Origin of the sequence: Peribacillus sp. YIM B13481 (assembly GCF_042787985.1) — a bacterium.
Classification (GTDB): domain Bacteria; phylum Bacillota; class Bacilli; order Bacillales; family DSM-1321; genus Peribacillus; species Peribacillus simplex_A.
This window is the reverse complement of record NZ_JBHZPE010000010.1, coordinates 57,672-115,342: the sequence shown is the minus strand read 5'-3', so window position 1 is coordinate 115,342 and position 57,671 is coordinate 57,672. Positions and strand designations below refer to the sequence as shown.

At 39.9% G+C, this 57,671-nt stretch carries 58 protein-coding genes and 1 riboswitch (2 of these 59 cut by a window edge); of the genes, 6 read left to right on the top strand and 52 right to left on the bottom strand.

What is annotated here, in order from left to right:
* The 6 genes from ACFX4X_RS09025 to ACFX4X_RS09000 form a co-directional block, all read right to left on the bottom strand.
* On the bottom strand, positions 1-247 hold the 5' end (the start) of the coding sequence (locus ACFX4X_RS09025; protein ID WP_377383014.1) for a sigma 54-interacting transcriptional regulator. The gene continues 1,859 nt to the left of window position 1, outside the view; only the first 247 of its 2,106 coding nucleotides appear in the window; its start codon is at positions 245-247; the stop codon falls past the left edge of the window.
* Between the two features lie 607 nt (positions 248-854).
* Positions 855-1,082 carry a hypothetical protein gene (locus ACFX4X_RS09020; RefSeq protein ID WP_377383013.1) on the bottom strand — a complete coding sequence of 76 codons (228 nt, stop codon included), beginning with the start codon at positions 1,080-1,082 and terminating at the stop codon, positions 855-857.
* A 42-nt stretch (positions 1,083-1,124) separates the two neighbouring features.
* A complete protein-coding gene (locus ACFX4X_RS09015; protein ID WP_377383011.1) occupies positions 1,125-2,462 on the bottom strand; it encodes an APC family permease in 1,338 nt (445 codons plus the stop codon).
* Positions 2,463-2,858: 396 nt separating this feature from the next.
* Positions 2,859-3,911, bottom strand: a complete 1,053-nt coding sequence (locus ACFX4X_RS09010) for an NAD(P)H-dependent glycerol-3-phosphate dehydrogenase (protein WP_089364787.1) — start codon at positions 3,909-3,911, stop codon at positions 2,859-2,861.
* Between the two features lie 16 nt (positions 3,912-3,927).
* Complete coding sequence (gene der / locus ACFX4X_RS09005) at positions 3,928-5,238, bottom strand: ribosome biogenesis GTPase Der (protein WP_089364788.1); 1,311 nt, start codon at positions 5,236-5,238, stop codon at positions 3,928-3,930.
* 515 nt (positions 5,239-5,753) lie between these two features.
* Positions 5,754-6,374: a YphA family membrane protein gene (locus tag ACFX4X_RS09000; RefSeq protein ID WP_089364789.1), complete on the bottom strand. Its 621-nt coding sequence runs from the start codon at positions 6,372-6,374 to the stop codon at positions 5,754-5,756.
* 133 nt (positions 6,375-6,507) lie between these two features.
* On the opposite strand from ACFX4X_RS09000, the gene ACFX4X_RS08995 reads away from it, so the two are divergent.
* A complete protein-coding gene (locus ACFX4X_RS08995; RefSeq protein WP_284470308.1) occupies positions 6,508-6,639 on the top strand; it encodes a YpzI family protein in 132 nt (43 codons plus the stop codon).
* A gap of 62 nt (positions 6,640-6,701) precedes the next feature.
* On the opposite strand, the gene fni is transcribed toward ACFX4X_RS08995, so the two are convergent.
* The 19 genes from fni to ACFX4X_RS08900 form a co-directional block, all read right to left on the bottom strand.
* Positions 6,702-7,748, bottom strand: coding sequence for a type 2 isopentenyl-diphosphate Delta-isomerase (gene fni, locus ACFX4X_RS08990; protein WP_377383008.1), 1,047 nt, complete (start codon positions 7,746-7,748; stop codon positions 6,702-6,704).
* A gap of 19 nt (positions 7,749-7,767) precedes the next feature.
* Positions 7,768-8,907: a 30S ribosomal protein S1 gene (rpsA, locus tag ACFX4X_RS08985; protein ID WP_061463893.1), complete on the bottom strand. Its 1,140-nt coding sequence runs from the start codon at positions 8,905-8,907 to the stop codon at positions 7,768-7,770.
* A 214-nt stretch (positions 8,908-9,121) separates the two neighbouring features.
* Positions 9,122-9,703, bottom strand: a complete 582-nt coding sequence (locus ACFX4X_RS08980) for a lysophospholipid acyltransferase family protein (RefSeq protein ID WP_284472035.1) — start codon at positions 9,701-9,703, stop codon at positions 9,122-9,124.
* Positions 9,704-9,705: 2 nt separating this feature from the next.
* Positions 9,706-10,380 carry a (d)CMP kinase gene (gene cmk / locus ACFX4X_RS08975; RefSeq protein WP_061463894.1) on the bottom strand — a complete coding sequence of 225 codons (675 nt, stop codon included), beginning with the start codon at positions 10,378-10,380 and terminating at the stop codon, positions 9,706-9,708.
* 190 nt (positions 10,381-10,570) lie between these two features.
* Positions 10,571-10,756: a YpfB family protein gene (locus ACFX4X_RS08970; RefSeq protein ID WP_061463895.1), complete on the bottom strand. Its 186-nt coding sequence runs from the start codon at positions 10,754-10,756 to the stop codon at positions 10,571-10,573.
* A 505-nt stretch (positions 10,757-11,261) separates the two neighbouring features.
* On the bottom strand, positions 11,262-12,617 hold the full coding sequence (ypeB, locus tag ACFX4X_RS08965; RefSeq protein ID WP_377383006.1) for a germination protein YpeB: 1,356 nt from the start codon (positions 12,615-12,617) through the stop codon (positions 11,262-11,264).
* Positions 12,618-12,631: 14 nt separating this feature from the next.
* Positions 12,632-13,483, bottom strand: coding sequence for a spore cortex-lytic enzyme (gene sleB / locus ACFX4X_RS08960; RefSeq protein WP_284470304.1), 852 nt, complete (start codon positions 13,481-13,483; stop codon positions 12,632-12,634).
* Positions 13,484-13,608: 125 nt separating this feature from the next.
* Entirely contained in the window at positions 13,609-14,295 is a 687-nt protein-coding gene (gene prsW / locus ACFX4X_RS08955) for a glutamic-type intramembrane protease PrsW (RefSeq protein WP_089364793.1), read from the bottom strand.
* 89 nt (positions 14,296-14,384) lie between these two features.
* Entirely contained in the window at positions 14,385-15,347 is a 963-nt protein-coding gene (locus ACFX4X_RS08950) for an asparaginase (RefSeq protein WP_061463899.1), read from the bottom strand.
* 27 nt (positions 15,348-15,374) lie between these two features.
* Positions 15,375-16,343, bottom strand: a complete 969-nt coding sequence (locus tag ACFX4X_RS08945) for a YpdA family putative bacillithiol disulfide reductase (RefSeq protein WP_377383003.1) — start codon at positions 16,341-16,343, stop codon at positions 15,375-15,377.
* Between the two features lie 150 nt (positions 16,344-16,493).
* Positions 16,494-17,771, bottom strand: a complete 1,278-nt coding sequence (locus ACFX4X_RS08940) for a Glu/Leu/Phe/Val family dehydrogenase (RefSeq protein ID WP_061463901.1) — start codon at positions 17,769-17,771, stop codon at positions 16,494-16,496.
* A 271-nt stretch (positions 17,772-18,042) separates the two neighbouring features.
* Positions 18,043-18,618 carry a genetic competence negative regulator gene (locus tag ACFX4X_RS08935; protein WP_284470302.1) on the bottom strand — a complete coding sequence of 192 codons (576 nt, stop codon included), beginning with the start codon at positions 18,616-18,618 and terminating at the stop codon, positions 18,043-18,045.
* 88 nt (positions 18,619-18,706) lie between these two features.
* Positions 18,707-19,600 carry a MerR family transcriptional regulator gene (locus ACFX4X_RS08930; RefSeq protein WP_377383000.1) on the bottom strand — a complete coding sequence of 298 codons (894 nt, stop codon included), beginning with the start codon at positions 19,598-19,600 and terminating at the stop codon, positions 18,707-18,709.
* Positions 19,601-19,698: 98 nt separating this feature from the next.
* A complete protein-coding gene (locus ACFX4X_RS08925; RefSeq protein WP_284470300.1) occupies positions 19,699-20,514 on the bottom strand; it encodes a metallophosphoesterase in 816 nt (271 codons plus the stop codon).
* Between the two features lie 100 nt (positions 20,515-20,614).
* Positions 20,615-21,073, bottom strand: a complete 459-nt coding sequence (locus tag ACFX4X_RS08920) for a YpbF family protein (protein ID WP_284470299.1) — start codon at positions 21,071-21,073, stop codon at positions 20,615-20,617.
* A 140-nt stretch (positions 21,074-21,213) separates the two neighbouring features.
* On the bottom strand, positions 21,214-22,074 hold the full coding sequence (locus ACFX4X_RS08915; protein WP_377382998.1) for a LysM peptidoglycan-binding domain-containing protein: 861 nt from the start codon (positions 22,072-22,074) through the stop codon (positions 21,214-21,216).
* Positions 22,052-22,678, bottom strand: a complete 627-nt coding sequence (locus tag ACFX4X_RS08910) for a CPBP family intramembrane glutamic endopeptidase (protein ID WP_089364800.1) — start codon at positions 22,676-22,678, stop codon at positions 22,052-22,054. The genes ACFX4X_RS08915 and ACFX4X_RS08910 overlap by 23 nt, the downstream gene beginning before the upstream one ends.
* Positions 22,668-24,179 (bottom strand): RecQ family ATP-dependent DNA helicase, encoded by a 1,512-nt coding sequence (locus ACFX4X_RS08905; protein WP_284470297.1) that lies wholly within the window; start codon positions 24,177-24,179, stop codon positions 22,668-22,670. The genes ACFX4X_RS08910 and ACFX4X_RS08905 overlap by 11 nt, the downstream gene beginning before the upstream one ends.
* Entirely contained in the window at positions 24,179-25,243 is a 1,065-nt protein-coding gene (locus ACFX4X_RS08900; RefSeq protein WP_284470296.1) for a YpbB family protein, read from the bottom strand. Before ACFX4X_RS08900 ends, ACFX4X_RS08905 begins: the two co-directional genes overlap by 1 nt.
* A gap of 290 nt (positions 25,244-25,533) precedes the next feature.
* Here ACFX4X_RS08900 and ACFX4X_RS08895 point away from each other — a divergent pair, with 290 nt between their 5' ends.
* Complete coding sequence (locus ACFX4X_RS08895) at positions 25,534-25,782, top strand: ferredoxin (protein ID WP_034308087.1); 249 nt, start codon at positions 25,534-25,536, stop codon at positions 25,780-25,782.
* A 137-nt stretch (positions 25,783-25,919) separates the two neighbouring features.
* Here the strand turns inward: ACFX4X_RS08895 and ACFX4X_RS08890 are convergent, their stop codons facing one another.
* Positions 25,920-26,501, bottom strand: coding sequence for an ECF transporter S component (locus ACFX4X_RS08890; RefSeq protein ID WP_061463910.1), 582 nt, complete (start codon positions 26,499-26,501; stop codon positions 25,920-25,922).
* Positions 26,502-26,667: 166 nt separating this feature from the next.
* Positions 26,668-26,804: riboswitch (FMN riboswitch) on the bottom strand.
* 1,072 nt (positions 26,805-27,876) lie between these two features.
* Here ACFX4X_RS08890 and serA point away from each other — a divergent pair.
* A complete protein-coding gene (gene serA / locus ACFX4X_RS08885) occupies positions 27,877-29,451 on the top strand; it encodes a phosphoglycerate dehydrogenase (RefSeq protein WP_061463911.1) in 1,575 nt (524 codons plus the stop codon).
* Between the two features lie 115 nt (positions 29,452-29,566).
* On the opposite strand, the gene ACFX4X_RS08880 is transcribed toward serA, so the two are convergent.
* The 18 genes from ACFX4X_RS08880 to ACFX4X_RS08795 all read right to left on the bottom strand — a co-directional run bounded on the left by ACFX4X_RS08880 (position 29,567) and on the right by ACFX4X_RS08795 (position 47,563).
* A complete protein-coding gene (locus ACFX4X_RS08880; RefSeq protein ID WP_377382995.1) occupies positions 29,567-30,784 on the bottom strand; it encodes a hypothetical protein in 1,218 nt (405 codons plus the stop codon).
* Positions 30,750-31,331: an RNA polymerase sigma factor SigX gene (sigX, locus tag ACFX4X_RS08875; protein WP_377383022.1), complete on the bottom strand. Its 582-nt coding sequence runs from the start codon at positions 31,329-31,331 to the stop codon at positions 30,750-30,752. The genes ACFX4X_RS08880 and sigX overlap by 35 nt, the downstream gene beginning before the upstream one ends.
* A gap of 197 nt (positions 31,332-31,528) precedes the next feature.
* The gene (locus ACFX4X_RS08870; RefSeq protein WP_061463913.1) at positions 31,529-33,322 is read right to left on the bottom strand and encodes an ATP-binding protein; all 1,794 of its coding nucleotides are present in this window, start codon (positions 33,320-33,322) and stop codon (positions 31,529-31,531) included.
* A complete protein-coding gene (locus ACFX4X_RS08865) occupies positions 33,319-34,035 on the bottom strand; it encodes a response regulator (protein ID WP_089361435.1) in 717 nt (238 codons plus the stop codon). Before ACFX4X_RS08865 ends, ACFX4X_RS08870 begins: the two co-directional genes overlap by 4 nt.
* A gap of 296 nt (positions 34,036-34,331) precedes the next feature.
* Positions 34,332-35,510, bottom strand: coding sequence for a c-type cytochrome biogenesis protein CcsB (gene ccsB, locus ACFX4X_RS08860; protein ID WP_284470293.1), 1,179 nt, complete (start codon positions 35,508-35,510; stop codon positions 34,332-34,334).
* A complete protein-coding gene (gene resB / locus ACFX4X_RS08855) occupies positions 35,503-37,152 on the bottom strand; it encodes a cytochrome c biogenesis protein ResB (RefSeq protein WP_377382993.1) in 1,650 nt (549 codons plus the stop codon). Before resB ends, ccsB begins: the two co-directional genes overlap by 8 nt.
* A gap of 18 nt (positions 37,153-37,170) precedes the next feature.
* Complete coding sequence (gene resA, locus ACFX4X_RS08850; protein ID WP_377382992.1) at positions 37,171-37,701, bottom strand: thiol-disulfide oxidoreductase ResA; 531 nt, start codon at positions 37,699-37,701, stop codon at positions 37,171-37,173.
* A 208-nt stretch (positions 37,702-37,909) separates the two neighbouring features.
* A complete protein-coding gene (rluB, locus tag ACFX4X_RS08845; protein WP_061463918.1) occupies positions 37,910-38,650 on the bottom strand; it encodes a 23S rRNA pseudouridine(2605) synthase RluB in 741 nt (246 codons plus the stop codon).
* 312 nt (positions 38,651-38,962) lie between these two features.
* Positions 38,963-39,490 (bottom strand): spore maturation protein, encoded by a 528-nt coding sequence (locus ACFX4X_RS08840; RefSeq protein ID WP_375166287.1) that lies wholly within the window; start codon positions 39,488-39,490, stop codon positions 38,963-38,965.
* A gap of 13 nt (positions 39,491-39,503) precedes the next feature.
* Positions 39,504-40,097: a nucleoside recognition domain-containing protein gene (locus ACFX4X_RS08835; protein WP_061463920.1), complete on the bottom strand. Its 594-nt coding sequence runs from the start codon at positions 40,095-40,097 to the stop codon at positions 39,504-39,506.
* Positions 40,090-41,250 carry a D-alanyl-D-alanine carboxypeptidase family protein gene (locus ACFX4X_RS08830; protein WP_377382990.1) on the bottom strand — a complete coding sequence of 387 codons (1,161 nt, stop codon included), beginning with the start codon at positions 41,248-41,250 and terminating at the stop codon, positions 40,090-40,092. The genes ACFX4X_RS08835 and ACFX4X_RS08830 overlap by 8 nt, the downstream gene beginning before the upstream one ends.
* Before the next feature lie 168 nt (positions 41,251-41,418).
* Positions 41,419-43,065, bottom strand: a complete 1,647-nt coding sequence (locus tag ACFX4X_RS08825) for an FAD-dependent oxidoreductase (RefSeq protein ID WP_284470290.1) — start codon at positions 43,063-43,065, stop codon at positions 41,419-41,421.
* A gap of 178 nt (positions 43,066-43,243) precedes the next feature.
* Entirely contained in the window at positions 43,244-43,807 is a 564-nt protein-coding gene (gene ahpC, locus ACFX4X_RS08820; protein ID WP_057217417.1) for an alkyl hydroperoxide reductase subunit C, read from the bottom strand.
* Positions 43,808-44,247: 440 nt separating this feature from the next.
* Positions 44,248-45,123, bottom strand: coding sequence for a superoxide dismutase (locus ACFX4X_RS08815; protein WP_284470289.1), 876 nt, complete (start codon positions 45,121-45,123; stop codon positions 44,248-44,250).
* A gap of 121 nt (positions 45,124-45,244) precedes the next feature.
* Positions 45,245-45,733: a YpuI family protein gene (locus ACFX4X_RS08810; RefSeq protein ID WP_377382987.1), complete on the bottom strand. Its 489-nt coding sequence runs from the start codon at positions 45,731-45,733 to the stop codon at positions 45,245-45,247.
* Between the two features lie 22 nt (positions 45,734-45,755).
* Positions 45,756-46,172 (bottom strand): hypothetical protein, encoded by a 417-nt coding sequence (locus tag ACFX4X_RS08805; protein ID WP_061463924.1) that lies wholly within the window; start codon positions 46,170-46,172, stop codon positions 45,756-45,758.
* 55 nt (positions 46,173-46,227) lie between these two features.
* Positions 46,228-46,809, bottom strand: coding sequence for an SMC-Scp complex subunit ScpB (scpB, locus tag ACFX4X_RS08800; protein ID WP_061463925.1), 582 nt, complete (start codon positions 46,807-46,809; stop codon positions 46,228-46,230).
* A complete protein-coding gene (locus ACFX4X_RS08795; RefSeq protein ID WP_377382985.1) occupies positions 46,796-47,563 on the bottom strand; it encodes a segregation/condensation protein A in 768 nt (255 codons plus the stop codon). The genes scpB and ACFX4X_RS08795 overlap by 14 nt, the downstream gene beginning before the upstream one ends.
* Positions 47,564-47,779: 216 nt before the next feature.
* Between ACFX4X_RS08795 and ACFX4X_RS08790 the strand changes: the two genes are divergently transcribed.
* Both ACFX4X_RS08790 and ACFX4X_RS08785 read left to right on the top strand, forming a co-directional pair.
* On the top strand, positions 47,780-47,872 hold the full coding sequence (locus ACFX4X_RS08790; protein ID WP_081108854.1) for a YjcZ family sporulation protein: 93 nt from the start codon (positions 47,780-47,782) through the stop codon (positions 47,870-47,872).
* Between the two features lie 163 nt (positions 47,873-48,035).
* Positions 48,036-48,572, top strand: coding sequence for a DUF309 domain-containing protein (locus ACFX4X_RS08785; RefSeq protein ID WP_377382983.1), 537 nt, complete (start codon positions 48,036-48,038; stop codon positions 48,570-48,572).
* A 27-nt stretch (positions 48,573-48,599) separates the two neighbouring features.
* Here ACFX4X_RS08785 and ACFX4X_RS08780 read toward each other — a convergent pair whose 3' ends face one another.
* Positions 48,600-48,944, bottom strand: coding sequence for a GNAT family N-acetyltransferase (locus ACFX4X_RS08780; protein ID WP_061463928.1), 345 nt, complete (start codon positions 48,942-48,944; stop codon positions 48,600-48,602).
* Positions 48,945-49,524: 580 nt separating this feature from the next.
* Here ACFX4X_RS08780 and ACFX4X_RS08775 point away from each other — a divergent pair.
* A complete protein-coding gene (locus ACFX4X_RS08775; RefSeq protein ID WP_377382981.1) occupies positions 49,525-50,394 on the top strand; it encodes a DUF1002 domain-containing protein in 870 nt (289 codons plus the stop codon).
* Between the two features lie 37 nt (positions 50,395-50,431).
* Here ACFX4X_RS08775 and lysA read toward each other — a convergent pair whose 3' ends face one another.
* From lysA to sigF, 7 genes are all read right to left on the bottom strand, one after another.
* A complete protein-coding gene (gene lysA / locus ACFX4X_RS08770; protein WP_377382979.1) occupies positions 50,432-51,760 on the bottom strand; it encodes a diaminopimelate decarboxylase in 1,329 nt (442 codons plus the stop codon).
* 290 nt (positions 51,761-52,050) lie between these two features.
* Complete coding sequence (locus ACFX4X_RS08765; RefSeq protein ID WP_377382977.1) at positions 52,051-53,535, bottom strand: spore germination protein; 1,485 nt, start codon at positions 53,533-53,535, stop codon at positions 52,051-52,053.
* Entirely contained in the window at positions 53,492-54,097 is a 606-nt protein-coding gene (gene spoVAEA, locus ACFX4X_RS08760; protein ID WP_377382975.1) for a stage V sporulation protein SpoVABEA, read from the bottom strand. The genes ACFX4X_RS08765 and spoVAEA overlap by 44 nt, the downstream gene beginning before the upstream one ends.
* 43 nt (positions 54,098-54,140) lie before the next feature.
* Positions 54,141-54,563, bottom strand: coding sequence for a stage V sporulation protein AB (locus ACFX4X_RS08755; protein ID WP_377383020.1), 423 nt, complete (start codon positions 54,561-54,563; stop codon positions 54,141-54,143).
* The gene (locus tag ACFX4X_RS08750) at positions 54,553-55,176 is read right to left on the bottom strand and encodes a stage V sporulation protein AA (protein ID WP_377382974.1); all 624 of its coding nucleotides are present in this window, start codon (positions 55,174-55,176) and stop codon (positions 54,553-54,555) included. Before ACFX4X_RS08750 ends, ACFX4X_RS08755 begins: the two co-directional genes overlap by 11 nt.
* 149 nt (positions 55,177-55,325) lie before the next feature.
* On the bottom strand, positions 55,326-56,615 hold the full coding sequence (locus ACFX4X_RS08745; RefSeq protein ID WP_377383018.1) for an NCS2 family permease: 1,290 nt from the start codon (positions 56,613-56,615) through the stop codon (positions 55,326-55,328).
* A 298-nt stretch (positions 56,616-56,913) separates the two neighbouring features.
* Positions 56,914-57,671 carry the 3' portion of an RNA polymerase sporulation sigma factor SigF gene (sigF, locus tag ACFX4X_RS08740; RefSeq protein WP_061463935.1) on the bottom strand. It continues 10 nt past the right edge of the window, so the window shows 758 of its 768 coding nt (coding positions 11-768); the start codon falls outside the window, past its right edge — the gene reads right to left on this strand; the stop codon is at positions 56,914-56,916.

Sequence of the window (57,671 nt, the reverse complement as noted above, 5' to 3'; positions counted from 1 at the left end):
TGGAAATGTTTGGATGCAATTTACAAACATTTTCAATCGAGAAAGCATACTGTAAAAGCTGATCGACTGTCGTTACTCTTTCATTTAACGGGAGGTCATCCATGCGGATATAGGCAAATACTTGATTATCCTTCATAAGAAAGAAGAAAGGTTCCTGTATCTCATCAATTTTTTGCTCTGAAAATGTTGGCTGATCAATTTCTATAGATATGAATGGTCTAATTTTATCATCCGGAATAGATAACACAGTTTCACTCTCCTTTTGTAACCCAACCTATATTTTAACACAATTCTGAATTGCAAGATAAAAAATAAATATGTCCAGCTTCTTATACCCAACATTTACCTTTATTCGATCCATAATAAAAGGGGTTCCTTCTACATGTTAAAACAAAGTGATCGGAACGGGTGCGTGAGACTCCTGCGGGAAAAGCCCGTCCAAGGGGAGACCCCGCAGGCGCAAAGGGCCGAGGGCGGACCGTCCGTGGAAAGCGAGTGCCCTACGTTCCAATCAACGTTCTATTTTACAAACCCTCAAAAAGACTGTAGACAAACTCAATTATTATCGAGTTTGTCTACAGTCTGAAGAGTTCTTTATTGAACCCTTTTGACCTAAAGATCAGTTATACATCTTTTACTTATTTTTCATTGGACAAAGGGGCGTTCACCTTTTCGTATTTAATATCCTCCACAACATTGATAATCGTCGAAATAATCAGTAAACTAAAAGCCCGCACATAAGCCGGTACAGAAGGAAAGCTGCTGAAAAGAACGGCTGAACAACAAATAATTGACCATTGGAATGAATAAAACCCATTAGTATCGACCAACCCACCAGAAAACCGGCATATGGATTAATCGACTTTTGCGTAGGCATATGCTGAACCTGCCGATGGAATGACCTTCGCCATCTGTCCATAACTGTTTTCCGTGAAAAGCATCACCATTAAAGCGAGTATGTAGGCTCTAGGAACCACATGTGACATTTCTGCTGCGATGCCATATGTGCTGAACACCGTTGCTAAAGCCATGAATAAAAAACCGAATAGAATAACAGGCATGAAACCTCTCCATTTTCTCATCAGACTTATAACCCCCCCCTTCGTTACATCAATAGAGTGGATTCACTGGGCTTCTTTAAAATGAAATAGCGGAGGGGATTCCGTAAACCATTTTGTCCGGTACAGAAGATAACAAATTCCAATTAACGCCCAGACAACCCCTAGGATCAATGAACTCATATCGAGATTAAGCCACAGAATGAATACCGATGCCCCTCCAATAACCGGGGACAGAATAGTTGAAAGAAATCCTTTCATCGTTCGGAAACTTTTGTTTCTTATTGCATGGACGATTACACAAATATTCACGAAAGTAAAAGCAATTAGAGCCCCAAAGTTAATGAGGGAAGCGGCCGTAACCAAATCAAGGAATAAGGCAATCATTGATATGGCCCCGACAAAGATGACATTAAAAAATGGCGTATTGTATTTGGGGTGGACAAACCCAAAAAGTTTTTTTGAGATCATTTGGTCACGCCCCATGACATATAACAACCTAGAAACACTAGCATGGGATGCAAGACCGGAGGCAAGGGTACCGGATAAAGTTCCAGCGAGAAAGAAAGCTTGAAATAACTTCCCGCCCACAAAAAGGGCAATTTCCGGGGAAGCCGCCTCAGGATCGCCAAAACGGGAAACATCAGGGAAAAATAACTGTGTAAAGAATGCAGCCGTCACAAATAAAACCCCACCGATCAGGGCAGTCAAAAAGATGGCCCGGGGAATCGTTTTAGATGGATTTGGTGTTTCTTCCGATAATGTAGTGACAGCGTCAAACCCCAGAAACGAAAAACAAAGGATTGTAGCGCCTGTAATGAGTGTCGACATTTCCATATGAGGCCCGATGAATGGCTTAACTGAAAAAACGTCACCTGTTCCTTCTCCACCCATGACCCCTTTGACCACAAGAGCCACAAAAATAATGATGACCAACATTTGAAAGAAAACTAGAAAGCTATTAAAGTTGGCAGCAAAATTAACATTGAATAAGTTAATCCCTGTCATTAAAAGAACAAATGCCATTACCCATATCCACGGGTATACTTCAGGAAAAAGAGCTGTTAGGTATATTTTTGTTAAAATGGCGTTCACCATCGGTAAAAATAAATAATCAAGCATCGATGACCACCCGACAAGGAAGCCTAAATGTGGATTTATCGTTTTTTGAGTATAAGTATAGGATGAACCTGCCTGCGGATAAATTTTCACCATTTTTCCATAGCTGGCTGCAGTAAACAACATCGCCATAAGAGCAATGACATAAGCTGTTGGCACATGCCCCCCCGTTTCTTCTGAAACTATCCCGAAAGTATCAAAAACAACCATCGGCGTCATATAACCAACACCAAGCAATACGATATGCCATAAGTTTAAAGACCTTTTCAGTTGACCTGTTTGCATGTATCCTTCCCCTTCCTTGTTTAGCCAGAAAAGTTAACCAACTTTCCTGGCCTCCTTTATAATTTTTTTGTTATATTACACTTCGCAATTTTCATACCAAAAAAAAAAGTCGATTTTTAACAAAAAACAAGGAAATAAGTAGAATATTTCATGCAAATTTGAATAACTCATGCAATTATTCATAATCCCTAAAGTTAGCTAAAAGAGAATCAATGATTTTTGCCCATAAAAAAAGCAGAAGATATAAAGATACCTTCTGCTCATTTGACTAAATCCCCCGTGCCGAGGTCAAATTACTAGTTTACTTTCGTTGCATTGTATGCTGATACACGGCAAGGCGCATCATCGAATGCCTAATTTAATGAAATTCTTTTATTAAAATCAACAAACGCGAGGTTAATCCTGCTGTCTGCTATCCAATATGTTAAAAAGTTCTTCCATTTCATTCGTTTTTGAACGATTCATTAAAAGGTCAACTGCCTTTTTCACTTCTTCCCCATTGAATAAAACATCGTACAAGGCTTCTGTGATCGGCATGTTCACTTCGTACTTTTTAGCTAGTTGATAGGCGGCTTTAGTGGTTCTGACACCTTCAACGACCATACCCATGTTTTCCAAAACTTCTTCAAGCTTTTGCCCTTTACCAAGCATATTCCCAGCTCTCCAATTACGGGAATGGACGCTTGTACAAGTGACGATCAAGTCGCCAATCCCAGCTAAACCTGAAAACGTTAGTGGGTTGGCCCCCATGGCCACCCCCAGGCGGGATATTTCAGCCAATCCCCGTGTCATTAATGCAGCCTTGGCATTATCACCATAGCCTAAACCATCCGTAAGGCCGGCACCCAAAGCAATGATGTTCTTCAATGCCCCACCGATTTCAACACCAATCAAGTCGGGATTTGTATACACACGGAAATTATTATTGATAAAGATGTCCTGAACCCTTTCGGCTGCCTTCATATTCTTTGAAGAAACGGCAACTGTTGTCGGGTGACGCAGACTGACTTCTTCTGCATGACTCGGGCCTGAAAGAACCACTATATCTTTAAGCCAATCCGCCGAAGAGACTTCTTCAATCATTTCCGATATACGAAGCAGTGAATCAGGTTCAATTCCTTTACTCACATGAACGATCGTCAATGGTTTATCATGAGCCTCTTTAATCTGACCAAGCACTTCCCTGTAGGCTTTGGTCGGCACCGCCAAAATAATTATTTCAATCCCGGCCAACGCTTCTTTAATGGACGAATATCCTTTAATCCCCAAAGGCAATTCAATCCCAGGCAAGTATTTTTCATTCGTATGATTTTGATTCATTTCATCAATTTGTTTCTGATTGTGTCCCCATAATCTCACTTCATGCTGGTTATCAGCTATTACCATCGCTAAAGCAGTTCCCCAGCTCCCTGCACCAATCACAGCGATACTTTCTTTTGCTTTCACCATTGTATAACCACCTTTACTATTTCCTTTGGCGTCCAAAAATTCGTATCGGTGTTCCTTCAAAACCAAAGGCATCCCTAATTCGATTTTCTAAAAATCTCTCATATGAGAAATGCAATAACTCCGGATCGTTAACGAATACAACGAAAGTAGGCGGCTTAATCGCAACCTGAGTCGTATAATAGATTTTCAAACGGTTGCCATTATGAGTCGGTGTCGGATTCATCGCCACGGCATCCATGACCACTTCATTCAATACATTTGTCTGAACACGGATAGCATGATTCTCACTAGCCTGATCGATGACTGGTATTAAGGTATGTGTCCTTTTTCTAGTTAAGGCAGAAAGATAGATGATTGGCGCATAATCCAAGAATAGGAAATGGGCACGGATCTTTTCTTCAAAATCCTTCATCGTTTTTTCATCTTTCTCGATGGCATCCCACTTATTGACGACGATGATGACCGCTCTACCCGCTTCATGGGCATATCCGGCAATTTTTTTATCCTGCTCACGAATACCTTCTTCAGCGTTCAGGACCACAAGAACAACGTCTGAACGTTCAATTGCCCTTAATGCACGAAGAACGCTATATTTCTCCGTACTTTCATACACTTTCCCTTTTTTCCGCATCCCAGCAGTATCAATAATGACATATTCTTTACCATTATATTTATAAGGGGAGTCAATCGCATCGCGAGTCGTTCCTTCAATTTCACTTACAATGACACGATCTTCACCTAACAATGCATTGACCAGTGAAGATTTACCTACATTCGGTCGTCCAATCAAACTGAATTTAATGACATCATCAGCATAATCCTGGCCGCTGAATTTAGGGAAGTGTTTGGCCGCTTCATCCAGTAGGTCACCAAGACCAAGTCCATGAGACCCGGAGATCGGGAATGGATCGCCAAAACCTAACGCATAGAAATCATAGATTTGATCTCTCATTTCTGGGTTATCGACTTTATTTACCGCAAGGACAACTGGCTTTCTCGATTTAAAGAGAATCTTAGCGACCTCTTCATCTGCAGACGTTACCCCTTCACGACCATTCGTCATAAAAATTATCACATCGGCTTCATCGATGGCAATTTCAGCCTGCTGGCGAATTTGTTCTAGGAACGGCTCGTCACCGATATCAATTCCACCTGTATCAATAATGTTAAAATCATGTGTCAACCATTCACCTGAACTATAAATCCTGTCACGTGTTACTCCAGGAACGTCTTCGACAATCGAAACTCGTTCTCCCACTATTCTATTAAAGATTGTCGATTTTCCCACGTTCGGACGACCGACTATCGCAATTACCGGTTTTGGCATTGCTATTCACCCTTTCTGCTACTATATCTCTGTCAAAGTCACGAAATTCATGAATGCATTTATTAAGGTTGCTTTTTGCATTATTGATTTTCATTATTTCCTTTTAAAGGAAAAGGCTGTATCCATCATCATATAAAGGAAAATTTCATCAGTAAGAGAACTCCCTACTGATGTTCAGTTAAACGTATCAAGTATTTACAGGCAGTTTGTCCACTTTACTCCCCAGTTCCTCAGGTGACGTGAAGCTGAACCCTCAGCATGCTAAAACGTGATTATAAACAGCCCAAAAAAATGAAGAAGCTTTCGGCACACTGCTTCCTTTTAATTTTTTAGAGCATTTTACGATTTATCTACAGAACTCTAACTATCCTATAGTAACAAATTTCTCGCCAATCAACAATGATTGTATGCATAAAAGCCTTCCACTTCCAATTGATTCCATTTAAACCTGCAGCATTTTGGATAAAAACGGATAACACCCCATATCTTTTTTCCTTAATCTTTCCCAATACTCCTCATTGATTAAAATTCTCTTTTCTTTGTTTTGATAACAATCTCGATTGGGATGATGAATAAATGTATTGGCCAACAAGCTCCAACATTCTCCACAGTATGTTCGTGCCCAATATCAGCACTGCATTATCGTGCCATGCGTATGCAAGGGCCACATAAGACAAAGAGTGATAAACAAGCAATCCAGAATATATGATATCACCCATTATCAAACCGATTAAAAGGACGAACAATCGATGTTTCCAATTTTTAAAAAGTAATAGGATAAGATAATTCAGGAAAATACACAAAAGATAAGAGGGTTTCATGATGAGCCATATCGGATCAAGTAAAGAAAAAAGTTGAAAACTGGCATAGGCGAGAGTGATAATAAGACTTCCGCAGATCAGTTCCATCACCTTGATGATTGATTGTTTCCTAATATACACACATAGTATAAAGAAAAGATATGGACCGCTCAAATGCATGGAAAATAAGGAAACCTCCAGTTTATACCCCGTTAATACCATTACGGCTAATAGATGAAAAAGAAAATCAAAACGAAATGGGACCGTTTTTGGAATAAAATACATGACAATGACCCAAACTATCCATGACATCCAATAAAACAAAATTCCATCCATGCAGCATCCCCCTTTTAGGAACATTATGGCTTGTTTATTCAAAGAATAAACGTAAAGGCGGGGATTAAAATGAGGAACTGCAATATTCATCCATAAAACCGTCCCCCTATCATTTTAAAAAGGAGGTGTAAACATGGGTAAAGATCGACAAGAAAAGAAATTGAAAGAAAGTAGACGGGTGGAGTCCGATAGGGACCAATCCTTGGGTCATAAAGGGGCAACAAGAATGGAAAGTCCCGAAGAGGCACGAAAAAGGAATAGCTAAGTTATCCCGAACAAAAAGAAGCATCTCAATGGTTTCAATTGAGATGCTTCTTTTTGTGGAATTCATTTAGCATATGCCGAACAATTTATGCCTCTTTGAGATAACCAATGATAGGTGTTGCCTTTGATGACTATTTTCGCGTTCCTTAATTCTGAGATATTACCGCACCCTAGTGCAGTCATGATGATCTTTAAATCTTCATGTATGTAGTTTATTTCTTTAATCAATTGTACCAGGCCAAACTCTTTATGCAACTTGAGGAAATGTCCGGCTAACCCGACACCTTTCGCTCCTAAGGCCAGGCTTTTTGTAATTTCCAAAGGGCTTTGAATGCCCCCCGATCCAATAACTGAAAGCTGAGGTGAAACATTAACGGCTTCGACTATCGAAGCAGCTGTCGGTATGCCCCATTCATTAAAATATCCGAGTATTTTCGCTCGTCTTTCATTTTCGATTTTAGCAAAATTCGTTCCGCCAAACCCGCCTACATCAATGATCGATACACCAACGGAATGTAATTGCTGCACCGTTTCCTTACTCATCCCAAATCCAACCTCTTTTACGATGACAGGAATTCCGATACTTCTGTTGATTTTCTCTATTCTCGAAAGGGTACCCGCAAAATTCCTATCCCCTTCAGGCATCGTCAATTCCTGAATGACGTTAAGATGAATCTGCAGGGCATTTGCCCCGATCATTTCGCTGGCTCGCTTTGCCTGTTCGACTGTTGCTTCACCGCCAAGATTACCAATCAGCACCCCATCAGGATTTTCCTGTCTTACCACTTTAAAGGAGTCTTGCTGACAAGAATCCTTGATGGCTGCCATTTGTGATCCAACCGCCATAGCGATTCCTGTTTCCCGGGCAGCAATGGCCAGGTCACCATTCAATTTTTCAGTTTCAGGGCCTCCGCCACCGGTCATGGCATTTATAAAAATTGGCGAACTTAATTCAAGTCCGCCAACTTCCGCTGATAGGTTCACATTATTCAAGGAAATTCCTGGTAAGCTTTGGTGAATAAACGAAATATCCTCTAGCCCGGTTTTATGCTGCTGACCTGTTTTTAACGCAAATTCTATATGATCTAATTTTCGTTGTTCTCTCTCCAAGGCCCTCACCATTATTATCTTATTTTAGTTTTTTCAATTGATCACCAATCATTTCACCTAGCTGAAAGCCCTTCGATTCTTCAGGAAGCTCATAATCCGATGTGTTGTATTTGGATTGAGGTTCTTCAAGTTCTTTAATGCTCAATGATAGACGTTGATCCGTTTCATTGACATCCAGGACCTTCACTTCGACAGACTGGCCTTCTTTAAGAATTTCTTGTGGTGTTGCAATATGCTTGTGCGAGATCTGTGAAATATGGACAAGACCTTCTACCCCTGGGAAAATCTCAACGAATGCACCAAAAGAAACAAGGCGTTTAACGATACCATCTTGTGTAGAGCCCTTTGCCGCTTTTTCTGCAATTCCTGACCATGGTCCTGGAAGAGTATCCTTTATGGAAAGTGAAATCCTTTCATTATCACGATCAATGGATAGCACTTTCACCTGCACATTATCCCCTTCGGAAACCACATCGGATGCCTTTTCGACATGCTGATGGGATAGCTGGGAAATGTGGACAAGACCATCTACGCCGCCAATATCCACGAATGCACCAAAATCGGTAATCCTTTGGACCACACCTTCAAGCACCTGCCCGCTTTCAATCTTATCCAAAACGTTTGCTTTTTGTTTTTCCTTTTGGTCTTGGACGACTGCCCGATGTGAGAGAATTAAGCGATTCTTGTCTTTCTCAAGCTCAACGATCTTGAATGTTAAAGTTTTGTTTTTGTAATCAGAAAAGTCTTCAACGAAATAGTCTTCTACTAGAGAAGCTGGAACAAAACCACGTACGCCTAGATCTACAACAAGCCCGCCTTTGACGACATCTTTAACTTCAGCCTCAAATACGTCTCCGTTTTCAAATTTCAATTCCAGGTCATCCCATGCTTTCAGAGCGTCAATCTTACGTTTAGATAGAATGAGAGCTTCTTCTTCTACTTTAATGATTTCCAGCTCCAATACATCACCTACCGAAACGGCATCTGACGCCTTTTCGACATGAAGGCTCGATAACTCACTGATAGGAATGATTCCATCTGTCTTGCTGTTTTCACAATCGACAATGACCTGTTTTTCTTCTACCTTTGAAACGGTACCTTTAACTTGATCCCCAACTTTGTAATTGTTCACTTCTACCTGGTTCATATCTTCTGTCATTACTAACTCCTCCTTAACCCATGACTGATCAGCAAACTTCCTCTTCATCGGCCACATATTTTATTTAAAGTGGTTCAATAAAAACACTTTCCTAATAAAGATAAAAACAGTTTTTTTAGAGTAATAAGGTTATATTCCTTTTCATCCCCAATAAGGAACAATACCCTTATTTTATAAATTCTAACAAAATCAGAAAATTGTCAAGTATCATGAACTATTTATGCTCGGAAATCAATTTTCCAATTTGTTCCATGATGATTTTAGTAGCTTCATCAGCTGATATTTTCCGTTCCCGATATTCGGTAAAATTTATAGGAGGTCCGTAAACCACCTTCAAAGGACGCAAAAGTTTATATGGGCCGATAATCGCACATGGTATGATCACGGCATCAGATCGCAGTGCGAAAAATCCGGCACCAGCCAAACCTTCTCCCAATTCACCTGTCTTACTCCTGGTTCCCTCGGGAAACAGCCCAATAGCCTTGCCCTCTTTCAATAGCTTTAAACCTTTTCTAAGGGATTCCCGATCGCTATTGCCCCGCTTCACGGGAAATGCATTTACTCTGGGTAATATCCCCTTTAAAATAGGTGCTTGAAACAACTCTTCTTTCGCCATGAAATGGATGTCCCTTGGAGATGTCATGCCAACTACAGGCGGATCAAAATTATCAATGTGATTGGCACAAATCAATACTCCGCCCTTTTTAGGGATATGTTCCTTTCCAAGCGTCTTAACCCTATACGCTGGCATTAACACGGCTTTTACGACGTTTTTGCCAAATGTGTAAAAATCCAATTTCATCTTTTCCTCTCTTCTATTAAAGACATGATACTTTCTGCCACTTCTTGAATCGATAATGAAGTCGTATCAATTTCGATGGCATCCACTGCCTTTTTCAGGGGCGATACCTCGCGTTCCGAGTCCAGCTTGTCCCTTGTTGCAATTTCTTCCCTTAACTTTTCGATATCGGATGGGAAACCTTTCAATATATTTTCCTGATGTCTCCGCTGTGCCCTTTCATCTACAGAGGCGACTAGAAATACTTTTACTTCGGCGTTGGGAAGAACGTGCGTTCCGATATCCCTGCCATCCATGACCACTCCGCCATTTTCACCAAAGATTTGCTGCCTGCAAACCATTTCTTCCCGGATGCTCCGGTGCTTTGCCACCTCCGAAACAGAACCAGTCACTTCATTGTTTCTGATTTGGGCTGTCACGTCCACATTATCCACGAACACCAACTGCCCATTTTCACTTGGTCTTAATTCGATATCTGTATTGATGAGAACTTCGGATAGTGCTTGTTCATCATTCAGTCGAATCTGTTGGTTAATGGCCTTATAGGTAAGGGCCCTGTACATTGCACCTGTATCCACATATATGTAATTGAACTTTTCTGCAACAATTTTAGCAACCGTGCTTTTTCCAGCAGCAGCTGGTCCATCGATTGCAACTGATAATTTTTTTTCCATAAATCCTCCCAAGAATCCTACAATCATGCTGATTATTTAGTACCCTTATATTTTATCACATCTAGCGGGAAAATCATTAATAAAAGGGAAGTGTACGTTCAAAATCACCTAGTTCATCTCTCGATCATACATCCATCAATCATTTCCCTTTACCCAAAATCTTCATACAAAAAAAAGCGGATCACCGCTTTTACTTTGAGGTCCCATTGAATGTTTCAATGATTTTCGTATAATTATTGCTAGTGACACCTTCATACCTCGAAAGCTTGGTCAAATCAAAGATTTGATCCTCCCTGCTCAAAAGGAACTGGAAAAAAAATAAGCAGGCTAATTGGATGATTATCACTTTAATTAATAGTCTTTCAAATGTTTTCATAAGCCGCACCTTCCATACTGTTTATATTAGCAGTATGGATGGAATAGCTGTTTTTCATTCAATCATGTCAAACTTACAAGCCTTTTTTTCTTTAAATCGACCTGCTTTTCAAAAATGAATCTCATTAGTGTCTGTACTTCATTTTTAGTCAGTCCAAGAAATTGACGGACAGTAGCTTATCTCCATGCTCTTTCTCCGTTACACGAGTGACTTTACTTTTAAACGTAAATAATGGATCTCCCTGATTTTAGTGTAAGCGCCATCCACAGGTATAATTGCGAAACCGTATGTATATGAGAAAGGAAGTACACCAGGAATGTTCTGGATATATGCCATATCAGGGCTACAACCATTCGCACGTATTTGAACATATCAGGAAACAACATAACGTTACCAATGAATTTTCCCATATAATTCAAAAAACATTTAATTTATTATGTCATGAAATAAAAAAAGGGAAAGTGACTGAGCACATTTCCCTAAATGAATGAAACATCCTGACAGTTTAAATTAAATTCTCGTATACGGGTTCGGAGTTCTTTAATTTTTCCACCTTTTCTTCTTGACCAGTATCTGCATTAATGAAAATACGGTAGGTATCCTCTTTAATCGTGCCGAGAAATTCATAACAAAGTACTTCTTCACCAATATCATTGATGATTAACGCCTTTCCTTCTTCCATTATTTTCACATTCAAGTTGATTTTGTCCTTAGCTTCTTTCTCGGATATTTTCGGATTTCCTATTTCCCTGGTTTTATGTGATTTTAAATACTCGTCAGCTGAAAATCCTATAACGGATCCGTCATCCAATGCGATTTTGACCTTGACTGATTCAGGATAAATTTTGACTCCATTTTCAGATGATACGAAATTAAGTAAAGCGATATTATCGTACTGAGCACTTTCAAATAATTCAAGTGAACTGAAATCATGTTCCTTTAAAAAATCTATGGCTTTTGTATTGGCTTGATTCAAATCAATATTTGTTTTGTTCACGTCCCTATTATTGATATACCAAATAGGGTAACCGCCTTTTTTTGTTAAATCCATATTTAATTCGGTACCGGAGTCCTTATCGAGGATGCTCACACTATAAAATCCATAATTGGAACCTTTGCCGTTTTCTTCAACATTCACCTTCAAATTTTTGCTTTTTGAATGAGCATAGCTTTTTGCTGTCGCAATCGCTTCTTGTTTTGTAATCGTTGCACCTTGCAAATTTTTGAAGTTTTCATCCTTCTGTGGTGCAGTAGTAAACGTCGGATTCATCTCATTTGTTTCCCCATATCCAGAAACTTTTTTCTCTACAGTTTTTAATCCGTCGATGATCGTGTTATCTGAATTTTCTTTTCCAGATGCAAGAGCCATTTCGACATCCATCCATCTTAAATTGTTTTTAAGGACTAGATATTGGACTCTTCTTAACTCGTCCTGGATGTCCCCTGCCTGCGTGTACAAGGATTGCAAAGTCGAATATTCCTGATCATTCAATGGTTCTTTTTCAAGGTCACGTACAGCTGTTTTATAACTGAAGTCCGCAATTTTTGATAAAAATTCTTCTGTCTTATTAAAAGGAAGCAAGGTCAATGGCAATTGCCCTACATCACTTTGGGCTTCGGAAGTGATACGCCAAACATCTGTTAAAGCTGGACTTAATGAATATCTTGAATTCATCGCCAAAGTACCGCCGACCTTATCGTGCAATAAATCTACTTGGTAGCTTAAATCATGAAAGGCTCGCTGATACGTATTTTCCGCGTTGATTAATATGGCATTTTTTTCCTTATGTTCTTGATAGCCCCAGAATGCAGTTCCTGCAACAACTACAACAAGCAGGGCAATCACTATATTCCTGATCATTTTCCTTCACCTCTTTACTTACAAAAGATATGTTTTCCGATTCTTTTAATTTGTTGTCTTGACCAGATCCATTTACTTGTTGCCGTATCGGGATTAAAGTAATATTCTGCATTACTGCTTGGATCCCAACCATTGATGGCATCCACCACGGCTTCTTTTGCCCTTTCGTTTGGAGTCAGCCAAATCTGTCCATCCGCAACAGCCGTAAAGGCCCCAGGTTCAAAAATTACTCCTGAAATCGTATTCGGGAAAGCTGCACTTTCCACCCTATTCAGTATTACTGCTGCAACAGCAACCTGACCTGCATATGGCTCCCCTCGTGCCTCTCCATAAACGGCATTGGCCATCAGCTGTATATCGTTTTGAGAATATCCTCCCGGAAGATTGGCTGATGTCGCCGTTTTGGAAGGGGCATTTCCGGAAGTGGCATTGCCTCCACCTGACTTGGATCCATTTGCATTTCTTTTCACTTTCACCTGTTTTTCAATGGGAACCCCCCCATAATAGGTGAACTCGTTCCCTTTATTGATCTGTTCGTGAACAAATTTTTTATTGAAGTTAGAGGCATTGGTCAACTTCTGTTTTGTTGAAGTTCCTGCTAAACCATCGATAGGAAGCCCGAAATCTTGTTGAAAGTTTCGAAGTGCCCAATAAGTTCCCCATCCATAGGCTCCATCAATCTTTCCATTATAGTAACCGATGTTTTGTAATCGAGCCTGCATTTCAATTACATCATCACCAACCGCACCTTTTTGAATGACTTGGCTCGAAAAGGCATTTGTTTTTGTTTCCGGGTAAATTCCGAAACAAATAGTTATACACGAAAACAGCAATAGCCATTTCCATTTTGACGAAATTCCTTTCATCAAAAACACTCCTCTTTTTCTTGAATTAATGTAATACTATTTTCTTCTTAACTGGCTTTTTTATTCCATACCATAAAAAAACGGAGCGGGCAAAATATGCCAGCACTCCGTTTTGGAAGTATTTATCATTTGCTAATAAAATGTTTTTGAGAAAGTTTTTCTGCGTGAAAGTCAGACAACAAACGTGCTTTTTTTACTTTTTTCATACCTAACCACCATAGGTAAATCATAAATGGCATAATGAAGTATACCCAAAATTTTTGGGAAACTAAAATATAGTCATAAACCCCATGTAAAGCAATTGGGATGACCAATGCCAATAATAAATAGAACCTATTATTCGAAGCTGAAAATTTCGCCTTGCCCAAATAATACCCCATGAGCACACCGAACAAAGCATGACTGGATACAGGGAGAACCGCCCTGAGAAAAGCATGTTCCACCCCGTTGGCCAGCAGGTATAAAATATTCTCCATCGTAGCGAATCCAAGGGAGACTGCAGCGCCGTACACGATTCCATCATATGGCTCATCGAATGCTACGTGCTGATAAATAACATAAATGAGAATGAACCACTTGAAGAATTCCTCAAGCAGTGCAGCCCATAAAAATGCATTAGCTAAGTCGGTATTCAAGATATGTTCCGTTTCGAGCACATACTGTATGAACATTATCGGCAAAACCAGAAAGACACCGAATAAAAATGTTTTGACAACAACCGATATAGGCTCGGTTTCATATTGATCTTTCAAATAGAAATAGCTAAGTAGCGCCAACCCTGGCGCAATAGCCGCTGACAACATGACCAGCATTAGCTGACCCTCTTTTCCTCTTCTTTTCCTTAATCGTACCACGGAATGAAGAAAAACTGAATCCAAGAATCAAGTCTTCCAGCATTTATTTACTTAAAGAAGGTTTCATCTACAGAGTTTTCGCTTGCCAGCACGACAGCTAACTTAATTCTAGCCTTTTTGCTGTCATAATCAGCACCTAATATCACGCCGCGCTGTTTTAAATCAAATGCGCTGCCTACATAATCATATGCCGGGTAAACTTTACCTTCTTCGGCACTTGTTGTCATGACGACCGTAATGCCATTATCGATAACATTTTGTATGGAAGTTACCATTTCAGGGGTGCCTTGTCCCCTTCCTACACCCTCGAGCACGATGCCTTTTGCACCATTTGCAACCGCTGCATCAATAAAGATGCCATCAGCACCTGTGTGGCACTTGATGATATCCACTCTGGGAATGCAATTCTGAATCTCATAATACTCCCTATGTAAAGGTTTTTGATAAATGCTTACGACATCATTATCAATTATCCCCAAATATCCATATCCAAAGGATTCGAATCCCTGCAAATTGGAAGCATGGACTTTTTTAACATACTTTGCTGAATAGATCCGCTCATTAAAAACGACAACTACGCCAACATCCCTAAGCAAATCACTCGCAGCGCATAATATTGAATTCCTTAGATTGGAATATACATCGGTTCCCACGTCATGGGGAGACCGCTGGGAGCCGGTTAATACAATTGGACGTTGATCCTTATTCGTGACATCAAGGAAGTAAGCCGTTTCCTCTAGTGTGTCCGTACCGTGGGTCACAACGATTCCCGTAACTTCCGGATCTTCCAATTCCTTATGAATGGCTAATTTAAGCTGTTGCATTTTCTCAAAGGACATGGACATGCTTGAAATCTGGAAAACATCCACCACTTTAACCTCGATATCGTTGGGTAATTCGCAAAGTGATGCCAACTCCTGGCCAGTCAATGCACCTGAGGCCAACATACCATTAATGGTTTCTTTACTGGCAATAGTCCCGCCTGTCGTTATCAATGTTATTTTATCCATATTTACCCATCTCCTTTTTCATTCCATTCACTTTTCTTTAACAGCCAAATGATAGGCAATCAAACCACCATGGAACCTGCCATTTTCAATGAAGATTTCGTTCGCATTATTTCCTGCTGCCAGAACTCCTGCAATATAAAGGCCCTTAACGTTCGTTTCCATCGTTTCCTCGTTATATTCGGGCCTTCCAGTCTCCTTATCAATATTTATGCCCATTGAAGCTAAAAAGGTATGATCAGGATGGTAGCCAGTCATGGCAAACACAAAATCATTTTTAACAACTTTTTCCTCTTCACCTACATGATATATGACACTATCTTCAGTTATCTTATCAACATTCGCATTAAACTCCATCTTGATCGTTCCATTGCGGACTAATGATTCAAATTCCGGAAGAATCCATGGTTTGACTTTTGAAGAGTAATCCGATCCTCTATAAAGGACTGTAACTCTTGCGCCTGATTTGACCAATTCCAGTGCCGCATCCACACTTGAGTTTTTACCACCGATGACTGCAACATCACAATTAAAGTAGGGGTGGCCCTCCTTGAAGTAATGAAACACTTTAGGAAGCTGTTCGCCTGGAATGCACATATAGTTAGGATGATCATAATATCCGGTCGATACGATCACATGTAGAGCAGTATAGTCACCTTTTGATGTCTTGACCAAAAATTTCCCATCTTCACGTTTTTCCACTTTTTCTACTTTTTCAAATTTATTGATCCGCAATTCTTTCCTTCTGACCACTTCCCTATAATAGGCTAGCGCCTGATTACGGAACGGTTTACGATTTTCGATAATAAAAGCGGTATCACCAATCTCCAGTTTTTCACTTGAACTGAAAAATGTTTGGTGAGTTGGATACCGGTAAATGGAATCCACCACATTACCTTTTTCAATGATCAGGGACTGTATTCCCACTTCTTTAAGAGCGATAGCAGCAGCCAATCCACAAGGCCCCCCGCCTATGATAATGACTTCTTCAACATTCATCTATACTCCACTGCCTTTCCATTCACTATATAATTCGTTCGTCTAAAAATAAAAACTCCTATCAATACATGATAGGAGTTTTTACAAATCATTTCAATGATAAAGCAATGAACATGATTTTAATTATAATCAATACATGATCTGAATCTTTTAGATCCAACCACGGAAGCGTGAAGCTTCAGCCATTTTTCTTACACCGATCATATAAGCCGCAAGACGCATATCAACACGTCTGGATTGTGCAAGTTCATATATATTATTAAAAGATTTGACAAGGATTTTTTCCAGCTTTTCGTCCACTTCTTCTTCAGACCAGTAATATCCTTGATTATTTTGTACCCATTCGAAGTAGGAAACCGTTACTCCACCAGCAGAAGCAAGAACATCAGGAACAAGAAGGATTCCACGATCCGTTAGGATTTGTGTCGCTTCAATTGTTGTAGGTCCGTTTGCTGCCTCGACAACGATCGATGCTTTGATATTAGCAGCATTTTCTTCAGTGATTTGGTTTTCAATTGCAGCCGGAACTAAAATATCACAATCTAATTCAAGCAGTTCCTTATTTGAAATTGTGCTTTTAAACAATTTCGTAACGGTTCCGAAACTATCTCTCCGATCGAGAAGATAATCGATATCCAAGCCTTCAGGATCATGAAGAGCACCATATGCATCTGAAATCCCAATAACTTTAGCACCTGCATCATGCATGAATTTAGCTAAGAAACTACCTGCGTTACCAAAACCTTGAATGACGACACGTGCACCTTTAATATCAATGCCGCGTTTCTTGGCAGCTTCATTGATACAAATCGTTACACCCTTGGCAGTGGCTGATTCACGGCCATGAGAACCACCAAGTACAAGCGGTTTACCCGTAATGAATCCTGGTGAGTTGAATTCATCCATACGGCTGTATTCATCCATCATCCAAGCCATGATCTGAGAATTTGTAAATACATCAGGTGCCGGGATATCTTTAGTCGGCCCAACGATTTGACTAATTGCGCGAACATAGCCACGGCTTAGCCTTTCCAGCTCACGGAAGGACATATTACGAGGATCACAAACGATACCGCCTTTACCCCCGCCATATGGTAAATCAACGATTCCGCATTTCAAACTCATCCAAATGGATAATGCCTTCACTTCACGTTCCGTTACATTTGGGTGAAAACGGATACCACCTTTTGTAGGCCCAACAGCATCGTTATGCTGTGCACGGTAACCAGTGAAAATTTTAACTGATCCATCATCCATGCGGATTGGCATCTTCACCGTTAATAAACGCAATGGTTCCTTCAAAAGCTCATAAACTTCTTCCGGGTAACCCAGCTTATCTAAAGCTTTATGTATTACTGTTTGGGTAGACCTCAGTACGTCGTGTTTTTCCTCTTCATTTACATGGCTATTGCCTTTTGCCGATTCCATTAAAAGTACCTCCTAGAAAATCTCATCCATATATCAAATTATAATCTTCAAATAGTCCTCTTCATGTGCTAGTATACACCTTCGTTATATTTATGCAAGAGTTAAAATGGGAATTTAAAAGTTGGAAATATTCTAAAAATGAAAACGTTATCATATCAACTGTTTTCTTACCCTTTTATCATATATTTTCTTCTGCAGGAAAGGTGAGACAAGTAAGGCAACCCGCATTGATTTTCCATTATGTGGCTGCCTTGTCTCTTTCGGTTTACATCTAACTAAAGTGTGAGATCAAAACATGTATCGCTTCATTTTCGATTATACATGTTCCATATTCATTGATGCGGCAGAGTGTCAGTGTTGATGCATGGCCATACTCAGCCGCTAAAGAGATGATCGTGTCATATGTCGCGTCTATAATATTTTCGATAAGTAAATAGTATCTTCCCTCATAATGATAAAGATTACTCTTTATCAAACCTTGAAAAGACAATCTTTGAGATAATTGGACGATATCTTCAAAATCATCGAAAACATACAGAATATGGGGATGGTCATCAATTTTCACCTGTAAATCCAAAAATTCCTCTTCGTCTGTCAATAACTCCTCTTCTTCCTTCGTTACAATAATTATTAACCCTTGAGCAGGCAGGGAAAAAATTTCGATTGCAATGGAACCACTCATTTTAAAGCTGAGTTCTTCGCACGCTTCTTCGACCATATCCTGAAATAACTTGTGGACCTTTAAGGAATTCCCTAAAATATCTTCTTTTGTTATACCTCTATCAATCAAATCATCAAGGGTCAAAAAAATCTTGATTTTATTATTAGTTAATCGCTCCAGCTTCATAAAAAAATGCCCCCTGGTTACCATCTTCATACATCATATGAAGCCTTGGTCTTAGAGTGCATATCCATTATTTCTCCAAAGCCTGCCGCTAACCTTTCAGCCATTCCTCCCATTCCGATTGTGTATCCCCCATTAAAACTCCGCTGAAGGAAGTACGGATTTCTTCGGATACAAGGCTCAGCGCCGCACCCCCAAGACCCACCTTCAAATCCGGAAAATCCTTTATTAAGGCTTCAACCAGCCTGAATGTTCCATCGAGATTCTCTATCAGTGAACATGACATGAATAAGTATGAGGGCCTTATGATGTTTAAAACAGTAAAAAGATCCTTATCGACGATGGATTCTCCCAAATAAATGGTTTCATATCCTTTCCGTTTCAAAAAAACGGTAAAGACCAACAGTCCGAATTCATGTTTTTCACCAGGGGCACAAACGGTAAGGGCTTTCGGAAGAAAACCGTTAGTCGGAATCGTATGCATGACTGAACTGATCCTGGATTTTAGGATGTTCGAAGCAAAGTGTTCATGGGCGGAAGTAATTTCTCCCCTTTCCCACTTATCCCCTACCTGAACCAATATGGAACCGAGTATATCAACTATGGTATGTTCGAGTGTATACATACTGAATGCTTGGCTTATCAGCATGTGTGCTTTATTTTCATTGAAATTCAATAGGGCCTCGATTAATTGATCCGATAACTTAATCGTTTGTTCGTCCTTACGGGTCATTTCAGGAACTTCAGTCGCTAGAGTGCCAGTACTTTCAAGAAGTGAAACGGCCTGGCTGATTGTGAAACCTTGCTCTGTTTTATTGATGAGCCATTTTAGGATTTGCAAATGTTTTTCTGTATACAGCCTGTGCCCTGATTCATTCCTGACAGGTTCGATAAATTTATAGCGCCTTTCCCATGCCCTCAAGGTTCCCGGCTGAATGTCTAGCAGTTTTGAAACTGCCTTTATATTATATTTACCTTCTTGCATGGTTTTACAAGGCCTCCAATAACTGTACGTTCATTTGTTGAAATTATAGTTGATTATTTTAAGTCTGTAAAATCCAGATATGCTAGATTAAAAGCAGCTTAATAGGTCTTCTCCACCGCAACGCCCACCTCCGTGCTCGTCCCCCTTTTCAGGTTGAATAGATGCGTTTCCGGCTTAGCCTCAAGCCTTAAAGGGACTGTGCTTGTCCCATAACCATTACTCGTCATAAACAAACACTCCCCCTCCTTTTTAATGCTGCCTATCTTATAGGGCCCTAATCCGAATATGCGGATCTGTCCGCCATGCGTGTGACCGGACAGGACGAGACCTATCTGGTGTTCCGGAATCAATTGTTTCATTATCAAAGGGTTATGACTCACCAAAATTCGAAAAGCCTCATTCCCGCAATCCGACAGAGCAAGGTCAAGCCTATCTCGTTCCTCCGTTATATCATCAATGCCCAGAAGAGCGATTTTGCTGCCATTTTGAGACTCAAAAGAAACAGCTGTATTATCAAGCATTTTTACTCCATGCTTCAGAAGAGTTGCATCAAGCTCATGGAAATCCCCTTCATAATCATTATTTCCCCAAACAAAATAAAGGGGACCAAGTTCTTTTAATTTTAATATATTTTTTTCCACACGTTCTATGGGGACCCCTCTTTCCCTTATGTCCCCGCCTATGATTACCAAATCTGCCTTGTCACGGGCACCCTCAATTAATTTATCCGATATGATCCGTCGATGAAGATCGGATATGAAGAAAATCCGCATATCGCCAAACCCTTCAGGAAAGTCTTTGAAATATAAATCTTGAAAAATCAGCCTATTTTGCTTAGCCGTACGCCACATATAAATGATCGTGGCAACTATCAGTAAAATGATGACTAATAGTAATCCAGATACCAATAACATCCTTTGTTAAACCTTCTTTCCATCCTAATCCCAAGAGTTACCTTCATATAACCATAAAACAAAATTACTCGCAATCAAATATGATTTTTAACGTGATCATTCATTTATTTTCATGATATAAGTTAATATCATAATTTTTTTTCATCATTTCAAATACTTTATGTCGATTTTTCCATTCTTCCTCTTTTTCCCATAACTGCTTGCTTTTATTAATAATTTCGCAGCGAAGAAGCTGAAACTCCTTTTCTGCTTTATCAAGCTTTTTTTTAATTAATACCATATATCCATATAGGCCAATGGCGGCCGCCAAAAAAAGGAAATGGCTAAAATGGTCGACGAAAACACTAAACATACTAAAAAAGGAATAGGAATAAGGTACAACGATATAAAAATAAAGATACACAAAAAAAAGGGCAGCAACAATCATGGTTGCCCACAAGCTTTGAAGATGCTTCTTTTTAAGAGCCTCGAACTTTTTTTTTCGACCCACAACATTCTGAAGCATTTGTTTTGTTGCTTGATCCGTTTTTTCATCCAATAAAATGATTGTCGATTCCATCGCATTTCCTCCTCTACTCTTACAAATCATGATATGAAGCTGTCCAGGAAAAAATGATAAAGTACCTGTCAAGTTTATATACTAAAAACAAGCCAAACATTTAACAAAAACACCCTGCCTCTAAAGACAGGGTGCCATCATTATTTCTTGATCGGTATTTTTAACACCTGACCCTTGGAGATTTCATTGCCATTCAGCCCATTCCACTCCCTGATAAGGGCAATGCCTTCCTGTGATTTGTAGTAGTTCATGGAAATGCGGAATAATGTTTCCTCACCTTGTACAGTATGTAAGAGAACCTTGTAATCATCTTTATTCGGTTTCGCGTCTTGAACGCGTTCGGCTGCCACTTTCTTTTCGGCTGCTTCCCTCTTTGCTTTTTCATCAGCTATTTGCTGTGCTTTTGCTTTTTCGTCAGCTATTTGCTGTGCTTTTGCCTTTTCTTCTGCTACTTGCTGTGCTTTTGCCTTTTCTTCTGCTACTTGCTGTGCTTTTGCCTTTTCTTCTGCTACTTGCTGCGCTTTTGCCTTTTCTTCTGCCTTTTTCTTTGCTTGCTCCTCTTTTGCGACTTTCCGCTTTTCTTCTTCCTCTGCTTTAGCTTTAGCTTCTTCTTTTTCTTTTTTTTCTTTCTCCGCTTCAGCCTTTGCCGACGCTTTCTCTTTCTTTTCCTTTAAATCAGCTGCAGTTGCTGTAGTTGGAATCGTTTCTTTATCCTCGTCTCCCTTATTTTCATCAATGACGACTTGGTCACTTTTTGTATCATGTACAGGTCTATGCTGAAGATATGTATAAAGGCTGTAAAATCCAATTGGAAGCAAAATAAAAAATAACGCTAATAATTGTATCATTGGAAACTTAATCTTCACTTTACTTTTTTTCTTTTTATTCTGGTGGACTTTACTGCGCTTGGGCAATGATGACTTAGCCTTCTGACGTTCAATTCGCGAACGAAGTTCACCAGCCTGGTCGTTTTCTTTTTCATTCTTTTGGACTCGGCTCATTCAAGTCACCCCCTTTCTTGCTCAACCCTCTTTGCTTTTTGCTCCTGATTAGAACACCAAGGATAAAGTCAATCAAAAAGTGGGCCGTAATCGTCACGATGATATTATTAGTCATTTCAAATAGAAAACCGATAAAGAAGCTCAAAACCAAAACATTTAAAAATAAAAACCAATTAAAAAGGTAACGATAATGAACGGCTGCAAAAATCAGGCTCGTCCATAGCAATCCCAAATGTGTTTGCAACACTCCACGAAATAATAATTCTTCACTTATCGCTACCACTAAAGCAACGACAAAAATCATCTGGTATGACAAGTTACTGAAAATGCGTTCGTTAATACCACCATCATCCTGATAGGAAGATGGTGTCACTCTCATCAATAAAATGTCAAATAACAAGACAATGACTCCAGCGGGAATTCCAATCAGCAAAATATTCAGGTCATCAAAGATAAATAAGTCGAAAAAAGCAGAACGGTCCTCAAATAAAATAATACCTAAAAAAGCGGCTAACGTTAAGAGAATAATTTGTGTAAGAAACAAATTATATAGCAACTGCTTGTCTGTTAGTTGTTTAATTAATTCAGCTTGCTTATTTTTCATTCCCATTTTCCTTCTTTAATAAGATTAAAGCCAATTCATTTTTCCACGTGGAAAAGGGATTAACTGGATCAACCTTAACTTCCGGCCATACATCAGCCATTTTTTCGGCATCCATCCCACAGATATCACAGCAAATGGGGTTCACTACTCGCTGCTTTTCTTCAAAGTAGTGCAGTATCCCTATACGGCGACATTCACGTGCATATAACCAATGAAGGAATTTATGCAGCTTTTCTTGATTACCGGATTTCCTCTTTTGGCAATACTCTTTCATTTCTGACATTTGGTCTAAAGGATTTTTAGTTCCATTAATGAGCTGGGTAAAAAAACGAAGTTGGATATCATTCAAAGAAAAAGATTGAGACAGCTGTTCTTTTTCTGATAGGGTGAAATTCGCCAAACCCTTTTGTGAAGCATTAAGGAAAGAACAAACACCCTCGATTTGCATATCCGTAGGTAACTGTTGTTCCATCAAATGCAAGGGAAGCCCTTCATCCCCTTCGCAATATAATAAAACAGCGACACTTTGCTTCCGATCTCGTCCCGCCCTGCCTATCTCCTGAAGATATGCTTCCATCGTGGATGGCATATGAAAATGGATAACGTATCTGACATCCGATTTATTTACACCCATGCCAAAAGCACTTGTTGCACATATAATTTTCAACTGACCAGAAATGAATTGCTGCTGAATGAGCATCCTTTGTTCCTGTTCCATGCCACCGTGATAATAATTGACACTGTCAATCCCGTTTTCCTGTAAAAACCCAGTGACCGATTCCGCAACCTTTTTAGATGAAAAATAAATAATACCGCTCCCTGTAAATTTCCTTACAAGCTCCAGTACACGGGATAGCTTTTCATCGTAACTGATCAGGCGCTCGACAATTATTGCAATATTTTCTCGATCAACAGATGAGACGATTTCTTCGGCTTGACCAATTTCGAGTTTACTTACGATGTCCCTTCGGACTTCAGTGGTTGCAGTTGCTGTCAGGGCAAGCGTCAACGGATTGTTCAACTCACGCCTCACTTCTCCTAAATTCAAATAATCCGGACGGAAATCGTAACCCCATTGTGAGATACAGTGTGCTTCATCTATGACGAACAAACCGATTTCTATCGATTTCAAGGATTTTAGTACACTCTCAAGACTTAGCATTTCAGGAGATAAAAAGATAAAACGATACCTATGTAAACGATCGAGAGCTTTCCTTTTTTGATTTAGCGTCAAAAAAGAATTGAGGGTCAATACGCTTTTTTCGCCACTCATCTTTAGCTGATCTGCCTGATCCTGCATTAATGATAATAATGGGGAGACAATTAGGACAGTCTTATTTAAAAGGTAAGCCGGCAGCTGATAACACAATGATTTACCGGATCCGGTAGGTAGCATCGCTAATGTATGACGTCCGGACATCAATGATTCGATCACTTCTTTTTGTCCAGGACGAAATTCATCAAATCCAAATTTTTCTTTTAGGACACGTTCTATATTCATCATCCATCACCTATTTTCGCAAGTACAAGCCTGATCTGGAAAAAGCTTATCTGTTTATTATCGACCATCTGCTTGATGGCCTTAAGCTTTTTCGTACCAAGTTCATTAATAGCGGCTGCAATTTCCCTCTCATCGTCGAGAGACACATAATCGGCAATCGGAAAACTTTTATCCGATAGGACAATTTCGACTAGGTGATCCTCAATGGTGTTGACTTTCAATCGGCGGACCTCAGCTATTTCCCCAAGGTTTTTCCCTTCTTGGATGTATCGTAAAGTAGTTTGTGTAGATTGTGTCAAATGAGGATTTTCACCCCTTTGCCAATCATAGATCAACGTTGACAAAAGGGGGTAATCCGTTCCCGTTTCCATTTCAGAAAGCATTTGATGCAACGAGTCAAGGAAAGTAAAGCGGATAAACTCTTCTTCTAGATCTTTCCTTTTTGCAATCTGTTCAAACGTAAGCCCAATCCTGTTTGTCCCAGTTAATTTCATAATGAAAACATCTCGTTTCAAATCACTTTGACTTTCTAAAAGGGATATCAGTTCTTCATATAGATGTTGCGCAATCAACTCTCGGTCCTGACGATTGGCATGTAAAAATTCCTTTACGAAAAATTGGATTTTGGGATTTCTTTGTATCGGATAAAAACGTCTTTCATTGTGGACAATATGGGATATGGTTTGAATGAGTAAGTTTAACCTTCCCCAGAAAACCGGGGTGATATTGTGATACTTCCAACCATTTATAAAATTCGGAAAAGGATTATTATTGAAGTAATCGACTAACATCCCCTCACCTTGCATACTAATTTCAAATGCATCTGATTTATCCGTTAGATTTATGTATTCATGGTCAAGGAACTGTTCAATGTTTTGATTTAACTGCTGACGGGTAAATCGTGGTATTGTCCCAAATATATTCGTCAACCCGAATAAATGGGCATCCTGGATTGTTTGTGACGACTTCTTCCCCTGAAGCATATGGTATATAGCATAAATGGAACGTTCACCTTGAAATTTTTTTATCGCATATAGAATGATTGCCTGTAGATAATTATTCATGGGACTCACATCCTTGTTTCATTTATCCAATAAACCTATTGTAACAAAAAACTGCAAAAACCGCCGTTATTATTGATGAATACAAGGAAAATTATGTGACTAAATGACGAATCATGGAAAGGGCCATGTTAATTATTTCGATGATTTTCGTTGACATCCTGCTACATGATAGTTATTATCAATACAATTTCTATTGAAAAGTTTGGCATTCGGTCTTACAATAAGAAAGAGATAATAATCTGAAATAAAAAGATTATCAGTTGTCTATCAACTTAGGAGGGGTTATATTCATGGCTAAATTTACTATTGTGGATAAAGAAACATGCATCGCTTGTGGCGCTTGCGGAGCAGCAGCACCAGATATATATGATTATGATGACGAAGGGATTGCATTTGTTACCCTTGACGATAACGAGGGAATCGTTGAAATTCCAGATGTACTTATAGATGACATGATGGATGCATTTGAAGGATGTCCAACGGATTCTATTAAAGTTGCTGATGAGGCATTTGACGGGGATGCACTAAAATTCGAATAAAGGTACAAGCCATTTTCAATCGAGAATGGCTTTTTTTTTGGACAATTTCATTGCATCTTCCCCTGCCAAATTAAACGGACATAAAAAACAACCGAATTTGGATATCGGTTGTTTTTATGTTTCTATCGTAAATGCCATTAAGCATTTTTATATAATGTTTGCTTATTGATCCATGCCTGTAATTTAATGAACAACAACATGAATACAGATGTTATAAGCACGCCTTTAATTACATTGAAAGGCAAGATTGCCGTCGTGATTAACTTTCTTGATTCGGGTGCCGACATTGCATCCCATCCCATAAAGAAGGTATAAGCCGGTAAAAAGACATAATAGTTTAAAACACTCATAAATACTGCCATGGAAACTGTTCCCGCAAGTAAAGCGAACGTCATCCCTTTTTTTGAATTGATTTTCTGAAATACATAATAAGTTGGCAAGACAAACAGTATTCCGGCTATAAAGTTAGCAATATGCCCCACAGGTACAGCTGTCAAGGTCCCTGTCATGACTAAATCCAATAGGTTTTTAAGGAATTCAACTAGAATTCCTGCCATAGGACCAAAAATCAATGCCGCCATCAATGCTGGTATGTCGCTAAAATCAACATTCAGAAAAGGTGGAAATCCTGGAAACGGAAAATTCAAAAGCATCAATAAATAAGAAATGCTTCCCATCATTGCCAGCGTGACCGTTTTTTTCACTTTATTCTTTTTCATAGTTCTCTCTCCTTCTTTTCCGATCTACCTGAAAAGAGGTTAGTGTTCCTTAATGATGTCGATGCTCAATAAAAAAACCTTTAATTCCAATAGAATTAAAGGGATAAATTAAAGGTTACATCAAACAAACGTATCAGCAAATGACTGTTGAAACGCACTCAGGAACCTCCATCTTCTCCCATCCAGACTATACTGTCGGCTTTGGAATCACACCAAATCCTGCCCCGTAAGGCTCGCGGGCTTAGAAGGAGAACTTCCTTCATCACCGCCGGTGGGGAATTGCACCCCGCCCCGAAGATAGACCTATAAAATTTTTAGTTTCCTTTCGTTTCCGAAAGGTGCGTTAAGTAGCTTTGTATCAGCAGTTTATTCTTATAGGCGATTTAATGTGTTTCCACTAATCCCCTTTGAAAACCCGCTTTTCCAACCAAGTTTCCTACCAAAAACCTACCGTTTCTCCACCACTTAATTTATTTGATTTTATCATGCAAATTTAAAAAAGCAAGAAATAAATTTCCGCCTTTAACCTTTGGTTTTAATTTAAGGATAATTTATCCAACGAATTTTAGAGTATGTTTTTTCAGCAATAGGTAATTGGAATTTAAAACAATACACGTTGCAATCAGTCAAATTTTCCGATTCCTCCTGCATGTATCTTTCTTTGATCAGAGGCCTTTTCTTTTAGGCAAACGGCTGACAACGCGTTTTAATCGCTCCAGAAGTTTTTTCTGTTTATCCTGTTGATCCGCATTATAAATCGCTATACTTCCTGTCTGGCCGCCAATTGATTAGTGGGACCAAAGATCTTACATTTCTCTTACGCAATGCCATGAGTTCACCTTGCCGCATTCGAAGCCAATATGAAGATCAGCTTTTTACGGTACTCAAATCCGCTAAGATTTACTTACTTTATCTTTGGTCCAGTAATCCACTTTGGGCTTACCAGAGCTTGGTTTTGAGCTTTTATCCAACAGGAAAAAAGGATTCTTTAGTATTCAGCTGAATCGTCAGAAGAGCAGAGGTCATAGTACTTGTCTACTCGAGAAGATAAGGAAGGACCGAAAAGTATTTTTTCTCTGTTAAATACAGTTAGGATGAATATCTATGGTCATGGTGAATGTCCATTTATAGATTAAAAGGTTTAAAACAATAATTGGATATACAAAATGATGATTCGGAATAATGTAAATAATTTTTCTTTTTTAAGCAATCGATGAGGAAGCCATTATTATGGCGGCCTTCCACACACGATCAGGATGATAATTATTGTTTTAAGCGCTTACATCCATTTAAGTCAAATTGACATAATTACCATTTCAATTGTAAAATTAACTGAAATTTAAGATAATTACTCTCCCTTAGGAAGGTGTTTAGCATGTATCGGATTTTAGTGGCAGATGCCATCAAACCAGAAGGACTCGGACCGCTATCAGAGGCATCCCATATTCTTCTTATTCAGAAGACAGTAGAGGAAGCGGCAAATGAACTTGATCGGATTGATGCAATACTTGTAAGAAGTGCAACGAAGGTAACGGAAGATTTAATGAACCGTATGCCGCAGTTGAAAATCATAGCACGCGCTGGTGTCGGCGTCGATAACATAGACATCCCCGCAGCGACAAAACGCGGGATTGTCGTGGTTAATGCACCCGACGGAAATACCATTTCAACAGCAGAACATACATTTGCGATGATGGCTTCCATGATGCGCCACATTCCGCAAGCTTATGCTTCATTAAAGAATGGGGAGTGGAAACGTTCTTCATATACAGGAACGGAACTTCGCGGTAAAACATTGGGTATAGTCGGCTTTGGACGTATCGGAGGGGAAATTGCCAAACGTGCTAAAGTGTTTGGTATGGATGTCATTGTCTACGATCCGTTCCTTACTGCCGATCGTGCAAAGAAAATGTCCGTTACATCCCTGCCCTTAGATGAATTGCTTCCTAAAGCAGACATCATTACTGTGCATACTCCCCTAACGAATGAAACTAGAGGATTGATCAATAAAGAAAAACTGCTTACCTGTAAAAAAGGCATATATGTACTGAACTGCGCCCGTGGCGGTATTCTGGATGAAGATGACTTATATGAAGCGATAGTTGAAGGACATGTTGCGGGAGCGGCACTGGACGTTTTCGTCGAAGAACCTCCACTTGGCCATAAACTGCTTGAACTGGATAGCGTCATAGCTACACCTCATCTAGGTGCATCTACGAAAGAGGCCCAATTAAATGTGGCCGTACAGGTTGCCCAAGAAGTATTGACCTATTTCGAAGGAAATCCAGTCTCAAGTTCCATCAACCTTCCAGCCATTTCTAAAGAAGTCTTTGAAAAGGTACAACCATTCTATCAACTTGTTCAGCAAATGGGATCCATTGCTTCTCAGTGCATGAAAGAAGGAATTCAGGAAATCTCCGTTACGTATGCTGGAGAATCATTGGACTTCGATACAGCGATTCTGACAAAAAGTCTGATCTCAGGTTTCTTCAAATCAAGAGTTGATGCAGCCGTCAATGAAGTGAATGCCCTGCTGATCGCAAAAGAGCGTGGCATCACAGTTGGTGAAAAAATCTCTACGGACTCTTTAGGGTACTCTAACTTGATCAGCCTTAAAGTAAAAGGTGACAACCGTGAATTAACAATCAGTGGAACTTATATCGAAAATTACGGTTCTCGAATTGTTAGTTTGAATGATTTCAAAATCGACTTTCATCCGGAATCGAATTTACTTTATATCCAGCATACCGATAAACCTGGTGTTATTGGTAACGTAGGTAAGATCCTTGGTGACCACGGAGTGAATATCGCCACAATGCAGGTAGGTCGTAAAAAAGCTGGCGGGGAAGCCATCATGGTTCTGAGCTTTGATGAACCCTTAGAAGACAACATGAAACAATTTTTAATGGAAATAGATGATATTACGTTCATGGCCCGTATTTCATTATAAGAAGAAAAAAAGTGCCTTCATGCGCGGGCACTTTTCTTTTAGGGTGTTTATTATGTACGTTCTTTTCAGCACCATTACATGTACTTCTCCCCATCATTTAGCCTAACTCCCTGCATCAATTGACTTGGTTCGGTGCTTTGGGCACCACTATGTCTTCAGTTAAATTCAGCTGGCCTACCTCTTCAATAGGAGCATTTTCAAATTTCACTTTTTCAAAACCAAAATCCTTAGCAATGAAGAGAATGGCTTCTAAAGCTTGAAGGGATTCCTTGCTATTTTCAATAGCAGCTTGATCTGATAGATTAATGATCACAAGATCTCCTTTTGAACGTATACTTTCCCAATTCAGGTCATCCGGGATTGCAGGTGATATTCCCCCAATGTCCGGCTTCCCTTTTCCAGCTTGAAGCGCCTCTTCGAAGTCCTGATAATCCAGATTGCTTGGAACAAGAAACCTTGGAGAGGATTCATCTCTTTGGTAAAAAAGGTATGTGCGTTTTTTTTGATGAGGAATATCCGCCTCCTTTAAAAATCCTGCATGTGCAAACATTGCACCTTGCTTACCACCTGTAGAAAAAGTCATCTTCTCTATATTATTATAGGAAAGCGTTTCTTCCATCGAGTGGAGAAAAAGTGTATCATCATCCAATAGCCGGCTGTTTTTTCGAAAGTCAATATGAGCAGTGGTCATATCTTTTCCTTGGCTAATCTTTATATCAAGCGGAAAGTAGTCAAATAGCCCATATTGCTCTTCATCGATATCGGACATTTGGTTAACTAACCGATTCAGTGTATTCGATTCGTCATTATGTTTGAGTTTTATTGAGATGGGAACGATGAAATTCATTTGATCATCCGGTATACCCATGGTAATGAACGAAGCATTTTTCAGGTCGTCTTGATAAATCGCATGTACAAAAGTTTTTTCCTTTTCACCTTTTAATGGTTCTATTTCTGAAACCTCGTCGTTAGATTCAATTTCCACTCGCTTACCCAAAAACTCTTGATTATCCTGTTTATCTTCTGATGTATCTTCTTTGATACCCTGCCGTTCATGTTCTGTCATTTCCTTATTTTCAGAAATGGAAAATTTCCCATTACTGCCGGTCTCCTCTTGACTTGTAGTTCCTTTTTTCCCAATAATTAATGATGACGCAAAAACAACCAATAAGAATAAGGAGGTAACACCCGCAATTAGAGGCATCCAGTGTTTCTTTCTCTTTTTATCATGTATTCCCGCAAACACCTCTGCCTTTGTTCGGTCATCTTTTAATTTTGGAAGTTCGCGCAGCATGTCTTCAATTTCGCTTTCTTTCCAACGGGATTTTCTCAATGCGGTGGCCCTCCTTCCCTGATGAATCTTCCATCAATTTTTTGATTGCCTTTAAAGCACGGTGCTGGGTCGTTTTCACCTTACTTTCACTCCAATTTAATACTTCAGCAGTTTCCGTAATGGACATGCTCTGAATATATCGTAAAATGATGACGGACCTTTGATTCGTGGTACACCGGTTTAAGCATTGATAAATATCTTGGATATCATCGTTCATGATAGCCACTTCTTCCGGAATGGGCTGTGAATCTTTAATCAATTGCCTATCCCAATCAAAGTTAGGGAAGATTTTGTCTTTCCACCCTTTTTGTTTCCGAAAAAAATCAATTGTCACATTTCTTGCAATCGAATAAATCCACGTTTTTTCACTGCTTTTTCCTTCGAAGCGTTCATAGGCCTTCAATACCCGGATATAGACCTCCTGAACAAGGTCCTCAGCCGTTTCACGATTTTTAGTCATATAATAAATGAATTGATAAATTTCTTGATGATATTTTTCATAAAGATCGTGGAAAACGGAATCCTTCATTTCCCCACATCCGTTCATAAATATAGTCGTCATTCCTAAATAAAAGTTACATACCTCGGCTTTAATCTTATTATAAAATTCCGTAAATTGCCACATATCCGAGGCTTCTCATCTTTCTCCTAAAAAAAAAACAAAGACAAGTTGGAAATGAATCCAATTGCCTTTGTCTTCACAGTTTTGTATGAAACAAGATTTTTTGGCAAGCTACCCGTCATTCATTCAGCATTTTCCATAATTCGAGGCAGGATAAAACTGAACGTTGTCCCTTTATTAGGTAAACTGTTTACCGAAATGTAGCCGTCATGGGCATTGATTATATTTTTTACGATTGCCAAACCCAATCCGGTACCTGATCTGCCGCGGGTCCTTGCTTTATCCGCTTTATAAAACCTCTCGAATACAAAAGGTAAATCCTCTTCGGGAATACCTGATCCAGAGTCCCTCACATCAATGATCAGACCCCTTCGATCACTAGTCCTCTGGATGACATCAATGTTACCGCCTGAAGGAGTATGACGAATCGCATTATCAATTAAATTAGTCAAAACCTGTTCAATCCGGTCAGGGTCAAATTGCCATTCGATTTCATTGTCTTGAAGACTGGCTGATATTGTGATCCCCTTTTCTTTGGCAAGTCCGGAAAACTTACTTGTTATCCGCTTTAAATAAGGAGATATAGGCACACATTCAAAGCTAAGGTTCATTTTTCCCGATTCCAATTTAGCCAGATCAAGCAGGTCATTGACTAAACGTCCCATTCTCAAAGATTCATCATAGATGATTCGGGCCATTTCCACCTTTTCCTCTTCACTGCTCGCAATGTCATCTACGATCGCTTCACTATATCCTTGCAACATAGAAATTGGCGTTCTTAACTCATGGGAGACATTCGCTATGAAATCCGTCCTAAGTTTGTCCATACGTCTTTCATCACTCATATCCCGTATGATGGCCACCGCTCCCCGGATATTGTCGGCATTTGTATATAGCGGGCTGACAATCAAACCCCAATCACGGCCTTGCAAGGTAATTTCACCGACTCGCTCCTTATCGAAGGACTCTGATTCATCAAAAAGATTCATCAAAACCAAGGGGACATTCACGTTATCCTCCCGGTTATAGCCTTTCTCAAAGTACCAGGATTGCAGAAACCTTTCCGCTGGCGGATTCGTTTCAAGGATTGTGCCATCTTTATTGAAGGTAATGACCCCATCAGCCATACTGCTAAGAATGCTTGAGAGATGTTCTTTTTCCTGACTAAGTGCATTCATATTGAATTTCAGTTGCTTTCTCATCTGATTAAACGCTATGGCCAACTCACCAATCTCATCTTGAGTCAAGATAGGAACCTTTGTATCAAATTTTCCCCGGGCAATCGCTAGCGCGGCTTCCCTCATCTTCACCAATGGGGCATTGATTCTTGTAGATAAAAAGAAAGCAAAAATCGTTGTCAATATGATGGCGATGCCCGCTGCCAATAAAATGAACTGTGTAGTGGACTTTGTGGTTTCTTCCATGGATTCCAACGATTGAAATAAGAAAACTTCATCCTGTTCCCCATTCAATTCAAGTGGAATCCCTACAACAATTGCGGATAATTCCTCTTTACCCGCATCATCGGATAACGCGATTTCCTTTTTGACTGTCTTTCTATCCGTAAAAACCTTGAGCAATTCGGGATCATTCTTAATGAATTCCGCCGTGATTTCAAACTCCTTTTCTCCTCCGATGGATGAGAATACCATTTTTTCATCGTTAAGAATGATCATTTTCGTTTCGTTGCCTATTAATTCCGAAGCTATTTGTAAAACCTCATTGTTAGATCCTTGATGGTCATTGGTTACCTTAATGATTTGTTCAGCCGTTTTGGTTAAATTATTTTCAATATTTTCAATTTGGAAGTTCTGAAAGAATTCGACCAGCAGAACGGTTAAAACGATTAATACAAACGACACGAGCAATAGGATCGTTGCCCATAGCTTCCCAACAACACTGCCCCATAGCATCAGTCATTAATGACTTCGAACTTGTAACCTACACCCCAAACAGTGACAATCATCTTGGCTGCGTTTTCGGATATGCGGTTTAATTTTTCACGTAAGCGTTTAACATGCGTGTCTACAGTTCGAAGGTCTCCAAAGAATTCATAGTGCCACACTTCTTTTAACAATTGCTCTCTATCGAAAACTTTATCGGGGGATTTCGCTAAGAAATATAATAATTCATATTCTTTTGGTGTTAAAGAAACCTCTTTGCTATCAGCAAGTACACGGTGGGCATCATTATCGATCGTTAGATGTGAGAAGACGATCACATCTTTTGCCGTTGTTTCCGTCTGCATGTAACTCGTGCTTGAAGAGCGACGTAATAAAGCTTTTACCCTTAACACGACTTCACGAGGACTGAACGGCTTTACGATATAATCATCGGTACCCACTTCGAACCCTTGAACGCGGTTCACTTCTTCCCCTTTAGCAGTCAGCATGATAATAGGTGTCGTTTTCTTCTCCCTTAATTCACGGCAAACTTCGATTCCATCTTTACCAGGCATCATAATATCCAATAAAATTAAATCATAATCATTATCAAGGGCTTTTGATAAAGCCATATCTCCATTTTCAGCTTCATCGATTATGTATTCTTCTCTTTCCAAATACATCTTTAACAGCCGGCGGATTCTTTCTTCATCATCCACCACGAGAATTTTAATAGCATTATACATTATGTAATCAGCCTCCTATCATATATTCTACAAAATGAAAACTTCAATGACTAATACTTTTTCCTTTCAAAGTACGATAAGATACCATTTCGTATAGATTCTTTGGACTTTTTCACCATTTTGTCACAAAAAAAGACTTCAACCGCTCACATAGAATTCATGATGGCCATTTCACCGAAATATCCTTTTAAAGTGAGAGGCACGTAAAAAGGGATCATTCTCCAGAAAAATCGATTAGCCAACTCCTCGACGTTTCTATCAAAAGACCCCCTTCATCTAATTATTACAATACAGATTCAAGCATATGAATGCAAACCAGCAATTACAAGATTAACGAATATCAAGTTAAATATCATTATGGCAAAACCGATGACGGCAAGCCAAGCTGATTTTTCCCCTTGCCACCCCTTTGACATGCGCAGATGCAAGAAAGCCGCATAAAACAACCAGGTAACCAGTGCCCATACTTCTTTCGGATCCCAGCCCCAGAATCGTGTCCAGGCCACTTGAGCCCAGATCATTGCAAAAATGAGGGCACCGAGTGTAAAGACCGGAAAGCCGATAAGGACCGAACGATAACTAATCTCGTCCAATAAATTCAAATTCACGTTTTTAACGATCGGTTTAATCAATGCCGCCACTCTTTTGCGAGCAATCAGCCTTATTAGGCCATAGAGGACGAGCCCCATACCGATTGACCAAATGACTGTATTCAGTTTCTTAGCATTGATCAATGGAGGCATGTTGACCAGTGGTTCAAACCGATCCGCCTCGGTTAGTTTCCCTTCATTTGGACCCACTAACGCCGGGAGATTGAATTCCTGTTTAACCTCAGCACCATGTTTATCGACCCAATCAAAATTCGCCTTATAATCCATGGCCGCAAAAGTAGAAGTGATGATGACAAAACCGATAGTGCTGACTAATGTGAACATGATGACTTCAAGCCAGAACGTTCTTTTGCTTGATTTTGCCTGATCGACGAATTTGACTAAGTAAATGATGGCTGCAACGAAACTTATGGCTAGGATCGACTGTCCTGCCGCTGCAGTCGTTACATGGATATGGAGCCAATCGCTCTGCAATGCAGGAATGAGTGGCGAAATTTCTGTAGGGAACATACTTGCATATGCGATTATCAATAACGCAATCGGTAAAGCGAATAACCCAAGGGCGGGTGTTTTATAAAGGAAATAAATTAATATGAAAGCACCGACCAGCATCATTCCGAAAAAGGTCGTAAATTCAAACAGGTTACTTACCGGGGCATGGCCGGCAGCGATCCATCTAGTGATGAAATACCCAATTTGCGCAGTGAAACCGAGAATGGTAATGAAAATGCCCAGTTTAGCCCATTTATTTTGTTTCTTTTCCTCCGCTCCACTTTTATCCTTTATCGATCCCCCGAATAAAAAGGTAGCGAGCAGATATAATAAGAAAGCTGCATATAAAAAGTTACTGCTTAATTCAGCCATTTAAAACTTCCCCCTTAGTAGAAGATTTCTCCTCCTCAAGTTGATCCGTTGGTTCGCAAAGAGATGTTGATTCTATCGCTTGTTCTATATCTCTTTTAATACCGTGCCAGTTTTTGTTTGTATGGCCGGCCATTAATATTTCATCATCCTTCCTCTTGATCCATATACGCCGGTGATTCCAATAAGAGCCTTGGACAACGCCTATCATGAAAATGATTCCACCTGTGAATAGGATCCAAAGCGTTAAATCCTTCCTTACGGTCAAAGCCGTGACATCTTGGGTTTCCACACCATTAAAAGCCATTTTATAAGTGTTTTCCCCTAAAGGCTCCACAGTCTCTTTAATCGCAACGAAACTGACTTCACCCTCTGGCTTATCCGGAGTATGCATTTTAAAGATAAATGCTGGATTATTCGGAATCTTCGATATCGTTCTAGGTACACCTTTTTCATCGAATTCGAAATCAGGGAAGTAACTGATCAAATCAACAGAATATCCTTCCTTCAACTCGTATTTCTTTTGAGGATTATTCAAATCAACCTTTAAGCTGCCATATTTCTCCTCGGTTTTTTTATTTATTAAATTAAAAGCCATCGTACTGAGCTCATCAAGCTTATAATCTACTTGGTAAAGGGCATAATGATCATATTTCAGAGGTTCATTGACTTTGATTTTATAATCTTTTACCTTATCAAGATCCACCTTTTCCCCTGGTATTGATTCTCCCTTGCGCTCATAGAGCGTAACATCAGATTGATAGGTTTTGGCTATCGTACCGGTTTTATCTATTGCAGCACTGTATTGTTCATCTTCTTCATTTCCTTTGTCATACACCTCTAAGGTGAATTCATTATTCTGAAGATAGTATTCACCATTTGTACCCGGGATTTCTTTTCTCTCACCTTCCCGTAGCCAAAGTACTTTGTCGATATACATCCCGGGGACAGAACGCAATAATGCTCCAATTAAGAAAATGATAAGTCCAATATGATTTACATAGGGTCCCCAACGTGAAAAACGCCCCTTTTCGGCAAGTATATGACCGTTTTCCTCGCGAATATGATAACGCTGCCTTTTTAATCTATTCTTTACTTCTTCAAGGTTTATATCTTGGTCTTCAAGCTTTGTCACTCCATAAAGCCTCTGACGCTTCATGAAACCGTCATGACGTGTGACCCCTTGTTTTTTTAATGATCGATATAATGGAAAAAAACGATCGATACTGGCAATCAGGAGTGATGTGCCCAGCATGCCTATGATAATCAAATACCACCATGAACTATATAAATTATGGAACCCGAGTTCATAATACACCTTCCCGAACCAGCCGTATTCCAGTTCATAATGTTCTGCAGGCGTCGCGGTTGAAGGTATATACATTTCCTGGGGTAAGATCGTCCCGATAGCTGAAGCGACCAAGGCAATGACAATGAGCGTCACCCCTACTTTAACGGAAGAAAAGAAGTTCCATATTTTATCGATGATCGTTTTTTTATATGTTTGTGAACGCCTGGCAGTTCCTTCATATCGCATATCAATAAGCTTGTTTTCTTTTTCGTTACCAAGGACCATCCCGCATTTCCCACAAATCTTTGTGCCAAACGGATTTACATGACCGCAATCGCATTTTACTTCTTTCATGTCAAAAACTCCCCAATATTATGGTTTAATTCTCTCCATATGCTTTTGGATGCTCTCTTCTGTCAAAGCTCCGGTGATGATATCTACCACTTTCCCCTCTTTATCGACCAAAAAGGTGACTGGCAAAATATCCACGCGATAGGCATTTTCCACTTCCCTGCCTTTATCGATCATGACTGGAAAGGTAAGATTATGCTTTGTAATAAAATTATTGACAGCATAGTCAGATTCCCCGACATTGACCGCTAATATCTCAACGCCCTGGTCCTTAAAGTTTTTATATTGATTTTCCATATAAGGCATTTCATATTCACACGGCTTACAATATGTACCCCAAAAGTTCAGGAAGACGCCTTTTCCTTTGTATTCAGAAAGTTTATGCTCTTTGCCTTCCATATCAGTCAAAACGAAATTGGGTGCATCTGATCCTTTTCTCAGACTTTCATTCTTATCTTTAGTGAAGTTCGTATAAAGGGCAAACACTAAAGCTGCACCTAAAAGCAGAAGAATGATGGTCCTGCCTATTAGGCGTCGCTTCTTCTTATCCATAGAGATCCTCCTAATGCCACACTAAATTTAACCATACCATTATACCATTCAACACCATGCCCATTTTATTTACATTTCTGAAGGTTTTGTGACATTCATTCCCGATTCATGAAAGAAAAGGTATTTACAGGTTGTTTTCCACCACCCATTCTTCCAGAGGAAGAATGGGGTAGTGGTTTCAACCTATTAATAAAGGAAAAATTCTTTTTTACATTCTCCGCTGTTTAGGTTCGGTCGATGCTAAAGTCCTCATTAATTTAACTTCATGTGGAGTCAGCTCCCTGGAATCTCCTGCTGTTAAACCGTCCAAAGTCAAGAAACCATATTGTTCCCTCTTCAATTTTATGACGGGATGGCCGATTGCTTCAAACATCCTGCGGACTTGCCTGTTCCTGCCTTCATGTATTGTGATTTCAACAATGGCCGTTTCCTTTTTTTTGTCGGTAGACAATACCCTAGTCTTGGCTGGAGCAGTCTTCCCATCCTCCAATTTGATACCTTTATCCAACTTTTTCAAGCTTTCACGCAAAGGCATCCCTTTTACTTTTGCAACATACACTTTATCCACTTCATGCTTCGGATGCATTAACGTGTTTGCAAATTCTCCGTCATTGGTTAAAATCAACAAACCTGAAGTATCGTAATCCAAGCGGCCAACTGGATAAATCCGCTCATTGATGTAAGGGAAATAGTCCGTTACGACTTTTCTATTCTTATCATCCGAAACTGCCGAAATGACGCCGCGCGGTTTATAGAATAGGAAATAAACAGGAGCTTCTTTTTCAAGCGGGACTTCATTAACCTGAACCTTATCATTAGGACCCACCTTCACGCCTAATTCCTTCACTACTTTGCCGTTCACTTTTACCTTGCCTTCTAAAATCAACTCTTCTGCTTTACGGCGGGAAGCCAGTCCAGCATGTGCTATCACCTTTTGTAATCGTTCCATCTATCTTCACCCCATAGTATAATCATTCGTTTGTTATTGTCTATACATACACAATCATACAATTATTACATATAGAGAGGCAAAAACAAAAGGTTTTTCGCGATTAAGAGCTTTTCTTTTATCAATACACTAATAATGAGACTGTTAAATGGTCTGGTTTCCATAATGAGTGTAACATAGCTTATTTTTCCATACAAAAAAATGTTTCTTTTAGATGAAAGTTTGGACCCCATTTAAAATCGATAGCCCATCATAGCCGTTAGTTTAAGAAAAAGACAAAAAAAAAGAAATGGGATGCCCATTTCCTTCCTTTTACTTCATTCCGAAAACTAGTGTGACAACGATAACGGCAGCTATGATTCCGATCAGGTCCGCCAAAAGACCGACCTTAAGGGCATCACCCATTTTTTTGATCCCGACCGCTCCAAAATAAACGGTCAATACGTAGAATGTGGTGTCTGTACTTCCCTGAATCGTGGCAGCCAGGCGTCCAACGAATGAATCCGGTCCATAAACCGATATAAGGTCGCTGGTCATGCCTAAAGCGGCTGTTCCGGATATTGGTCTAATAATCGCAAGGGGTAAAACCTCAGACGGAAAATGAAGAAAGGAAAGCAATGGGTTTAATAATTGTACAATGAAGTCCAATGCCCCTGATGCCCTAAATACCGAAATCGCCACAAGCATGCCTACCAGGAAAGGGATGAGGGAAAAGGACATGTTGATCCCTTCTTTCCCACCCTCGACGAAGGTCTCATAGGTGGGAATCCTTTTCAATGTACCGTACAGTAATATACAGAGGATCAAAATCGGTATCATCCAAATTGATATGGTGGTCATCCAGTGCAACATCCTATTCCCTCCCGCTTCTCTTTCTCCTGTAATAAAAATATCGGTCTATCGCTATTCCTCCAACGGCAGAAATGGCTGTTGCTATTATGGTCGGGAAAACGATGTCCGTCGGGGAGTGGGCATCGTAATTCATGCGGATTGCAATAACAGTCGTCGGAATCAACGTTACGCTTGAGGTATTGATCGCTAAAAAAGTGACCATCGAGCGGCTTACCGTTGCTTTTCCTCCATTTAGTTTCTTTAGCTGCTCCATGGCTTTAATACCAAGAGGTGTAGCTGCATTCCCTAAACCGAATGTGTTTGCCATCATATTCGAAAGGATATATCCCATAGCCGGATGATTAGGCGGTACTTCAGGGAACAGCCATCTCATGAATGGCTTGAACAAGTTGGATAGTTTATCAAGCAGTCCCGATTCTTCCGCTATTTTCATCAAACCCAGCCAAAAGACAAGAATGCTCATCAGTCCCAGACAAAGGGTTACCGCTTCCTTTGCACTGACAAAAAGAGCTTTATTCACCTGATCCATGGTCCCATTAATCATGCCAAATACAATACCGATCACAAACATCCCAACCCAAATGTAATTAACCATTTTGTTCGATTCCCAATACCGCTTCAAATACCTCGGCCCATGATGATTGGAACGATTGTTGCTTGAAGCTTTCTTTTGATTCCCCATAAAAAATTGAACGCGTACCTATTTTCTTTCCATCGAGATAGATGGATGCCCTGCCGACCACTTCCGGGATTTTCCTTTTATCTTTCCAAACCTTCTGAGGCTTCAACAATTTCATTTTCACATTGACCAACTTTGTCTCTTCTTTTGTTAGTGGGTATGAAAAATCCTTTTTAATGTAGACATGCCCTTTATATATTTTATTTTCCATATTCTTTACCATGCCTTCAGGTAAAATTTCTGTTGGCTTATAATCCTTAAAGGCAGATTCGTACATTTGAATATGATCATTCCAATCATCCGGACCATTCAATGTCACTGCAATCAGGTCATGCCCGTTTTTTGTTGCCGTCGTGACCAAGGTACGTTTTGCTAGTTTGGTATACCCCGTTTTCCCCCCTGTGCAATACTCATATAATTGTGTAAGTAGGCGATTTTTGTTTTTCCATACATAATCCCATTGTTCTGTGGAATTAGGTGCCCTATGTTCCTTTGTGCCGGCAATCTTGGCATACGTTTCATTTTGCATGGCATAACGAGTGAGTATGGCCATATCATATGCGGTTGAATAATGATTTTTCGTATTATCCAAACCATGTGGATTTGAAAAATGAGTATTTTTCATCCCGATTTCTTCCGCCTTTTGATTCATCATCCAGACGAATCCATCCAGGCTTCCGCCAACCTTTTCACTGATTGCGACTGCTGCATCATTGCCTGAACGAAGCATCAAGCCATAAACCAAATCTTCGAGCTTAATTCTTTCACCTTCTTTTAAATAAAGGGATGATCCCTCCGTCCCGAAGGCAGTACTGCTCACCTTCACTTTTTCATCCATTAGTCCCGATTCAATAGCCAAGATAGCCGTCATTATTTTCGTAATGCTTGCTATACGATTCTTTTCATGGGCATTCACTTCATAAATGACCCTTCCGCTATCCTCATCCATTAAAATCGCACTATGGGCACTTACGGAAACCTTTGCTTTGGCGCTTTGTAAGGGTGCCATAAAAGACAACAGGAGAATGACGATACACAAACTTGATAACCCTTTATATGAAAAACGCATAAGTGCCCCCTCGTCTCTTTACTTGTTTTTGTACAAGTTTATGCAAATGGACAAGGGTTATGAATAAAAAGAATGTAAACCTTCATGATATCTCCATATTTTCAAAGATCATTTCCAATAAATAAAAAAATCGATAGGAGGACAGTCCCCTATCGATTTAGTGTTCTATCATACTAATAATGCAGCGATTTCATCTATTTTCTTAGCGCCGAATACCACTTCTTCATCATTGATGATCATAGCCGGCACGCTCATGACTTTATATTTCTTCTTAATTTCCTGGAAATTGCTTATATCGACCATTTCAGCTTCAACGTTAGGGTTTTCAATCGCTATGCGCTGTGCACCCACTACAACGTCTGGACAGTAGTGACATGCCAATGAAACCATAACCTTAATGTTCGCTTTTTTACTGATTCCCTTAATTGAATTCAATACGGCTGAATCCAATGCCTGACCTGGTCCGGCCAGGTTATAGATAGCCAAGATGAAGGAATTCAGCTCATGGCCGCCTGGTACACCGTGGTATTTGACGCCGCTGTATTCACCATTTGAATTTAAGAGGGAAACGACTGGGAACTTATCTGCATTGATTTTTGCTTCAATTTCCGTATTTTCCCCCTTGTTGTATAACTCAAGATGAAGATTTTCTCCTAATTCCGCAACATCCAACAAGAAGTCTCGCAATTCGACTGATTTTGGCAAACTTTCATCGACGATGGACACCAATGTAACGTCGCTCTCCATCTTGCCGAAGATTCCCTTCAGTTGGCCACGTAACGCATCACTTAATAAAGCGCTCTTTCCTGCTGGGACAGCGGCCTGTTCTTTTTTCGCCGGTTTTTCAACTTCAGGTTCATCTTTAATGCCTAAACGATCTTTTTCTTCAGCAATATATTTGCCGGCATCTGTTGCTGCAATCGCTCCGTCAGATACAGCGGTGATAATCTGGCGCAAAGATTTTGGCCTTAGGTCGCCCGCCGCATATACACCCTTCACATTAGTATTCATATCATCATCCGTGAGAATGTAACCAGCATGGTCCATTTCGATATGGCCAGTGAAAATCTCTGTTTTCGGCTCGTAACCAATGAAAACGAATACTCCAAACGTACTGTCTTCTTCCTTCGCCTTATATTCAAATTCTTCTTTAGTCTCGTTATTGATGAAGCGGGCACTTTGAATCATCCCGTCCCCATATACCCCAAGGATCTCCGTATTGAATTTCACTTCAATCTTATCATTTGCCATCACTTTATCAACGATGGACGGGGCACACGAGAAGCTTGATTCCCGGGCGATGATTGTAACCTTTGTAGCAAAGCGTGTCAGGAATATAGCTTCTTCAGCGGCTGCATACCCTGCCCCGATAACGAAAACTTCCAACCCTTCAAAGAATTCGCCATCACAAGTTGAACAATAAGCTACACCGCGTCCAGTGAATTCCTCTTCACCCGGAAAGCCCAATGTTCTTGGAGTAGCACCCGTTGCAATGATGACGGCGCGGGCCTGGTAGTCCCCACCAAGGGTTTTAACGACTTTTATCTCACCGGAGAAATCCACGCCCGTTACATCAGCTTTGGCGAATTCCACTCCAAAATCTTCATTTTGAAGCTTCATTTCTTCAACCAACCTTGGACCCGAAATATGGCGGATACCAGGATAATTGGCTATTTCCGATGTAGTTGCAGCTTGTCCGCCGCCAGTTCCTTTTTCAAGAATTATTGTCTTTAGTTTAGCTCTTCCTGCATAAACGCCCGCTGAGAGGCCTGCAGGACCGCCGCCAATAATTAATAAATCATATATTTTTTTCATATTTGTTCTCCTTGCTGAAAGAAAATGCGTGCTAAACTGATTATTTTGAAAAACAAAAGGCACTTATTTTAGGTAAGTGCCTTTTGTCATTAGATCTTGTCGGACGAATTGTCCCAGTAATCGTAATCAATTGCTGTATATATCCATTAATCAAAGAAATGGATCATCCCATTAAAAATTAAAGTTTACCTACAAGGTCAAGGCTTGGTTCAAGAGTAGCTTCACCTGGAGTCCATTTTGCAGGGCAAACTTTATCTCCGTGTTCTGCTACGAATTGTGCAGCTTGAACTTTTCTCACAAGTTCTTCTGCATTACGGCCAATCCCTAAGTCATTAACTTCGTATGCTTTAATTTGTCCTTCTGGATTTACGATGAAAGTTCCGCGTAGAGCCAATCCATCCTCTTCGATTAATACACCGAATTGACGGGATAAAACGTTTGCTGGGTCAGCTAACATTGGATATTGAATTTTACCGATTGTATCAGTAGCATCAGCCCAGCCTTTGTGGCTGAAATGAGTATCTGTTGAAACTGAGTAAACTTCACAACCAATTTCCTTGAATGTTTCATAGTTATCTTGAAGATCAGCTAATTCAGTTGGACATACGAATGAGAAGTCAGCTGGATAGAAAAAGAATACTGCCCATTTTCCTTTAACATCTTCAAGTGTAACTTCTTTGAATTCTCCTGCATGGTAAGCTTGTACTTTAAAATCTTCAACTTGTTTATTGATCAATGACATAATAAATTCCTCCAATAGCTATTTTTTTATATGCTCCTATTTATAATAATTATTAAATAGAAATTAGTCAATAAATATACCTTAATAATTTTCAAGTTCACAAATTAGTCACAGTTTTTATATTGATATAAATCAATTATTTTAAAAAACCCATGGCACTTCAAAATCGCCTCTTTAACACATTTTAAATGTTATTTCAAGGTTAAAAACAAGACACATGCTCATTATTTCGGAAATTGATATCATCCCCTTTCCAATCAAATAAAAATATTCAAATGAGAATCAATGGCCGTTTCAAATAAAATTGTCAGTCATTCCTTTATATCATTGCCATATTTTCCCTAAAAGATTCTTAATACAGGATTTTCTGACAAAAAAAAACGAACCATCACGGCTCGTCTGCGAATTGGTTTTCCTTAGACATTTCTTTATTTTATCAATTATTGTTTTTTCCAAATAAGCTTCTTCGCTTCTGTGAACCTTACCGCTGTTTGCGGCCAGTTTACAACGTCCCACCATTTGTCCACATACCCTGCCCGATTATTTTTATATTGCAGGTAATAAGCATGTTCCCATACATCAAGAACAAGGATCGGGATCGTATCCCACTGGGTCAACACCATATGCAATTCCGATTGAAGTATTTCTAGCCGCCGCGCACGTGGAACCCAGACTAAAATCGCCCAGCCAACACCTACTACCTGTTTGGCCGCTTCACTAAAATGACTTTTAAACGCTGCAAAGCTTCCAAAATCCTTCTCAATCTGTTTAAGTAAATCTCCCTTTGGCTGTCCGCCCCCTCCTGGAATCATCACTTCCCAAAACAGCGTATGGAGATAATGGCCTGACCCATGAAAAGCTGCTTCCTTTTCCCAATGCTTCAACAAGGAAAAATCTTTCGTCTCCCTCGCTTTTTGCATCATCAATTCCGCTTTATTCAGCCCATCGACATATGCTTGATGATGCTTATCATGGTGCAGATACATGATTTCCCTTGAAATCGTCGGTTCCAACGCTTCATAGGCATAAGGTAATGGCGGAAGTGTATGCCTCCCAATCGGCACTGATTGCCTTTCCTGTATACTGAATTCTCTAGCGAGTTCTTCAATTTCTTCGTAGACCCGTGCCATCTCTTCCTCAATCAGGACCATATCCTCATCATCCATTTCTTCCTCATTCAAATCTTTTGTCAACTGGGAAAGTCGTTCAATATTTGACAACAATTGCGAATCGGTGATATCGATCTTCTCAAGATATTCCATGACTCCATCAACCCATTCACTTACGTCTTTTGCATACTCTTCTACATCAGACATCTTCGAACCTCCTCTTAACCTTCATGCACTTTTAATCATCAAAGTATTTTATGTTTCGATTAAGCGGAGATTCCATTTATAGCTAAAAAAACAGCTAGGCCTGTTAAGCCTAGCTGCTTCTCTATCTTGACTGTAACATTTTCGTCCGGTAATCCGTTTCATAAAACTCCAATTCTTCACGCATGGTCTGGAATCCACTTTCCACGGCCTTCAGAATGGAGATTATGCTGTCAGGTACAGTTTGGTGAAATTTAATCGAGTTTTTTCCTGTATAGGCAGATCTGCTGTCCTCAAACCACCGATCTGATTTTGGGGAAAAGTATTCTTCGATACATTGATGATAAACTCTATAAAGCGTCTTTTCAGCTGCAGCTTTATTGAAAACATCATTTTTCAGAACGATTTGGCAAGCCTCCAAGCCCTCTTCACAACTTACAAGCATTCTTCTTAAACTAGAAAGGATCCCTTTATAATAGGTTTCATCCCCGCTTTTTTCCTCTTGCAGCTTAGAATAGGTCGTCTCATTTATAAATTCTTCTAGTTGAGCCACTGTCGTTTCTAAAAACCCTTTTACATCCTCAAGCTGAGATTTTACCAATGTATTCCCCAACCGTGAACCCTCCTCAAAATGATTAAGATTGAATATAATAGTCAACATGTGATTCTATATCATATGGTTTAGCTTGGTCAATAGATATAAACACTTTCTCCAATTTTTCAAAATCTATATTTTCGAAATAACCAGCCAGCTCTTTTTCTGCATTTATATATATACGTTTTCGGTTAACCAGGCTCGGGTCTTTGAGTAGACAGACCATGGCAATGATATCGGCCATATAAATATCCCGGTTAGGGCTTTTGAATAGAGGATTGGCGGGATATGGGGTCCAAAGAGTGACCATCTCATCAAAATAGCGAAGATACAGTACATTCAGCGTCTTTTCTTCTCCATCCTTTATGTATTGTATAACGGATCGATTAAAGAAGTCCTCAGGTGAATTTGACTTTTCCTTTTCAAGCCCAAATCCATTGCATGCCACAATTCGCACCCGCAATCCCCCCGCATTCATTTTTTTCTATATTATCACAATTCAGGAAAAAATGTTATTCGATTGTTTGCTGAAATTTTTCAAAAAACAGATCGGCTTCACCATTTTCAAAGCTATCATCCGAATTATCCGCGAGCGGCGGTAATTCATCTATGGAATTCAGGCCGAAGTAATCCAAAAACTCTTTTGTTGTCCCATATAAATAAGCCCGGCCGGATCCTTCAGCACGTCCGACCTCTTTTATTAAGACTTTCGTGACAAGTGTATGGATGGGGCGTTCCGTTTTGACCCCGCGAATTTCATCAATTTCAGCTCTAGTAATCGGCTGCTTATAGGCAATGATTGCGAGTGTTTCCAAAGCTGCCTGGGACAAACCTTGTGTGCTTGTCGTTTCCACCAGTCTTTTCAGGTAATCCGAGTGTGCTTTTTTTGTCGTCATTTGATAAACACCCGCTATTTCGATCACTTGAATCCCGCGTACATCCGATATATATTCTTCCTTTAAACTTTCAACGATGTCTCTTGCTTGATATTCCGTAATTTCAAGGACAGAGGCAATTTGTTTGACGGAGAGTCCTTCATCTCCTGTTGCAAACAATAATGCCTCAAGAATCCCTTTCCAATTAATAACTTCCAACTTGCTCTACACCTTCCTTAGCAGCAATCATGATTTCCGAAAAATTATCTTCCTGTTCAACGATGATTTCATTTAGTTTCATTAATTCCAGTACTGCCATAAAAGTGATGACGATATGCTCTTTAACCGGAAGCGAAAACAGTTCAAAAAAACTTTTCTTCCCTTTAATTGATTGTAACTCAATCATGATTTCATCCATTCGTTTTTCTATCGATATCTCTTGTTTCGTTACTTTCGTGTAAAGCGGCTTTTGTATTTTTTGCCTTCGGAGCAGTTTTTGCAGAGCTCCGAGCATATCGTATAGACTTATATTCAACACTTGTTTATCACTTTCCGCTTCTTTAACATATACAGATAAATCACTTGGGGGTTTAGTGAACATCAGGCTGCGTTCTTCTTCCATCCCTTTAAACTCTTCAGCTGCATACTTATACTTTTTATATTCTAATAGTTTCTCCACAAGCTCATCCCGTGGATCTTCTTCAAATATTTCCCCATCTTCATCAATCAATTGTTCATCTTCATGCTTTGGAAGCAGCATTTTACTCTTGATGGCAAGCAGTGTTGCAGCCATCACCAAATATTCGCTGGCCACATCCAATTCCAGGTGCTGCATCGTATGGATGTATCCTAGGTATTGATCTGTAATATCAGCCATCGGAATATCGTAGATGTCTATTTCAAGGCGATTAATCAAATGCAGGAGTAAATCCATCGGACCTTCGAAAGCGTCAATTTTTATATTATAACCCATTAAATTACCCCATTTAAATCTAATTGGCCGATAATAGGCCTATTTCTTTTACTAATCAAGTATAGTGGATTGCCGCCCTTTATCCAATAATAATAATTTAGGACCTTAGAAAAGTTCTTAAAAGGGATTTGTGAAATTGGGTCAATGCCCAATCACATTCTCAAATCCTACATAGTCTAGAAATGTAAGAACAGCAGAACAAAGGAGGTACTTATTATGGGTGCAGGTGGTTTTGGGCACGGCGGCGGTTTCGCGTTTATTGTAGTATTGTTCATTTTATTAGTTATCGTCGGTGCTAGTTGGTGTTAATTGACTTATTAGTCAAGCTGATTGCCTTGCAATCGGCTTTCTTTATTTTCCAAGAAAAAATTCTATGCTAAACTTAGGGAGTATACATGGCGGATATTTAGCTATGGAAAATGGCTTTTAGCCTTACCTTGGATGATTTCATCAAACAAAAGGGGTGCTCTTATTGAATTACGCGGAAGACTACCTTTATTTCCTTGTCCATTTCCATGGAACAAGGGATTACTTCGAATGTCATGAAATTCTTGAAGAATATTGGAAGGAAACCGCTCCAAAAGAACGTGACTCCCACTGGGTCGGGCTCATCCAAATTGCGGTTGCCCTATACCATGATCGCAGGGAAAACAAAAAAGGGGCTGCAAGGACACTTGCTAAAGCCCTTGCAAATCTCCACTCTAAACAAGCCGAGCTCCTGAAATTGGGGCTCGATCCAGAAAAACTGTTCAAATTGCTCGAGGACACACATGAACGGATGTTATCCCAAAAGCCATATGAAAGCATTAATCTTCCAATAGCGGATCAAGGGTTGATCGAAAAATGCCAATCCATGTGTTTGCAGGAAGGGTACATATGGGGCGAAGGTAGCGACATGGCTAATTTATCAATTGTTGATAAACATTTATTGCGCGACCGTTCGGATGTCATTTCTGAAAGGGCTCGGCAGCTATCCCTTCGAAAAACAGGAATGGAGGACCGCCCTTAAAGGTGATCCTCCATTCCCACTTTCATATTAGACTTCTTCACACCTGTCAAGAAAGCTTTCCGTAAACTCATTTGCTTTTAGTTCTTTATCAGGATATTGCTCCTTGATGGCCCTTACCATCGTTTTACCGATACCTTGCTTCCGAAAGGATGGATTTACAGATATATGCTGTATCTCAATGTGGGTTGGAGAGACTTCTATTCCGATCAAGCCCGTAATCTCTTCATCTTTCCATAAGAACAGCTGTAGGTTTTCATCCGTTTCATAATTCTTCATCGTATTCCGAAGCGTTTTTATCTCTTTTTCATTTGGCATGAAAGATAATAATCCCATGGCAAACTTCTCATAACTTTTCTTATACTTAATCAACATAATATCCCTCGTTACTAAATAACGTTTTTATTATCTACCTGTTTCTAATTAATTCGCTTAGAATAATAAGCTCACATATAACATTTCCATCATACATAAAAAATTCGTTCGTTTCAACATCACTTTCAGCACTTGATTTATCGATGTGCTATGTGCTAAGCGATAAACAGCCAATATATGATTCCCCACATCAAAGCGATAATAAGCATCATAAGTAAAAGAGTTTTATTGCTTTTCCTCATCCCATACTCCTTTTATGAATGGTCCAAATATTTAAATAACGAATTCATTCTACTATAACTTAACACAATCTGACAAATATCCTTGCAATCTTGCTTCGATTTTACTACATTGGTAAAGTGACCTTAGATTCATAGAGTGCATAATAGGTATAAAAGACAAGATGCAATCACTTCCTCCTTTGAAAGAGCTATAGCTATTTTGTGCTATATAAATATTTTTCAGGAAAATATGTATCCTTTTTATCCTTTGTTTCGTCAAATACTATGAATCTTTATTTAAAACGCCGCTCTTTTAATGAAAGATCTCAATTCAGCAGGAAAAGTTAAGGAGGATTATCATGAAAAAAACGAATAAATGGGTCTTTTTAACCATTTTTTTATGTCTATTATTGCCATATAAAGCTTTTGCAGATGCAGCTGTTGGTGAAATGACCGTCACACTAGGAGAAAATTTGACAAGTGAACAAAAAAATATGGTTTTGTCAGAAATGAAAGCCCCTAATGATGTTGAGGTTCTAACGGTTACAAATGCGGAGGAACATGAATACTTAGGAGACTATATCGCCAGCCGGCTGATTGGTACAAAAGCTATTTCATCCTCTGCCATTACTTTGGAGGAAAAAGGCACTGGCCTTAAACTGGAGTCGAAAAACATTAACTGGGTCACAGACGAAATGTATATCAACGCATTGGCAACTGCTGGAGTAAAAGATGCTACCGTTTATGTCACCGCACCTATACCCGTTTCCGGTACAGCAGCTTTGACAGGGGTCATTAAAGCCTATGAAATCTCTTCAGACAAGAAGATTCCGGAAGATGTGAAGCAGGCAGCGAATGAAGAAATGGTAAAAACAGCTAAATTGGGTGATGAAATCGGTACAGAGGAAGCCTCTGCACTGGTAACGAAAATCAAAGAGGAAATGGCTGAAAATCCTCCGGCCAACACTGAAGAGGTCCGCGAGGTTGTCGAGTCTTCAGCAAAAGAACTGGGAATTGCCTTAAATGATAATCAAGTTCAAAGTTTAATTGATTTATTCAATAAACTAAAAGAATTGAATATTGATTGGAACTCTGTCGGGGATCAGCTTACTGCCGCTAAAGATAAGCTTTCCAATTTTCTTGAGTCCGAAGAGGGTCAATCATTCTTAGATAAATTGAAAGAAGTCTTCAGCAGTTTAATAGACGCGATCAAATCTTTTTTCAGCTGATTTGAATAAAAAAAGGATGGCACATGCCATCCTTTTTTTATTCTTTATTGACGACGGCCGCTTCATGAAGGGCCAAATCCAAATGGATAAGATCTTCGTACGTCTCACGTTTGATGACCAATCGGGCTTCTCCTTTTTCGGCAAAGACGACAGCCGGTCTCGGAATCCGATTGTAATTATTCGACATGGAATATCCATATGCCCCTGTACAAAAGACTGCCAAGACATCACCGCGTCCGGCTTTTGGCAATGGTAAATCCCAAATCAACATATCTCCGCTTTCGCAGCATTTCCCAGCAATGGACACTGTCTCTTCTACAGGGTCAAGTGGGCGGTTTGCAAGAATTGCGTCATACTTCGCTTCATAAAGAGCTGGACGTATGTTATCACTCATGCCCCCGTCAACGGCAATATATTTACGGACATTAGGCACTTCCTTTTCAGAACCGACCTTATACAAGGTCACCCCGGCGTCTCCGACTAAAGAACGGCCAGGTTCAATCCAGATTTCAGGCATCACTAAATCAGAGTCAGCAATCAGGTTCTGTACTTCCCTAACGATTTCTTCTACATATTGAGATGCCGGAAGCGGGTCGTCCTCTTGTGTATACCGAATTCCGAATCCCCCTCCAAGATTCAATACCTTTGGTTGAAACCCTATCGAACCATGCCATTCATTTAACTTGCTGATAATTTTTTGGGCCGCCAGAAGGAAACCGGTCGTTTGAAAGATCTGGGAACCGATATGGCAGTGGAGTCCCAGCACTTCCAGAAACTCACTTTTCAGCGCTTGTCGAAGGGCGCTTTCCGCCTGTCCGTTAATAAGATCAAAACCAAATTTCGAATCCTCTTGCCCTGTCAAGATATAATCATGCGTATGGGCTTCAATTCCTGGTGTTACGCGAAGAAGGATTTTCACCTTTTGTTCACGGCTTGTACAAATTTCTTCCAAAAGTGCCAACTCTGAAAAATTATCGACTACTATACAGCCAATTTCATAATCCAAAGCCATATGCAGCTCTTCTTCACTTTTGTTATTTCCATGAAAGTGAATGCGTTCAGTTGGGAAATTTGCCTTAATTGCCGTATACAATTCCCCCGCTGAGACAACATCGAGAGAAAGTCCTTCTTGATCAGCCAACTGAATCATGGCAATCGAGGAGAAAGCCTTACTTGCGTATGCAACTTGTGCTGAGATCCCCAATTCTTCAAAAGTTCTCTTGAACCCTCTTGCCCGTTCACGAATTAGCTCTACATCATAAACATATAATGGAGTGCCAAATTGTTCGATCAGTTCGATCGTGTCCACTCCGCCAATCTCCAGATGTCCACGTTCATTGACACCACTGGTTCCGTACAAATGCATGATAGCCTCACCTTCCTGACTTAAAACTAAAGATTGATAAGAATGAGGCAGCCTCAAATAAAGCAACCTCATGCAAGTGAAAAAGGGGTGTCCATATGAACAAGCCTCATCCGAATCAATCGATATATCCCATTGGATATTGTTCTCTATGACTGCTTCGTAGTTCGAAGGGAAAGACAGATTGGTTTAACTTCAAAGAGCCATAAGCGCTCTATCTCTTTGTGAAGCCTTAACTTTACCGCTTTTTCCGAATAAAATTAAATTACCACAACTTTTCGACAACATCAACCTTAAGATTTTCTCGGCTGCCTATATTTATCCTGGGGATGCACAATACTAGGACGCTCCACAGCTCCTGGATAAGGTCTTCTTAATAGCATATGTGACATACCCTTTGGCTGAAAGGGGATAAGCGGCCATAAATAAGGTGTATTTAACGTTTTTATACTAGTAAGCAAAATAATGTAGAGTGTGATGCCTATGATTAAGCCAGGCACTTTAAAGATAGCAACCAATACTAGCAATACTAAACGGGAAATTTTATTCGCAACCCCCAATTCTAAACTTGGAGTGACAAAAGTGCCGATTGCCGCTACGGAAGCATAGAGAACCACTTCAGGAACAAATAGGCCAACATCTATCGCTATCTGTCCAATCAAAACTGCCGCAACCAAGCCCATAGCCGTAGAAAGCGGGGTCGGGGTATGAACGGCTGCCATCCTTAAGAATTCTATTCCTATATCGGAAATGAAGATTTGGACCACAATTGGTATATGCGTTTTATCATTTGGTCCGATAAACTCTAACTTATCCGGTAAAAGCGAGGGTTCCAAAGCAAACAATAACCATATCGGCAACAAATATAACGAAACGAATATCCCTAGAAAACGTGTCCAGCGCACCAACGTTCCAACAGCAGGTGCCTGCCGATACTCCTCAGCGTGTTGCATGTGATGGAAAAGAGTGGACGGAGTAATGATGACACTCGGTGACGTATCCACATAAATCAGGACATGACCCTCAAGTAAATGTGTTGCCGCTACATCAGCCCGTTCCGTATACCTTACAAGCGGGTATGGGTTATATCCTTGCTTGACGATGAACTCTTCGATCGTTTTATCAGCCATCGTTATGCCATCAACCTCAATGCTATTCAATTCCTTACGAACGATATCTATTAAATCAGGATCGGCAATATCTTCTATGTAGCCGATGGATATATCCGTTTTCGAACGTTCCCCTACGTGCAGCATTTCAAATCGTAATCTTTCATCCCGGATTCTTCTTCTTGTTATCGCTGTATTAATGATGATGTTTTCGACAAAACCATCCCTGGATCCACGGACGACTTTTTCCGTATCGGGTTCTACTGGCTGTCTTCCGGGATAACTCCTGACATCAACAACCAATCCTATTGGTTTACCATCGACAACGATGACTATTAATCCTGATAATACCTTATCAACCAGCTCATCCATCGTCGCTAATTCTTCAACTGATTGGTGTACGAGCAAGCCTTTGATTACATCAAAAACTTTTCCACTCATGATATCAGAATTCTTATTATGGATTAGCGAGTCCAAGATTCCAATGATGTACTCGGTATCCGTCAGGCCGTTTATATAGTAAAGATGAACATCTTTTCTTAAGACCTTTACCCTTCTTACTCCTAAATCGAAGCTGACGCCCAGACCTACTTTCTCTTCCATATACGCGTCAACTTCCGCTACCCTATTCGGAATCGGTTTCATGTTTCGAGGTTTTTCTGAAGTCATCATGACCACTCCTTTCCAATATGATTTCGACCGCTAACTTCGTGATCGGTGCTCCTCTTTTAAAATCATCCTGATGGGACATTTTTCCGATATCCCCTATCCCTACAACTATGGGAACTTGTAATTGATCGATGCAATACACTGTATCTCCTGTAATCTTGCCCAGTTCAAATTCCTCAGCGCCGTATTTATCCACCCCGTTCGGTGTCAAATTACCATCCCGGTCAATACAGATATCCACCTTGGTCCATTCTTCCCTTCTAGTCTTTGAAGCGACCGCTATCACGCCAAGGACATTAATATCAGGATGTCCGGCAACTACCTTCATTGCCTGTTCGCCTGATCCTTCACCGATAAAACCGCTATCATCAAACATGACCAATACGGGATCATACTTTGCCTTTTTTATTAATTCAACAAGCTCCAAGCCAGTATATCGTGATGGATTACCTTGGGACATGGAGATACATCTTCCCCCAATTTCCTTGGCTACAAGCTCGACAGCCCGTTTAGCATACTCATCTCCATCCGTAATCAATATCACTTTTCGTTTGGTCACCATCTTGGGCCTACCTTTCATCATCAGGAATTGTTACCTCATAAACTTATAAATCGCCAAAATAAATCCATTGGAACAATGATCCGGCTATTTTCCCCAATACGAGTGCCATTAACAGATAAATGATTTTCTCTTGAATACCGATTCGCTTAGACAGAATCGGAAATACATTCAGGACTTCAGTTAAGGCAGCAGCAAGCATCCCATTAAAGATCCCGTCAGCCAAGCCGATCGGAATTAACAAAAGTTTCGGGAGGGAAAGTTCCGTTTCCTGTAATCCGAACCATGTTCCTGCGACAACGCCGGCAATGATGGCCCCTTCGTAGAAATGTATCATTTTCATTGTTTTTGTCAGCTGAGTCAGTCTCGGAATCACCCCAAGTACAGTTAAAAACGCTACAAAACCGGCACCTGTCGCGAAACCTCCAGCTAAACCGACAAAGATTCCGAAGATAATTTTACCTGTCATCAAGATGGCGCACGTTCTCCCTATTTTCATTCATGGTTACATAATTGTCCAAATCCTGCTGATAGTTGAACATTTCAACCTCGAGCGGACTAGGTTCTTCATTGAAGCGTTTTTTAAAAAAGTGATTAAAAAATAAGATCATGCCTATACCAAGGCCGAAACTATATGGGATTTGGATCAGCAACGGCTTTTCTTCCACTTTTCCCGTTATAATAGTAAAGATTTTTTGGTGTACTTCCCCCATACTTACATCCACATGAAAATTCATGATAGTCATCCCGCCGCCGACAAACAACAGGAACCAGACTAAGGCGAAAGTTAGGAATGACATTTTCTTTTTCGAGAGAATGACTTCGATGATCGTTTGGGAGGGCCCGAATGTCTCCACTTCAATAGTTGGATCCATTTTGCGAATGGCCATGATAACTTGAGCCAAATCAATGACAATAATATTCTTATCTTCCTTCTTGACCGTTAATACTATGATGTCCTCGATTATTTGAATTACTTCTTCAGGTCCGATTATCCTTGCAATATCTTTTATCCTCACCGTTTGATTTCCATTTACTTGTACACGGTTCCTCATCCTGATATATACAACTGCCACTTCCATCACATCCCGACCTTTTATTTCCTTATGCTAGTAGTATGGATTGGAAACAGATTGAAAATGCAGGAAGTGACCCATGTCCAGATATTACTAATTGAACAAAAAAAGACACGCTGCAATGACAGCGTGTCTTTTTGATTTTCATTCATAAATTAATGAGTGGGGAAGAAAATCAGCTGAACCAAAAATATCAATCCAAAAATATAAATGAGCGGATGTACCGATTTTCCTTTTCCACTGAATACCTTCATAAGTGGATATGTTATGAATCCGATCGCAATCCCTGTAGATATGCTTGAAGTAAGCGGCATCGTTAAAATGATCGCAAATGCCGGAAATGCTTCATCGAAAATTTTCCAATTGACTTTAGCCAGGCCTTCCATCATAAAACATCCTACGATGATCAATACGGGAGCTGTGATTGCTTGAACTGAAGAAATTGCCGATATTAATGGAGAAAAGAAAATCGATACAGCGAATAGGATTGCCACAACAGTAGCAGTTAACCCCGTTCGTCCGCCTGCGGCCACTCCTGTGCTCGATTCAACGTAAGCTGTTGAAGGACTTGTTCCAAACATCGAGCCGACAGTCGTCGCAATCGCATCCCCTAAAAATGCTTTCTTTGCACGAGGGATTTTCCCATCCTTCGTTAATCCTGCCTGTTCCGTCACGCCAATCAAGGTACCTGTCGTATCAAAGATCGTCACAAGTAAAAAGGCGAAAACAACTGAATATAAAGAATGCGTGAAGACCCCGGCAATATCGATATCGAAAAATACCGGTGTTGGAGGTACAGATAAGACTCCATCAAAGTTGAGCAAACCGATAAAGTAGCCAATGATTGCCGTAATGATCATACCAATAAAAATTGCCCCTTTAATATTACGGGCCATAAAAATCAAGGTAATGAATAAGCCTGCTAACGCTAAAACGGTTTCAGGCTGATGCAAATCGCCAAGAGTCACCATCGTTGATTCATTAGGTACAACGATTCCAGCGTTTTTCAATCCGATGAACGCAATGAATAAACCAATTCCGGATGTGATTCCATATTTTAATGAGTTAGGAATCGCATCAATTATCATTTTACGCAAGCTTGTCACGCTAATTAATAGAAAGAGCAAACCTGCTATGAAAACCGTACCGAATACGGTCTGATATGAGAGGCCCTGAGCCCCCACTACGCTGGCGAAATAAGCATTCAAACCCATCCCTGGCGCTATTGCAATCGGGTATTTTGCTACCAGCCCCATGATAAGGGTACCGATCACCGCTGATATGACTGTTGCCATGAAAACCTGTTCAAATGGAATTCCGATTGAAGACAATAAAGCCGGATTCACAATAAGGATATAAACCATAGTTAAAAATGTCGTAACACCCGCCATGACTTCTGTACGGACATCCGTCCCATTTTCTTTCAGGGAGAAAAACTTTTCCATAAACATATTTAGACCTCCAGATCTAAAGGAAACACCGACAACCGTTTGCACGTAAAGACAAGGTGTCCTAATATTGTACTGCATCAACGCTTTTCCTTATAAATTATTCGTTGAAAGAAGATAAAAAAACGAATGAAAAACGCGACCTTTACTATAATATTCGTTTTCAATTCTAAATTCAACTAAAAAATGAATCCACTCATATTTTCATTTTTATCTACCCGGATCACTGAGGGAATTACTATTACTTTTTCCTAAAAACAAGATTTATCTCCAGCCCCAAAAAAAACCACATGAATCACTGATTCATGTGGTTTTTCATTTGCTGAAGAATCTTCTTTTCCAGCCTTGACACCTGAACTTGGGAAATACCAAGCCTTGCCGCTACTTCCGATTGCGTCTGATCTTTGTAATACCTCAGGAAAACAATCAGCCTTTCGCGCTCATTCAATTCATGTATGGCTTCTTTCAAAGCGATTTGATCAAACCAAGATGTTTCGTTATGATCGGCAATCTGGTCAAGAAGAGTAATGGGATCTCCATCATTTTCGTAAACCGTTTCATGGATGGATGAAGGGCTTCTGCTAGCTTCTTGGGCCATGATGATCTCCTCTGGCGACAGCTCAAGGTGTTCCGCCAATTCATTGACAGTCGGAACGCGGCCATACGTCTTGGAAAGCTCCTCCTTGGCCCTGCGAATTTTATTCGCCATTTCCTTTAAAGACCGGCTTACTTTAACCGTTCCGTCATCACGGATAAAACGTTGGATTTCACCAATGATCATTGGTACAGCATACGTTGAGAATTTCACTTCAAACGATAAGTCAAATTTATCCACGGACTTCAACAAGCCTATACAGCCAATTTGATAAAGGTCGTCCGGTTCATAACCTCGATTGAGGAATCTTTGCACGACTGACCATACAAGCCTAAGATTGCTATTGACAATCAGGTTCCTTGCATCTTGGTCACCGCTCTGGCTGCGTTGGATTAAATTCCGTAATTCCTCATCTTTTAAATGGGGCTGGCCTTTCTTGCTCTTCTGGTTTTTAACCT

Excerpts from the sequence above, each read along its gene's own strand:
- ACFX4X_RS09020 (WP_377383013.1), bottom strand. The coding sequence starts at position 1,082 with ATGAGAAAATGGAGAGGTTTCATGCCTGTTATTCTATTCGGTTTTTTA.
- ACFX4X_RS09015 (WP_377383011.1), bottom strand. The coding sequence starts at position 2,462 with ATGCAAACAGGTCAACTGAAAAGGTCTTTAAACTTATGGCATATCGTA.
- ACFX4X_RS09010 (WP_089364787.1), bottom strand. The coding sequence starts at position 3,911 with ATGGTGAAAGCAAAAGAAAGTATCGCTGTGATTGGTGCAGGGAGCTGG.
- der (WP_089364788.1), bottom strand. The coding sequence starts at position 5,238 with ATGCCAAAACCGGTAATTGCGATAGTCGGTCGTCCGAACGTGGGAAAA.
- ACFX4X_RS09000 (WP_089364789.1), bottom strand. The coding sequence starts at position 6,374 with ATGGATGGAATTTTGTTTTATTGGATGTCATGGATAGTTTGGGTCATT.
- ACFX4X_RS08995 (WP_284470308.1), top strand. The coding sequence starts at position 6,508 with ATGGGTAAAGATCGACAAGAAAAGAAATTGAAAGAAAGTAGACGGGTG.
- rpsA (WP_061463893.1), bottom strand. The coding sequence starts at position 8,907 with ATGACAGAAGATATGAACCAGGTAGAAGTGAACAATTACAAAGTTGGG.
- cmk (WP_061463894.1), bottom strand. The coding sequence starts at position 10,380 with ATGGAAAAAAAATTATCAGTTGCAATCGATGGACCAGCTGCTGCTGGA.
- ACFX4X_RS08970 (WP_061463895.1), bottom strand. The coding sequence starts at position 10,756 with ATGAAAACATTTGAAAGACTATTAATTAAAGTGATAATCATCCAATTA.
- ypeB (WP_377383006.1), bottom strand. The coding sequence starts at position 12,617 with ATGATCAGGAATATAGTGATTGCCCTGCTTGTTGTAGTTGTTGCAGGA.
- sleB (WP_284470304.1), bottom strand. The coding sequence starts at position 13,483 with ATGAAAGGAATTTCGTCAAAATGGAAATGGCTATTGCTGTTTTCGTGT.
- prsW (WP_089364793.1), bottom strand. The coding sequence starts at position 14,295 with ATGCTGGTCATGTTGTCAGCGGCTATTGCGCCAGGGTTGGCGCTACTT.
- ACFX4X_RS08950 (WP_061463899.1), bottom strand. The coding sequence starts at position 15,347 with ATGGATAAAATAACATTGATAACGACAGGCGGGACTATTGCCAGTAAA.
- ACFX4X_RS08945 (WP_377383003.1), bottom strand. The coding sequence starts at position 16,343 with ATGAATGTTGAAGAAGTCATTATCATAGGCGGGGGGCCTTGTGGATTG.
- ACFX4X_RS08940 (WP_061463901.1), bottom strand. The coding sequence starts at position 17,771 with ATGGAATCGGCAAAAGGCAATAGCCATGTAAATGAAGAGGAAAAACAC.
- ACFX4X_RS08935 (WP_284470302.1), bottom strand. The coding sequence starts at position 18,618 with ATGAAGCTGGAGCGATTAACTAATAATAAAATCAAGATTTTTTTGACC.
- ACFX4X_RS08930 (WP_377383000.1), bottom strand. The coding sequence starts at position 19,600 with ATGCAAGAAGGTAAATATAATATAAAGGCAGTTTCAAAACTGCTAGAC.
- ACFX4X_RS08925 (WP_284470300.1), bottom strand. The coding sequence starts at position 20,514 with ATGTTATTGGTATCTGGATTACTATTAGTCATCATTTTACTGATAGTT.
- ACFX4X_RS08920 (WP_284470299.1), bottom strand. The coding sequence starts at position 21,073 with ATGGAATCGACAATCATTTTATTGGATGAAAAAACGGATCAAGCAACA.
- ACFX4X_RS08915 (WP_377382998.1), bottom strand. The coding sequence starts at position 22,074 with ATGAGCCGAGTCCAAAAGAATGAAAAAGAAAACGACCAGGCTGGTGAA.
- ACFX4X_RS08910 (WP_089364800.1), bottom strand. The coding sequence starts at position 22,678 with ATGAAAAATAAGCAAGCTGAATTAATTAAACAACTAACAGACAAGCAG.
- ACFX4X_RS08905 (WP_284470297.1), bottom strand. The coding sequence starts at position 24,179 with ATGAATATAGAACGTGTCCTAAAAGAAAAATTTGGATTTGATGAATTT.
- ACFX4X_RS08900 (WP_284470296.1), bottom strand. The coding sequence starts at position 25,243 with ATGAATAATTATCTACAGGCAATCATTCTATATGCGATAAAAAAATTT.
- ACFX4X_RS08895 (WP_034308087.1), top strand. The coding sequence starts at position 25,534 with ATGGCTAAATTTACTATTGTGGATAAAGAAACATGCATCGCTTGTGGC.
- ACFX4X_RS08890 (WP_061463910.1), bottom strand. The coding sequence starts at position 26,501 with ATGAAAAAGAATAAAGTGAAAAAAACGGTCACGCTGGCAATGATGGGA.
- serA (WP_061463911.1), top strand. The coding sequence starts at position 27,877 with ATGTATCGGATTTTAGTGGCAGATGCCATCAAACCAGAAGGACTCGGA.
- sigX (WP_377383022.1), bottom strand. The coding sequence starts at position 31,331 with ATGAACGGATGTGGGGAAATGAAGGATTCCGTTTTCCACGATCTTTAT.
- ACFX4X_RS08865 (WP_089361435.1), bottom strand. The coding sequence starts at position 34,035 with ATGTATAATGCTATTAAAATTCTCGTGGTGGATGATGAAGAAAGAATC.
- ccsB (WP_284470293.1), bottom strand. The coding sequence starts at position 35,510 with ATGGCTGAATTAAGCAGTAACTTTTTATATGCAGCTTTCTTATTATAT.
- resB (WP_377382993.1), bottom strand. The coding sequence starts at position 37,152 with ATGAAAGAAGTAAAATGCGATTGCGGTCATGTAAATCCGTTTGGCACA.
- resA (WP_377382992.1), bottom strand. The coding sequence starts at position 37,701 with ATGGATAAGAAGAAGCGACGCCTAATAGGCAGGACCATCATTCTTCTG.
- rluB (WP_061463918.1), bottom strand. The coding sequence starts at position 38,650 with ATGGAACGATTACAAAAGGTGATAGCACATGCTGGACTGGCTTCCCGC.
- ACFX4X_RS08840 (WP_375166287.1), bottom strand. The coding sequence starts at position 39,490 with ATGACCACCATATCAATTTGGATGATACCGATTTTGATCCTCTGTATA.
- ACFX4X_RS08835 (WP_061463920.1), bottom strand. The coding sequence starts at position 40,097 with ATGGTTAATTACATTTGGGTTGGGATGTTTGTGATCGGTATTGTATTT.
- ACFX4X_RS08830 (WP_377382990.1), bottom strand. The coding sequence starts at position 41,250 with ATGCGTTTTTCATATAAAGGGTTATCAAGTTTGTGTATCGTCATTCTC.
- ACFX4X_RS08825 (WP_284470290.1), bottom strand. The coding sequence starts at position 43,065 with ATGAAAAAAATATATGATTTATTAATTATTGGCGGCGGTCCTGCAGGC.
- ahpC (WP_057217417.1), bottom strand. The coding sequence starts at position 43,807 with ATGTCATTGATCAATAAACAAGTTGAAGATTTTAAAGTACAAGCTTAC.
- ACFX4X_RS08815 (WP_284470289.1), bottom strand. The coding sequence starts at position 45,123 with ATGTCTGATGTAGAAGAGTATGCAAAAGACGTAAGTGAATGGGTTGAT.
- ACFX4X_RS08795 (WP_377382985.1), bottom strand. The coding sequence starts at position 47,563 with ATGGGTTATAATATAAAAATTGACGCTTTCGAAGGTCCGATGGATTTA.
- ACFX4X_RS08790 (WP_081108854.1), top strand. The coding sequence starts at position 47,780 with ATGGGTGCAGGTGGTTTTGGGCACGGCGGCGGTTTCGCGTTTATTGTA.
- ACFX4X_RS08780 (WP_061463928.1), bottom strand. The coding sequence starts at position 48,944 with ATGTTGATTAAGTATAAGAAAAGTTATGAGAAGTTTGCCATGGGATTA.
- ACFX4X_RS08775 (WP_377382981.1), top strand. The coding sequence starts at position 49,525 with ATGAAAAAAACGAATAAATGGGTCTTTTTAACCATTTTTTTATGTCTA.
- lysA (WP_377382979.1), bottom strand. The coding sequence starts at position 51,760 with ATGCATTTGTACGGAACCAGTGGTGTCAATGAACGTGGACATCTGGAG.
- ACFX4X_RS08765 (WP_377382977.1), bottom strand. The coding sequence starts at position 53,535 with ATGACTTCAGAAAAACCTCGAAACATGAAACCGATTCCGAATAGGGTA.
- spoVAEA (WP_377382975.1), bottom strand. The coding sequence starts at position 54,097 with ATGGTGACCAAACGAAAAGTGATATTGATTACGGATGGAGATGAGTAT.
- ACFX4X_RS08755 (WP_377383020.1), bottom strand. The coding sequence starts at position 54,563 with ATGACAGGTAAAATTATCTTCGGAATCTTTGTCGGTTTAGCTGGAGGT.
- ACFX4X_RS08750 (WP_377382974.1), bottom strand. The coding sequence starts at position 55,176 with ATGGAAGTGGCAGTTGTATATATCAGGATGAGGAACCGTGTACAAGTA.
- ACFX4X_RS08745 (WP_377383018.1), bottom strand. The coding sequence starts at position 56,615 with ATGGAAAAGTTTTTCTCCCTGAAAGAAAATGGGACGGATGTCCGTACA.